General features: G+C 48.8%; 53 protein-coding genes, 2 tRNA genes and 2 pseudogenes (1 of these 57 running past the window's edge). 18 read left to right on the forward strand and 39 right to left on the reverse strand.

Features of this window, described 5'->3' with window-relative positions; genetic code table 11:
* Positions 1–463: 463 nt before the first annotated feature.
* The 3 genes from ACJHWK_RS20305 to shiA form a co-directional block, all read right to left on the reverse strand.
* Entirely contained in the window at positions 464–1,180 is a 717-nt protein-coding gene (locus ACJHWK_RS20305) for a YebC/PmpR family DNA-binding transcriptional regulator (RefSeq protein WP_000532923.1), read from the reverse strand.
* A 342-nt stretch (positions 1,181–1,522) separates the two neighbouring features.
* Positions 1,523–2,977, reverse strand: a complete 1,455-nt coding sequence (amn, locus tag ACJHWK_RS20310; RefSeq protein ID WP_001060231.1) for an AMP nucleosidase — start codon at positions 2,975–2,977, stop codon at positions 1,523–1,525.
* A 101-nt stretch (positions 2,978–3,078) separates the two neighbouring features.
* Positions 3,079–4,395: a shikimate transporter gene (gene shiA / locus ACJHWK_RS20315; protein ID WP_000378560.1), complete on the reverse strand. Its 1,317-nt coding sequence runs from the start codon at positions 4,393–4,395 to the stop codon at positions 3,079–3,081.
* Positions 4,396–4,709: 314 nt separating this feature from the next.
* Here shiA and ACJHWK_RS20320 point away from each other — a divergent pair, with 314 nt between their 5' ends.
* Positions 4,710–5,762: a glycosyltransferase family 9 protein gene (locus ACJHWK_RS20320; protein ID WP_410234914.1), complete on the forward strand. Its 1,053-nt coding sequence runs from the start codon at positions 4,710–4,712 to the stop codon at positions 5,760–5,762.
* A gap of 261 nt (positions 5,763–6,023) precedes the next feature.
* Here ACJHWK_RS20320 and ACJHWK_RS20325 read toward each other — a convergent pair whose 3' ends face one another.
* From ACJHWK_RS20325 to mtfA, 3 genes are all read right to left on the reverse strand, one after another.
* A complete protein-coding gene (locus ACJHWK_RS20325; protein WP_170886276.1) occupies positions 6,024–14,033 on the reverse strand; it encodes an Ig-like domain-containing protein in 8,010 nt (2,669 codons plus the stop codon).
* Between the two features lie 312 nt (positions 14,034–14,345).
* Positions 14,346–14,421 (reverse strand) — tRNA-Asn (locus ACJHWK_RS20330).
* Positions 14,422–14,521: 100 nt separating this feature from the next.
* Entirely contained in the window at positions 14,522–15,319 is a 798-nt protein-coding gene (mtfA, locus tag ACJHWK_RS20335) for a DgsA anti-repressor MtfA (protein WP_001362605.1), read from the reverse strand.
* Between the two features lie 93 nt (positions 15,320–15,412).
* Between mtfA and ACJHWK_RS20340 the strand changes: the two genes are divergently transcribed.
* Positions 15,413–15,502 (forward strand) — tRNA-Ser (locus tag ACJHWK_RS20340).
* A 667-nt stretch (positions 15,503–16,169) separates the two neighbouring features.
* Here ACJHWK_RS20340 and zinT read toward each other — a convergent pair.
* From zinT to hiuH, 4 genes are all read right to left on the reverse strand, one after another.
* Entirely contained in the window at positions 16,170–16,820 is a 651-nt protein-coding gene (gene zinT, locus ACJHWK_RS20345) for a metal-binding protein ZinT (RefSeq protein WP_001007767.1), read from the reverse strand.
* Between the two features lie 256 nt (positions 16,821–17,076).
* A complete protein-coding gene (gene msrQ, locus ACJHWK_RS20350) occupies positions 17,077–17,712 on the reverse strand; it encodes a protein-methionine-sulfoxide reductase heme-binding subunit MsrQ (RefSeq protein WP_001241115.1) in 636 nt (211 codons plus the stop codon).
* Positions 17,713–18,717: a protein-methionine-sulfoxide reductase catalytic subunit MsrP gene (msrP, locus tag ACJHWK_RS20355; RefSeq protein ID WP_170886277.1), complete on the reverse strand. Its 1,005-nt coding sequence runs from the start codon at positions 18,715–18,717 to the stop codon at positions 17,713–17,715.
* A 108-nt stretch (positions 18,718–18,825) separates the two neighbouring features.
* Entirely contained in the window at positions 18,826–19,239 is a 414-nt protein-coding gene (gene hiuH, locus ACJHWK_RS20360; RefSeq protein WP_000920132.1) for a hydroxyisourate hydrolase, read from the reverse strand.
* Between the two features lie 132 nt (positions 19,240–19,371).
* On the opposite strand from hiuH, the gene hprR reads away from it, so the two are divergent.
* Entirely contained in the window at positions 19,372–20,043 is a 672-nt protein-coding gene (gene hprR / locus ACJHWK_RS20365; RefSeq protein WP_001339045.1) for a response regulator transcription factor HprR, read from the forward strand.
* Positions 20,043–21,401, forward strand: coding sequence for a two-component system sensor histidine kinase HprS (gene hprS, locus ACJHWK_RS20370; RefSeq protein WP_170886278.1), 1,359 nt, complete (start codon positions 20,043–20,045; stop codon positions 21,399–21,401). Before hprR ends, hprS begins: the two co-directional genes overlap by 1 nt.
* Before the next feature lie 106 nt (positions 21,402–21,507).
* Here hprS and hchA read toward each other — a convergent pair whose 3' ends face one another.
* From hchA to ompC, 3 genes are all read right to left on the reverse strand, one after another.
* Positions 21,508–22,359: a glyoxalase III HchA gene (hchA, locus tag ACJHWK_RS20375; RefSeq protein WP_001544645.1), complete on the reverse strand. Its 852-nt coding sequence runs from the start codon at positions 22,357–22,359 to the stop codon at positions 21,508–21,510.
* A gap of 160 nt (positions 22,360–22,519) precedes the next feature.
* Positions 22,520–22,870, reverse strand: a complete 351-nt coding sequence (locus tag ACJHWK_RS20380) for a hypothetical protein (protein ID WP_072264948.1) — start codon at positions 22,868–22,870, stop codon at positions 22,520–22,522.
* A gap of 80 nt (positions 22,871–22,950) precedes the next feature.
* Complete coding sequence (gene ompC / locus ACJHWK_RS20385) at positions 22,951–24,144, reverse strand: porin OmpC (protein WP_000824405.1); 1,194 nt, start codon at positions 24,142–24,144, stop codon at positions 22,951–22,953.
* Between the two features lie 649 nt (positions 24,145–24,793).
* Between ompC and drpB the strand changes: the two genes are divergently transcribed.
* From drpB to vsr, 4 genes are all read left to right on the forward strand, one after another.
* Positions 24,794–25,075, forward strand: coding sequence for a cell division protein DrpB (gene drpB, locus ACJHWK_RS20390; protein WP_001297704.1), 282 nt, complete (start codon positions 24,794–24,796; stop codon positions 25,073–25,075).
* A 39-nt stretch (positions 25,076–25,114) separates the two neighbouring features.
* Positions 25,115–25,810: a phosphohydrolase gene (locus ACJHWK_RS20395; protein WP_024229419.1), complete on the forward strand. Its 696-nt coding sequence runs from the start codon at positions 25,115–25,117 to the stop codon at positions 25,808–25,810.
* Between the two features lie 66 nt (positions 25,811–25,876).
* Entirely contained in the window at positions 25,877–27,295 is a 1,419-nt protein-coding gene (gene dcm, locus ACJHWK_RS20400; protein WP_072648524.1) for a DNA-cytosine methyltransferase, read from the forward strand.
* Positions 27,276–27,746, forward strand: coding sequence for a VSPR family DNA mismatch endonuclease (gene vsr, locus ACJHWK_RS20405; protein ID WP_062876173.1), 471 nt, complete (start codon positions 27,276–27,278; stop codon positions 27,744–27,746). The genes dcm and vsr overlap by 20 nt, the downstream gene beginning before the upstream one ends.
* Here vsr and yedA read toward each other — a convergent pair.
* The gene (gene yedA, locus ACJHWK_RS20410) at positions 27,735–28,655 is read right to left on the reverse strand and encodes a drug/metabolite exporter YedA (RefSeq protein WP_001212226.1); all 921 of its coding nucleotides are present in this window, start codon (positions 28,653–28,655) and stop codon (positions 27,735–27,737) included. The two genes, vsr and yedA, sit on opposite strands and share 12 nt — an antisense overlap.
* Before the next feature lie 172 nt (positions 28,656–28,827).
* Between yedA and ACJHWK_RS20415 the strand changes: the two genes are divergently transcribed.
* From ACJHWK_RS20415 to dgcQ, 3 genes are all read left to right on the forward strand, one after another.
* The gene (locus tag ACJHWK_RS20415; protein WP_047662885.1) at positions 28,828–29,745 is read left to right on the forward strand and encodes a DUF808 domain-containing protein; all 918 of its coding nucleotides are present in this window, start codon (positions 28,828–28,830) and stop codon (positions 29,743–29,745) included.
* Positions 29,746–29,823: 78 nt separating this feature from the next.
* A complete protein-coding gene (locus ACJHWK_RS20420; protein ID WP_000009307.1) occupies positions 29,824–30,006 on the forward strand; it encodes a YodC family protein in 183 nt (60 codons plus the stop codon).
* 170 nt (positions 30,007–30,176) lie between these two features.
* Positions 30,177–31,871, forward strand: coding sequence for a cellulose biosynthesis regulator diguanylate cyclase DgcQ (gene dgcQ / locus ACJHWK_RS20425; protein WP_001389748.1), 1,695 nt, complete (start codon positions 30,177–30,179; stop codon positions 31,869–31,871).
* On the opposite strand, the gene ACJHWK_RS20430 is transcribed toward dgcQ, so the two are convergent.
* Positions 31,868–32,683 (reverse strand): mannosyl-3-phosphoglycerate phosphatase-related protein, encoded by an 816-nt coding sequence (locus ACJHWK_RS20430; protein WP_135424308.1) that lies wholly within the window; start codon positions 32,681–32,683, stop codon positions 31,868–31,870. The two genes, dgcQ and ACJHWK_RS20430, sit on opposite strands and share 4 nt — an antisense overlap.
* A gap of 297 nt (positions 32,684–32,980) precedes the next feature.
* The gene (gene yodD, locus ACJHWK_RS20435; protein WP_000844800.1) at positions 32,981–33,208 is read right to left on the reverse strand and encodes a peroxide/acid resistance protein YodD; all 228 of its coding nucleotides are present in this window, start codon (positions 33,206–33,208) and stop codon (positions 32,981–32,983) included.
* Positions 33,209–33,370: 162 nt separating this feature from the next.
* Here yodD and dsrB point away from each other — a divergent pair, with 162 nt between their 5' ends.
* Positions 33,371–33,559, forward strand: coding sequence for a protein DsrB (dsrB, locus tag ACJHWK_RS20440; protein WP_000867217.1), 189 nt, complete (start codon positions 33,371–33,373; stop codon positions 33,557–33,559).
* A gap of 43 nt (positions 33,560–33,602) precedes the next feature.
* Here dsrB and rcsA read toward each other — a convergent pair whose 3' ends face one another.
* From rcsA to fliF, 14 genes are all read right to left on the reverse strand, one after another.
* Entirely contained in the window at positions 33,603–34,226 is a 624-nt protein-coding gene (rcsA, locus tag ACJHWK_RS20445) for a transcriptional regulator RcsA (protein ID WP_000103994.1), read from the reverse strand.
* Between the two features lie 289 nt (positions 34,227–34,515).
* Positions 34,516–35,301 carry a flagellar biosynthetic protein FliR gene (gene fliR, locus ACJHWK_RS20450; RefSeq protein WP_000983977.1) on the reverse strand — a complete coding sequence of 262 codons (786 nt, stop codon included), beginning with the start codon at positions 35,299–35,301 and terminating at the stop codon, positions 34,516–34,518.
* Between the two features lie 8 nt (positions 35,302–35,309).
* Positions 35,310–35,579, reverse strand: a complete 270-nt coding sequence (gene fliQ, locus ACJHWK_RS20455; RefSeq protein ID WP_000187358.1) for a flagellar biosynthesis protein FliQ — start codon at positions 35,577–35,579, stop codon at positions 35,310–35,312.
* A gap of 9 nt (positions 35,580–35,588) precedes the next feature.
* A complete protein-coding gene (fliP, locus tag ACJHWK_RS20460; protein WP_170886279.1) occupies positions 35,589–36,326 on the reverse strand; it encodes a flagellar type III secretion system pore protein FliP in 738 nt (245 codons plus the stop codon).
* Positions 36,326–36,691 (reverse strand): flagellar biosynthetic protein FliO, encoded by a 366-nt coding sequence (gene fliO / locus ACJHWK_RS20465; protein ID WP_063086300.1) that lies wholly within the window; start codon positions 36,689–36,691, stop codon positions 36,326–36,328. The genes fliP and fliO overlap by 1 nt, the downstream gene beginning before the upstream one ends.
* 2 nt (positions 36,692–36,693) lie before the next feature.
* Positions 36,694–37,107: a flagellar motor switch protein FliN gene (fliN, locus tag ACJHWK_RS20470; RefSeq protein ID WP_001282098.1), complete on the reverse strand. Its 414-nt coding sequence runs from the start codon at positions 37,105–37,107 to the stop codon at positions 36,694–36,696.
* The gene (gene fliM / locus ACJHWK_RS20475; protein WP_001295641.1) at positions 37,104–38,108 is read right to left on the reverse strand and encodes a flagellar motor switch protein FliM; all 1,005 of its coding nucleotides are present in this window, start codon (positions 38,106–38,108) and stop codon (positions 37,104–37,106) included. The genes fliN and fliM overlap by 4 nt, the downstream gene beginning before the upstream one ends.
* Before the next feature lie 4 nt (positions 38,109–38,112).
* Entirely contained in the window at positions 38,113–38,577 is a 465-nt protein-coding gene (gene fliL, locus ACJHWK_RS20480; protein WP_000133102.1) for a flagellar basal body-associated protein FliL, read from the reverse strand.
* A gap of 104 nt (positions 38,578–38,681) precedes the next feature.
* The gene (locus tag ACJHWK_RS20485) at positions 38,682–39,809 is read right to left on the reverse strand and encodes a flagellar hook-length control protein FliK (RefSeq protein WP_059340896.1); all 1,128 of its coding nucleotides are present in this window, start codon (positions 39,807–39,809) and stop codon (positions 38,682–38,684) included.
* On the reverse strand, positions 39,806–40,249 hold the full coding sequence (gene fliJ, locus ACJHWK_RS20490) for a flagellar export protein FliJ (RefSeq protein WP_000807584.1): 444 nt from the start codon (positions 40,247–40,249) through the stop codon (positions 39,806–39,808). The genes ACJHWK_RS20485 and fliJ overlap by 4 nt, the downstream gene beginning before the upstream one ends.
* Before the next feature lie 18 nt (positions 40,250–40,267).
* Complete coding sequence (fliI, locus tag ACJHWK_RS20495) at positions 40,268–41,641, reverse strand: flagellar protein export ATPase FliI (protein WP_000213294.1); 1,374 nt, start codon at positions 41,639–41,641, stop codon at positions 40,268–40,270.
* Positions 41,641–42,327: a flagellar assembly protein FliH gene (fliH, locus tag ACJHWK_RS20500; protein WP_001544636.1), complete on the reverse strand. Its 687-nt coding sequence runs from the start codon at positions 42,325–42,327 to the stop codon at positions 41,641–41,643. Before fliH ends, fliI begins: the two co-directional genes overlap by 1 nt.
* Positions 42,320–43,315, reverse strand: coding sequence for a flagellar motor switch protein FliG (fliG, locus tag ACJHWK_RS20505; protein ID WP_000067950.1), 996 nt, complete (start codon positions 43,313–43,315; stop codon positions 42,320–42,322). Before fliG ends, fliH begins: the two co-directional genes overlap by 8 nt.
* The gene (gene fliF, locus ACJHWK_RS20510) at positions 43,308–44,966 is read right to left on the reverse strand and encodes a flagellar basal-body MS-ring/collar protein FliF (RefSeq protein ID WP_000994427.1); all 1,659 of its coding nucleotides are present in this window, start codon (positions 44,964–44,966) and stop codon (positions 43,308–43,310) included. Before fliF ends, fliG begins: the two co-directional genes overlap by 8 nt.
* A gap of 214 nt (positions 44,967–45,180) precedes the next feature.
* Between fliF and fliE the strand changes: the two genes are divergently transcribed.
* Positions 45,181–45,495 (forward strand): flagellar hook-basal body complex protein FliE, encoded by a 315-nt coding sequence (fliE, locus tag ACJHWK_RS20515; protein ID WP_001301376.1) that lies wholly within the window; start codon positions 45,181–45,183, stop codon positions 45,493–45,495.
* A 17-nt stretch (positions 45,496–45,512) separates the two neighbouring features.
* Here fliE and ACJHWK_RS20520 read toward each other — a convergent pair.
* Positions 45,513–45,671: pseudogene (locus ACJHWK_RS20520) on the reverse strand (integrase); the annotation flags it as partial.
* A gap of 183 nt (positions 45,672–45,854) precedes the next feature.
* Here ACJHWK_RS20520 and ACJHWK_RS20525 point away from each other — a divergent pair.
* A pseudogene (locus tag ACJHWK_RS20525) lies at positions 45,855–46,969 on the forward strand (DUF5503 domain-containing protein).
* Positions 46,970–47,106: 137 nt separating this feature from the next.
* Here ACJHWK_RS20525 and ACJHWK_RS20530 read toward each other — a convergent pair.
* The 4 genes from ACJHWK_RS20530 to yedE form a co-directional block, all read right to left on the reverse strand.
* The gene (locus ACJHWK_RS20530) at positions 47,107–47,586 is read right to left on the reverse strand and encodes a GNAT family N-acetyltransferase (protein WP_000494161.1); all 480 of its coding nucleotides are present in this window, start codon (positions 47,584–47,586) and stop codon (positions 47,107–47,109) included.
* A 110-nt stretch (positions 47,587–47,696) separates the two neighbouring features.
* Positions 47,697–48,365: an SOS response-associated peptidase gene (locus ACJHWK_RS20535; RefSeq protein WP_000334626.1), complete on the reverse strand. Its 669-nt coding sequence runs from the start codon at positions 48,363–48,365 to the stop codon at positions 47,697–47,699.
* 106 nt (positions 48,366–48,471) lie between these two features.
* Positions 48,472–48,705: a sulfurtransferase-like selenium metabolism protein YedF gene (gene yedF / locus ACJHWK_RS20540; RefSeq protein WP_000790504.1), complete on the reverse strand. Its 234-nt coding sequence runs from the start codon at positions 48,703–48,705 to the stop codon at positions 48,472–48,474.
* On the reverse strand, positions 48,702–49,907 hold the full coding sequence (gene yedE / locus ACJHWK_RS20545) for a selenium metabolism membrane protein YedE/FdhT (protein ID WP_096132781.1): 1,206 nt from the start codon (positions 49,905–49,907) through the stop codon (positions 48,702–48,704). The genes yedF and yedE overlap by 4 nt, the downstream gene beginning before the upstream one ends.
* A gap of 186 nt (positions 49,908–50,093) precedes the next feature.
* Between yedE and yedD the strand changes: the two genes are divergently transcribed.
* Positions 50,094–50,507 (forward strand): lipoprotein YedD, encoded by a 414-nt coding sequence (gene yedD / locus ACJHWK_RS20550; RefSeq protein ID WP_001295642.1) that lies wholly within the window; start codon positions 50,094–50,096, stop codon positions 50,505–50,507.
* A gap of 33 nt (positions 50,508–50,540) precedes the next feature.
* Here the strand turns inward: yedD and amyA are convergent, their stop codons facing one another.
* From amyA to fliD, 4 genes are all read right to left on the reverse strand, one after another.
* Positions 50,541–52,028 (reverse strand): alpha-amylase, encoded by a 1,488-nt coding sequence (gene amyA / locus ACJHWK_RS20555; RefSeq protein ID WP_001245699.1) that lies wholly within the window; start codon positions 52,026–52,028, stop codon positions 50,541–50,543.
* Positions 52,029–52,105: 77 nt separating this feature from the next.
* Entirely contained in the window at positions 52,106–52,471 is a 366-nt protein-coding gene (gene fliT / locus ACJHWK_RS20560; protein WP_001057840.1) for a flagella biosynthesis regulatory protein FliT, read from the reverse strand.
* The gene (gene fliS / locus ACJHWK_RS20565) at positions 52,471–52,881 is read right to left on the reverse strand and encodes a flagellar export chaperone FliS (protein ID WP_000270663.1); all 411 of its coding nucleotides are present in this window, start codon (positions 52,879–52,881) and stop codon (positions 52,471–52,473) included. Before fliS ends, fliT begins: the two co-directional genes overlap by 1 nt.
* Positions 52,882–52,905: 24 nt before the next feature.
* Positions 52,906–54,312: a flagellar filament capping protein FliD gene (fliD, locus tag ACJHWK_RS20570; protein WP_020232902.1), complete on the reverse strand. Its 1,407-nt coding sequence runs from the start codon at positions 54,310–54,312 to the stop codon at positions 52,906–52,908.
* A 265-nt stretch (positions 54,313–54,577) separates the two neighbouring features.
* Here fliD and ACJHWK_RS20575 point away from each other — a divergent pair, with 265 nt between their 5' ends.
* The 3 genes from ACJHWK_RS20575 to fliZ form a co-directional block, all read left to right on the forward strand.
* The gene (locus tag ACJHWK_RS20575; RefSeq protein ID WP_021523129.1) at positions 54,578–56,230 is read left to right on the forward strand and encodes a FliC/FljB family flagellin; all 1,653 of its coding nucleotides are present in this window, start codon (positions 54,578–54,580) and stop codon (positions 56,228–56,230) included.
* A gap of 163 nt (positions 56,231–56,393) precedes the next feature.
* Entirely contained in the window at positions 56,394–57,113 is a 720-nt protein-coding gene (fliA, locus tag ACJHWK_RS20580; protein WP_020232904.1) for an RNA polymerase sigma factor FliA, read from the forward strand.
* A gap of 45 nt (positions 57,114–57,158) precedes the next feature.
* Positions 57,159–57,671: the 5' portion of a flagella biosynthesis regulatory protein FliZ gene (fliZ, locus tag ACJHWK_RS20585; protein ID WP_170886280.1), read on the forward strand. Its footprint extends 39 nt past the window's final position; only the first 513 of its 552 coding nucleotides appear in the window; its start codon is at positions 57,159–57,161; the stop codon falls past the right edge of the window.

Genomic DNA, 57,671 nt, shown 5'->3' on the forward strand with positions numbered 1-57,671 from the left:
AACGAAGTTGGATGCAAATGTCAGATCGTGTGCGCCTGTTAGGGCGCGGCTGGTAAGAGAGCCTTATAGGCGCATTTGAAAAACCTCCGGCTATGCCGGAGGATATTTATTGATTTCTGTGTTTCGTGCGCTTAATCGAGTCTCACGCTTCTGTGAGCAAATTGCCCCCCAACAGACATCACGATTCGCAAGGTCAAAAAATTCGTTCCGTGAAGTACCATACAAAGGTATAGAGAAAAATGCCTTATGCGGGATGTTGCTGTCGCGTTTTTATCAGGAAACTAAACGTAATTGCCACTTTGTCTTCTGTAATCAGAAAAAGAAAACCTGGAATTTTAATAAATATTATTTCTCTGGGGTCGGTATTTTTATAATCAATATGACGAGTTGAATATTATATTTTTTATAAGAATATATGAGATTAAAGAAATCTGCCATAAAGACAGATTCCTTTAAAATATAATTAGAGATTTGCGACGTTATGATAAACTTTTTGAACATCGTCGTCATCTTCAAGGGCATCAACAAGCCCTTCAAAGATTTCTAAATCTTCTGGGGAAAGCTCAACTTCAGATTGAGCAATCATTTCTAATTCTGTTGTTGAGAACTCAGTGATTCCAGCTGCTTTTAGAGCCGCGATTCCTTTATGAAGGTCAGTAGGTTCAGTATAAATAACAATATTACCTTCTTCTTCAGTTACATCACGAACATCAACTTCAGCTTCAAGTAAAATTTCAAAAATATGGTCAGGGTCTGTTCCTTTAAATACAATCACACCCGTATTGTCAAACATATAGCTGACAGAACCTGCCGCTCCGATATTGCCGCCTTTTTTATTGAAAATTGTGCGAACGTTAGCAATCGTACGGTTAACATTGGAAGTCAAGGTCTCAGCGATAATCATTGAGCCATTAGGACCAAAGCCTTCATAACGGCCCTGCACGAACGTTTCATCTCCGCCGCCTTTGGCTTTATCAATTGCTTTATCAATAACATGCTTTGGAACTTGTGCCTGCTTTGCTCGTTCAATAACGAATTTTAAAGATGTGTTTAATTCTGGATCGGGTTCACCTTGTTTGGCAGCGGCATAGATTTCTACACCGAATTTTGCATAAATTTTAGACGTCGCACCGTCTTTAGCCGTTTTTTTAGCAACAATATTGGCCCATTTACGTCCCACTGGAATGATCTCCTCGAAAATTTATTTACATTACTGGTAAATCGTTAACATGTGTTAATTCGGCATATTATATCATAACAGGAAAAATCTCGTCTATTAGAAATAAAAATATTCTAAAGTCATAATCTTATATTTAATTTCATAAAAAATTATATTGTTGGCGGGATTTTTTATAATTGTGTTTTGAAAGCATACTTGCTTTTAATATGTGGGAATTATTAAGACGATAATAAAACTCGCATCTGTCCAAGAAAGCAAACAGCCCGCGTTTATTGCAGGCTATTTGCCAGATGTCTTACTTACTCCTTCACATCTATTTCTGATAAGAAGGTTCAGAACTTATTATCGGAACGGCGGCTCATTAAAGGTTCGTAATTTACGTGAATGCAGTCGGTCGCCTTCTGCGCGCAGCAAATCGATCGCCCGAATGCCAATTTGCAGGTGTTCGGAAATAGCGCCTTCATAAAAACGGTTAGCCTGACCGGGAAGTTTAATCTCACCATGTAATGGTTTATCTGAAACACACAGTAGTGTCCCGTATGGCACGCGGAAACGATATCCTTGCGCGGCAATGGTTGCACTTTCCATATCAATTGCTACGGCCCGGCTTAAGTTAAAACGAAGTGCAGAAGCTGAGTAACGTAATTCCCAGTTCCTGTCATCTGTGGTTACCACAGTACCAGTACGTAGCCGCTGTTTGACTTCCTCACCGGGCCTGCCGCTGACTAACTTGGTGGCGTCATAAAGCGCACGTTGCACTTCAGCAATACTCGGAATAGGAATATCGGGCGGCAGTACCGCATCAAGAACGTGGTCATCGCGTAAATAAGCGTGTGCAAGTACATAATCTCCAATGGCCTGGCTTTCACGTAAGCCACCACAGTGACCAATCATCAACCAGACATCCGGGCGCAGCACCGCCAGATGATCGCAGATGGTTTTAGCATTTGACGGTCCCACGCCAATATTCACCAGAGTAATACCCTGACCATCGGCGGTAATTAAATGCCATGCGGGCATCTGGTGTTTTTTCCATGCAAGGTCGGAAATGGCTTCTTCTGGCGCTTCGGTTTCGGCGGTGATCCAGTTCCCGCCAGCACAAGAAAGGGCAATGTAGGGACTATCAGGATCGAGGATCTGGCTGCATCCCCAACGAACGAATTCATCCACATAACGTGTGTAGTTGGTAAACAAGACGAACGGCTGAAAATGTTCAACTGGCGTACCGGTATAATGGCGCAACCGCGCAAGGGAAAAATCGACGCGGCGCGCATCAAAATGCGATAGCGGGGAGAATTCCGTTGGATGATAAATGCCGTCTGCAGTTTCATCGCCAATTTGCGCCAGTTCTGTTGTCGGGAAATAGCGAGTTAACCCAGCGCTCATTGAGCGATCAAGTGTCAATTCAGAGCCATCGATGACATAAGGATAAGGGATTTCATGCTGCGAGGGTTGCACCGAGATATGCGCACCATAATCCTGATACAGCAACGTAAGTTGTTCATTGAGATACGAACGAAAGAGAGTAGGGCGAGTAATCGTGGTGGTGTAGCTGCCTGCGTGGGTAAAACGACCAAATGCGCGCGTTTTGGGGGGATTGGTTGTGCTACCGTCCCAGGTTACGGTCAGTGATGGATAGACAAAAAGACCTTGTTTGCGGGCGTTTTCATCAGGTAATTCGCCACTTGTAATATATTTGCCAATGGCGTTGCGTAAAGCGACTACAGATTGCTCATACAGCGCGTCGAGTTTATCCAGTGCCTGAGCTGGGGTCAGACCGGAGCCCTTATTATTCATGTGTGTCTCCTGTTCCATACAATTACCGCACATCCGATAGTATGTCACAGGAATGTGAAACAAAAGTGTAAGGCGAAGATCGGATGATCTTCGCCAGGCTATTAAGCGCGTTGATTGTCTTTCATCAACAAAGCGGTCATTGCGGAAATCAGGCATCCAGCCAGCAAATAAATAGCGACGCTATGCCAGTTCCCGGCAAAGTAAGTGATGAGTGCAGCGGCAATAAAAGGTGTAAATCCACCGCCAACCACACTGGCAACCTGATAACCGACTCCAGCGCCACTATAGCGATAACTGGCACCAAACATTTCGGTAAACATCGGTTGTTGTACACACACCACCATATCATGCGCAATGTTTGCCAGCATGATGGAGAAGAAAACTATCCAGAAAATAGATTGTGCTTCAAGCGCCATAAAGAAAGGAAATGCGCTCAACGTTCCGAATAACGCACCTGTGATATAAACCCTGCGGCGACCAAAACGATCGGCAAGCCAGGCAAAACAGGGAATTGTCAGGCAGCTTAATCCACCGACCAGCAAACCAATATTAAGGAAAAGTTCGCGCGGTAACCCCATATTCTGGGTTGAATAATTAAGTGCAAAGGCAGTAACAATGTACATCGTCAGCAACTCGCACAGTCGTAGTGCAATAATCTTCAGGAAAGCACCGGGATGTCGTAACAGAGCTTCGATAACCGGGATGCGTTTTTTCGCGGCCGCTTGATTATGTTGCTGTTGTTCAAATTCCGCGGACTCCTCCATGCCATTGCGCACCCACAATGCTCCCAGTACCAGTACGATGCTAAACAGGAAAGGAATGCGCCAGCCCCAGCTTAAAAACTGTTCGTCAGTCGTCATCATACTGATCAATGAAACCAGTCCGGTTGAAAGCAGTAAACCTACTCCGTAGCCAACTTGTACACCGCTACTGTAAAAGGCTTTTTTATTTTTCGGCGCACTTTCAACGGAAAGCAACGCTGCGCCTCCCCATTCGCCGCCGACGGCAAATCCCTGAATGGCACGCAGTGTCACCAGCAAAATAGGTGCCCACCACCCAATGGTCGAGAATGAAGGAAGAATACCAATCAAGGCTGTCGCGATGCCCATCATCCAGACGGTCAGCATTAACATGCGCTTACGTCCCAGTCGGTCGCCAAAGTGACCGAAAATGACACCGCCTAGCGGTCGGAAAAGGAAGCCGACACCAAAGGTGGCAAATGCGGCGAGCGTTCCCATCGCCGGGCTTACTTGCGGGAAAAACTCGCGATTAAACACCAGTGCGGCGGTAATGCCATAGAGTAAAAAATCATACCAGTCGACGACGGCACCAGCGAAACTGCCTAACGCAGCTCGTCGGGCGCGACTTAACGAAAGCGTCCCTTCATCGGGACGAGTGGAGATGAGCGTGGAGTCCATAATGATCCTGTTTGTACTGTCTTTTTATAATTAGTATGGAAAAGGTAACTCACATTGCCGTCGATCTATAAACGAACCTTATGAGACTACCTCGACAGAGCGCATCTGCAAATGATTTTATGGCTGATTAGCGGCAACATGAAAAATTCGATGGAAGATGAAAGCACGGGCGTTGCTGGTGTTGTTTAAGGATTAAGCAGAGCACCCACAGGTTCGAGATATGAAACATAAAAGTCCGCATATGTACAAAATAGCACCCTGATGAGTCTGATAGACTGCATTGCATTATAACCAGTAGGGAGGCGAGGTTAGGTATGTTTTTAGCATCATTGTTGAGACGTATTGCATTTAGTTACTACGCTTATAAAGCTAATAATTTCAATATTGGAAAAACAGACTTTGTTGTCATCCATATTCCCGATCAAATTGGCGATGCTATGGCCATCTTTCCAGTTATTCGGGCGATTGAAATGCATAAAATAAAGCATCTTTTAATTGTTACTTCGACTATTAATTTAGAAGTCTTTAATGCGCTCAAACTTGTACAGACTAAATTAACATTAGTTACAATGACTATGCAGGATCACGCAACATTAAAAGAAATAAAAAATTTAGCGAAGAACATAACACTGCAATACGGTACGCCGGATCTTTGTATAGAGGCGATGCGTAAAAAGAACCTGAAAACGATGATATTTATCAGTCAGTTGAAAGCAAAAACGAATTTTCAGGTTGTTGGTTTAACCATGAAGTGCTATTCCCCTTTGTGTAAGGACGCGTCCCGGATGGATCAGAGTCTCCGGGCTCCCGTACCCATGACATGGGCATTTATGATGCGTGAGGCGGGTTTTCCAGCAGTCAGGCCAATATATGAATTGCCACTAAGTGAGGATGTACTCGATGAGGTGCGCGAGGAAATGCGATCGTTAGGAGCTTACATTGCGCTCAATTTAGAAGGTAGTGCACAGGAACGTACATTTTCATTATCGATAGCAGAAAATCTAATAGCAAAAATTCAAAGTGAAACAGATATGCCAATAGTGATCGTTCATGGACCAAAAGGGGAAGATAAAGCCAGGGTATTAGTGGATTGTTATAATAATGTCTTCCGTTTATCCTTATCACCCTCGATTAAACGTTCGGCAGCAATCATAAAAGATGCTTATATCGCAATAACTCCTGACACCTCAATATTACATATGGCAAGTGCCTATAATACCCCCGTTGTTGCAATTTATGCTGATTACAAAACGCGATGGCCCGCAATGGCCGATGTTTCGGAGTCAGTCGTCGTTGGGCAAAAAATTGACAATATAAGTCTGGATGAATTCGCAAAGGCATTAAAAAGTGTTTTGGCGAGAATATGAGGCAGTATTTATGCATATTAATGCCGATCTGTTATGAACGGTGGTGTCATCAATACTCTGTGGCTGGTCAATCATTACAGAAAGCCAGTCTTTGGAGCAAAGCTGTACTCACCGGATACAACCATAGTCACACCGAACGCGAATCTGGCGGTATCGCATTTTTATTTATTCATTTTCTGTGAGAGAAGGGCAAGTTCTGTAGAGGGAATGTAAAAAAGAGTGCCCCGAATGGAGCACTCTTTAAGAAATTATAACGAAAAATTAAATCTGTTTATAACACGCCCCATAAAAAAATTCATACGTTTGATAAGTGTTTTGCGTCCCTGTTTCCAGGGATACAATGTATTGTTGGCCTGCGCCTGCGGAATTAGAAGACCAATATACCATTGAATAAAAATCAGCTTCCTTCATGTAATTTCCCATATCTCCCCACTCACCATACAGTGACCCTATTTCGCGCCGCATGTGCCCATTGCTTAAAAGGTCCGCGCGGGGAAGGGTGTAGCCATTACCGACCTGGTTGCTGCAGTAGTTTTCAGCCTGGCTTAATTGCATGAGGTTATTACCGTGATTCACCCACCAGCCTTTCACCCGTACTTGCGTTTGGTAAATAGCGCCACCGGATCTTGGGGTCGCTGTGATTATTACAGTATTGCTATCACCGTCATTTTTGAATGTCACTTTACCAGTAGCATCAACGCCTACCCAGGAGGCAGAGCTTGAAAACGCATAATCAGCCGCCGTTTTTCCTGGTGCAAAGTTGTCATTATTCAACTGATAATACGCCCCGGTAAATCCCTGCGAAGGGAATGAAGCTGCAGGTAGGTTTGCACCATTCACTGATACTGTACCGGTCATTGGTCTGGTTCCCGCGCTAATGAATTCTATCGTGGTACTCAGACCCGCCTGGTGAACACCATTCAACACGGGGATCAGCGTTGCGATACCCTCTCCGCCGCCTGTAACAGTGGCTTTATACTCACCGTATAAATTTTGAGTGTAATCAATTGTGCTGATTTGCACATAGGGCACGTTGGTACCTGATTGCACAAATTCCAGCCCTTCAGAAACATTGATCGGATGACCTGATAGATCGTGTAAAACAAGATATAGTTCAGCACTTTCGGTAAAGTCCCCTTTCAGTGATGACCGGTTGTTTTTAAGGACGGACTGCGAGGCGTCTGCCGGGCCTGCCACCAGCGTTATATCTACTGTTTGCGCCCCACCATAGCTCGTTTCTGCGCTTACCGTGACGCTCCCCGTTATCGCTCCTCTTACGCTCGTTGTCGCGACTCCGTTTTGATCGGTCACCGCTGTTAATGACGTTAATGTGGCAAAGGCAAAGCCTCTTTTTAATGCGAAGTTCACATTGACACCTTCGACCAGGTTCCCACTGCTATCTTCAACAGTAGCCTTTAACGTGCTGATATCACTGTTGTTGGCCGTGAGAGTCGACGGATCAGCGATAAAACTAGCAACATGTGCGGTGCTTGGGTTGCCAGTGACCTTCACGGTTGTCTGAGTCTGAATAATTACGCCGCTTTGGATCGATGCTGTCACCACATATGTACCGACTTTATTGCTGGTCAGAACGACTTGTGCCTCACCTGAAGTGTTGGTTGTCGCTGTTTGGCTACTTAACGTTGCACCTTCGGGCGTTACGCTAAAGGTAACGAGTTCATGGCTCAATGGAGCCCCGTTTGCATGAGTTAACCTTACAGTCAGAGTTGCTCCCGATGGGTCATTGACGCCGATAAGCGGACTTGATGCCGTGAGTGTTAGTCTTAGATCGATTACCACCAGGTCCTTCTCATAAGAGGAGCCATTCGTCAGGGACGCTTTCACAGTATACGAACCGTATCTTCCGGGCGTCATGGTGACCTCAGCTATACCCTGGCTATTTGTAGAAACCGTATCCTGACTAATGACCATGTTAAAACTTGACGGCTCTGCACTGAATGTCACAAGTTGGTCAGCAACTGGATTGCCAAACTGGTCGTCGACGTGTGCTTTAACCGCTATGGGTTCTCTGACTATTACCTGACCTTCAGGTATTTCCAGACTGGTGATCGCCGCAGAATCAACATCTGCTTTGACAGTCAGCGTTCGTATGGCGGCTTCGGTAGGTGCATTTGCCAGATTAGCTGTAACTACTTTCGTTCCTGCAATGGTGCTTGTCACAAGAATTTCTGCTTTACCCTGAGCATCCGTTTCGACGCTGGTGTTACTCAGCGTAGTGGCGGGGCCGCGGAAATTGACCTTGATGCCTTCTAGCGGGTTGCCGTAAGCGTCAGTGACGCTTGCCGTCAGGGTCGCGCCCTCGGTTGTGCTCGCGGTGAATGAGCTTGATGATGCGGTAAAACCAGCCATTTGAGCTGTACCAGCATCGGCAATCAAAGTCACCTGTTTCGTATCACTGACACCATAATTGTTCACACTAACTGTCACGGGGTAGGTGCCGGATTTTGTACCGCTCAGTGTAACTTCAGCCTTGCCGTTGATGTCTGTAATGGCGGAACCGCCTTGTCCGAGAGTGAAGCTTGCGCTCACATCTGCCGGTAGCGTGAATGTCACCGCCTCATTGGCTAACGGGTTGCCGTTTCCATCAGTCACTGTTGCCTGAAGTGTGGTCATCCCAACGTTATTGGCGATAAAGTTGTCCTCGGTAACGTTAAGATTAACCTGCGCAGTGAGCGTATCCGCAGTAAAGTTCACCACCAGTTGTCCGCTCTTACTGCCAGCCATCGATGCTGTAACAGTATGAGCGCCTGCTTTTGTACCTTTCAGCGTGACTTTCGCTTTGCCTTCAGTATCAGTAATCGCTTTACCGCCATCGCTCAGTGTGAAGTTCGCCCTCACATCTTCCGGCAGAGTAAATGTTACCTCAGTGTTGGCTATCGCATTGCCTTCTGTATCAGCGACTGTTGCTGTTAGTGTCGTGAGATCGTTATTGTCGGCAATCACCGGATCCTTCGAGGCTGCCAGCGAGATTTCAGCATTCGCGACGTTCGGCACATAGGTCACTGTGTGTTGCATCGAATCGCCATTGTCGAGGGTTGCCGTCACTTGATAAACCCCGGCTTTTGTAGCGGTAAAGCTTGCGTAAAAATTGCCGTAGTAGTTGGTAGTATATATACCGTTATTACTGGGGGTCACGCCTTCACTTGGTGAAACGCTGAGGGTCACCTGATGCTGGGGGACACCGTTGCCGTAATTATCCTTCACCTCAATATACAGACTGGTTGTCTCGCCTGCGGAGACTGTATCAAAAAGTGCATGTAGCAAAGTGAGATGTGCCGTAGACGCATCAGCATTGACATTAATTGATGTGCTAAGCGTGGAGCTACCATTTTCCAGACTGGCCTCAACGGTATCTGGTCTCGCTCCTGATTCTATCGAGGAGCGGGTATTGGTATAAGTGACGGTAGCCTTACCCTGTTCGTTCGTTACGGCTTGGCCGCCATTCGTCATTTCGGCAGAGTTTGTTCTGCTGGTGAAGTTCACAGTCACACCTTTCACCGGAAAGCCATTATTATCAACGACTGTGGCGGTAATGACGCTGCCGGTGCTGTTCTGCGGGGTACCGGCGAATATGCTGTCTGGGACAGGCGTCAACTCGATAATTTTTGCCGCCGCTGTGTCGCCAATAAAATGCACAGTTTTGTTGTCGCTGGCACCAGTATTAGCCAGTGATGCAGTAACAGTCTGCTCACCAAAGGCAACGCCTGCGAGAGTGGCCTGCGCGATGCCAGACTCATTGGTATTACTTTCCCCTGGGGTCAGGGTGAGGCCTGAAGAAGCTGTGCTGAATGTTACCGGAAGATTGTTCACCTCATTGTCGAACTGATCTTTGACCGTTGCAGTTAGCGTTGCGCTATCGACGCCATTACCTGTTATCTCATTTTTTGATATCTGCAGGACAACCTGAGCCGAGGTTTTGTCCGCCACAAACGTTACCGGCTGCGAATCACTGGTATTGTTATTACTCAGCGTTACGGTAACCGTATGCGTGCCCGCTTTTTTGCCTTTGAGGGTGACATGCGCTTCGCCATTGGCCTGAGTGATGACAATACCGTTATTTTCGAGGGTAAAGTTTGCCGCAACGTCCTGTGGCATGGTGAAGGTTACCGTTATTCCCGCCACCGGATGATTCGACGGATCTTTCACCGTTGCCGTCAGCTGCACGCTGTCGCTGTTATTCGTCACCACCTGTTGAGCAGGGATATTCAGCGTGACCTGCGCGTTGCTGGCATCGGGCGCAATATTGACTGTCTTCGTATCGTTGTTGCCGTTAGGCAGTGTGGCTTCGGCTGTATGAACACCCAAAACCGTGCCCTTAAGGGTAACTTCAGCAACACCACTGTCGTTTGTATTGCTCGTGCTCTGACTAAGTTGTGTATCAGCCGGGTTAGTACTAAAGGTGACCGGTAGATCTATTACTACGTTATCAAAAGGATCTTTCACTGTTGCTGTCAGCGTTGTCTCATCCACGCCATTCCCAATGATTTCCGCTTTCGAGGTTTGCAGAACGACAACTGCGCTGTCCTTATCCGCCACGAATGTGACTGGCTGCGCATCGCTGGCATTATTGTTACCCAGCGTTGCGGTAACCGTATGCGTGCCCGCTTTTTTACCTTTGAGCGTGACATGCGCTTCCCCATTGGCCTGAGTGATGGCAATACCGTTATTTTCGAGGGTAAAGTTTGCCGCAACGTCCTGTGGCATGGTGAAGTTCACCGTTATTCCCGCTACCGGATGATTTGACGGATCTTTCACCGTCGCCGTCAGCTGCACGCTGTCACTGTTATTCGTCACCACCTGTTGAGCAGGGATATTCAGCGTGACTAGCGCGTTGCTGGCATCGGGCGCAATATTGACTGTCTTCGTATCTCTGTTGCCGTTAAGCAGTATGGCTTCGGCTGTATGAACACCCAAAACCGTGCCCTTAAGGGTAACTTCAGCAATACCGTTCTCATTAGTATTACGCGCGTTCAGACTCAGTTGCGTGTCTGCGGGAGAGGTGCGGAAGACTACTGACAGATTTTTAACCACGTTATCAAAAGGATCTTTCACTGTTGCTGTCAGAGTCGTCTCATCCACGCCATTCCCAATGATTTCCGCTTTCGATGTTTGTAGAACGACAACCGCTCTGTCTTTATCCGCCACAAACGTCATTGGCTGTGCATCGCTGACATTGCTGTTAGCCAGACGAGCCGTGATCATATGCGTGCCCGCTAACGTGCCGGTCAGGGAGGCGATTGCAACCCCGTTACTATCCGTCATGCCTTTTCCGCCGTTGCTAATCGAGAGCCGACTTGCGACGTCGTTTGGCACAGAGAAGGTGATTTCTTTATCTTTTAGTGGGTTGCCATTTTTATCCTGCAAGGTTGCAGTCATATGTAGCGGAGCTGTGTTGGTGACGGTGATATCACCTGAAGGCACACTGAGGGTCAGGGCAGCAGTACTTTGATCACCGATAAAATTCACCTGTTGATTAGCCTGGGAACCAGAGCTCACAGAGGCCGTAACCGTATAATCACCATTTTTCAAACTGGTCAGCGTAGCTGTGGCGATCCCGTCGTGGCTATTCACTTCGGTTTGGCTCAGTTTCGCTGCTGCTGAATTAACATTGAAGGTGACCTTGACGTCATTGAGCAGGTTGCCTTTTGCATCCCGGACTGTCGCGGTCATTGTGGCGCTGTCATTGCCGTCAGCGACCACTTCATTTTTCGACTTCTGCAGATCAACCTGTGCGGTACTTGAGTCACCGACAAAACTGACGATTAACGTTTGTTTCACGCCATTTTCAAGGGTGACTTCAACCGTGTTGTCTTCCTGCTTACTACTTTTCAGATCAAAAGTCGCCAGACCATTAACATCCGTTTTTGCGGTGTTTTGATTGTTAAAGGAAGTTGCCGATCCGCTTAATACCGCAAACGTGACGGTATGATCATTGATTGGGTTGCTTCCCTCATCAGCGACATTGACCGAGACGGTGTTTGCTGCATTCTCATTGGCGAGCACACCATTATTGCTGGCAGATAATGTCGCAATTTTCGCTGACTGCGGGTTGGCGTCGATGATAAATCCAGCGGTATGCAAATCTTCATTCCAGTTTTGCATTAACAGCTTCGCAGTAAGCCCACTGCCTTTGGTATAGGCGGTATAGGTTGCTTTATAGACGCCATCTGCGGTTTCTTTCCAGTCTGTAGTGACACCAGGTTTCACGTTGTCGATGCTGACTGCGGTATTCAGTTGCTGTTTTTGTTCCTTAACAGGTTTGTCATTTTCATCTCTCAGTTCTACCGTCACCTCGATAGGATTGCCGGAGAGATAACGGTCCTTATCAATTTTAATTGACGAGTGAGTTCGGGATGACGAAACAGAAATGATATTCACCACGGCGGGGGCTTTAGCCGCATCCACACCGTTCAGCTGTGGCATAAGCGTCAGCGTGCCAGACATCGCTCCTGTGGTCAGGACTTGGGTATAGCTTCCGTCACCATTATCTTTCCAGTCAGAAAGGGTGATGTCCTGAACACCTTCGTGACGCGTCGAGAGCACCAGCCCGATAACAGGATTACCTGCTGCATCATGAGCAATAAAAGTCAGTGTGGCGGTTGAATGGGAATCCGCGCTCAACGTCTGGGTACTTAACGATACCGAGGAATCTTTCTGGCTTAGCGTAGGTGCCTGAACGACTACCATGCTCTGTTCACGATTCGAATAATTGCCTTTGACATCTTCAGCGGTGACTTCAATCGGCCAGGTGTTATCGGTTTCTGGCGTACTGGTGAACCGGTACGGCGGCAGGGTAACCAGAATATCTTTACCCGTTGTGACCACTTTACCACCGGCAGCTTCCAGAGCGGTGGCTTCGACGTTATAGCCTTTCAGGGCATATTTGGTTTGTAGCGACGAAACCAATGATTTCACTTCTCCTGACTTCCCTGTCACGGGGTCTGTCAGGGTCAGGCGAACCAGTTCTTTTTTGCGATATTCCAGAACGATGTTGTTGTTGCGATCCACCAGATCATAACGGCTGCCTGCAAGGCTACGCCGTGCAGCGACTTCATTCGGGTCAAGCTGTTTCTGCATTGCGCTGCCAGGTTGCCAGGTAAAATCGACGGCAAAACGGGTGTCATTTTCACCCTGTTTACCCTGGCGTTGCTCCGCGCTGAAGGTCATCAGCGGGAAGGGGGTATAGTTAAGTCCAGCGGTTATGGCATGAGGATTACTTTGCCGATCATCTTTATCGAACAGGGCCACTTCATCGCCATAATACTGTTCATAGACCAGTTTACCGCCAAGGTGCGGCCAGGCGGGTAACCAGCCTTCTGCGCGTACATCCCAGCCATTGGCCGGGCGTGCTTCATAATCGTTGTCCAGTTCAGGTGCGCTGCGCCAGTTGGTCAGTCGCAAATAGCCGTTACTGCTTAATTTAAGATAGTCGCGCCAGTACTCCGCGCCAATGCCGGCGCGGGAGTGGTAACGGCTAAGATCGTGGTCGAAAAAGAAGTTGATGCCCGACATCCATGTGGGAGTGAAATGACGCCAACCCAAGCCGTTGTTAATCTGCGTACGTTCGTCAGTACGGTGGAGGGTATGCTGGCTGAAAAAGAGATTATCAGGCGTTTCATACCACGGATGGAGAAAATCGAACTGGGAATTCTTCAGGCTAAAATCTTCATCCACGCCCAGCGTGATTCTTGCGGTACCGAAGCGGCTTAACCAGTCTGTCATTACCCCTGAAGCCTGAGAAGAGGCCCATCCACGCGCCATGTTTGCCGCTTGCTCGCTGTTCATATCTTCGGCGAGCAAAGACCCGATTTGCTGTGAAGTACTGGCTATCTGTTGCTCGAGGTTGTCACTGCTATTACCCGGCGGCGGGGTTGAATTTTTTTCACTAACTTGTGCCGGGACATCCAGTTCATCCCCCTGGCGGACATTATCAAAACCTCGAGCAAACGTACGAAACTGGTTGAGTTTGCGTAACTCAGCCAACGAAATACCGAAACGTTCGGCAACGCTTTGGGCCGATTCCAGCGCTCCAAGGGTGTAGGGCACCGTATTGGCATTTGCAATGGCGATTTGTGCAGGAACTGGTTGTTGGGTTGCGGCGTTTACCACACCTTGTGCTGCCACAGTCATAGGGAACACAAGTTGAGTTACCAGGCAGATACCCGCAGTTAAGCGGCGTAGTTTAATACCCATCCCGCATAAGATTTGTCGGTCATTTATTTCTTCTCCACTTCTCTTCTTCGTAGCCATGCTTACCTTCCCTGAACGAGCTAACATAAATGCGCCCTTTCTAGCACAGCGAAAAAAAGTAAATCCTGATAGCAATATGATTGAAAATTAATAACTTTTCGTTAAGCAGTTTTGGGTGTGAGTTGCAAGAGGGGAGACTACTGAATTACTCAAGTTTTATAATCGAGGGGAAAATGGTGATGGCGTCCATAGCAAAACGCCCTCAACCATAAAGGTCGAGGGCGCTTAAGATGTCAAAAACCCGCTATCCGTTAAAAAGCAATGCTCAACTAAGGTCAGTGACATTGCGCTAAAAAGCGAATTTTTAGAATTTGGCTCCTCTGACTGGACTCGAACCAGTGACATACGGATTAACAGTCCGCCGTTCTACCGACTGAACTACAGAGGAATCGTGTGAACGGGGCGCATATTACTTAGCGGTACCTTGTCTGTCAACACTAAATTTCATAAGTCATTTCAATTGGTTAATTAATCTGCAAAGTTGTTAATTAATGAACATTCGTCGTCGAAAACGAGTCTGTATCATTAGCGTGATGCAGTCTCTGCAAAGGATCTTGTTGATAAAATTGGCAGAAACGTTGCCACAATGAAGGGAAACGAGGAGCAAAAAGTTCTGGGGCGCTAAAGAAATATTCAGAAAGTACGGCAAAACATTCAGCAGGATCACTGGCAGCATAAGCATCAATGCTCGCCGCATTCTCGCCAACTAATTCGATTTCTTCCTGAATGTTGTTCATTGCAGCATGAAGATCGTGTTCCCAGCCAGCAACCTCACGCAACGGAATAAAGGGAACTCCGCTGGCGCGATCGCCGTTACGGGTGTCCAGCTTATGAGCGACTTCATGAATAATCAGGTTAAAACCAGAAGCATCAAAAGAATCTTGTATATCCAACCAGTTCAAAACGATAGGCCCTTGCTGCCAGCTCTGACCTGACTGAACAATACGTTGGTTATGCACCAGACCGATATCGTCTTCCCATTCATCATCGACCACAAATGGCGCAGGATAAATTAAGACTTCATGAAAACCATCCAGCCATTCCAGTCCTAACTCCAGAACGGGAAGGCAAAATAGAAGTGCTATCCGGCAGCTTCTTAATGAATCCAGTTCAAAGCCCTGTAAAGGAACAAGCCGCTTTTGCTGTAAAAAACGTTCGGCAAGAGTGACTAATTTGCTTTGTTCCTGTTCCGTCAGACACGTTAAAAGGGGGATCGATAGTGCTTCCTGCCAGGGAAGGGCAGTTTGATGTGCTGATTCTTGTACTTTCCAGGGCCACTTAATCATCGTTTTGCTCGCAAACTCGTCACTTGAACAAAATTGCACGGACAGGGACTGTTAAAATGCCAAATTTCCTGGCATCATGGCAACCATCTGAACGGAGAGATGCCGGAGCGGCTGAACGGACCGGTCTCGAAAACCGGAGTAGGGGCAACTCTACCGGGGGTTCAAATCCCCCTCTCTCCGCCACTTTATCAATGACTTATCTCCCGACTTCCCGCCTTGCTTTTCCTAAACAGAACAATCGTAGAATATTCTTGAAGGGTTAGATCGTCACTGTTTTCTGTTCGATACTGTGACATTCAGCACTTGATTCGCTATGGATCTGACAGGAAGGTTTCGAGCGAAAATCTGCAATTATTCAGTCGTTTTCTTATCGGTCACCATTATTCTTTTAGACATTGATCCTACAAAGCTGCCGCAAAGTTGGTGGTGGGAACTGAAGTTGCGTAGAGAAGTGGTCAATAATTGAGCAAAAAAAGGAACGCGGCCGTCAGATTAAAGCCGCGGGACAAAGTCCATAATTTCCAAGAGTTGTTGAATTTCCCAGCTTTTTTGAAAGCCTTTGTATCATACTAACAAGTAAAAAAGGTTTAAATACCAAAATTAACCTATATTTCTGGTTAGCTTTACCATGACAGATGACTTGCTCCTGGAGACATTGGCGCAGCCAGTCTGTATTGGTGAGTTGTGTATTTATTGTTCGCCGTTTTCTCAGTTTTTTCTACAGACATAATAAAAAAGACACGTCTCAAGCATGAGCGTGTCTGAGTTTGTCTTATTTATTTGTCTTGGTAAATTATTGTCGTTACTACCAGGCACTGTTCTGTTAAATAATTGAATCAGCGAAAAAAAATCAATGAGACATCATTTCCTCGACCACTTCTTCGCTACTCAACTGATAGGGATAATACGTTGGCCAGTTTTCCATTTCATTTAATAAAGATTGCTGTGAATCATTACCCATAAAAATGTGAAAATGAGATGATTTTCGTGGTGCAATTATATGATCGCTAAATTGAATATATTTAGGGGCTTTGCTTTCAGGATCTTTACATTCGAATAAATAACGAACGCCTTTCTTACCTGATTTATAGGTGAGTATTTTGTATCCATCGTAATCATATTTACAGGATGTTGTTTCATTATTTCTATGGAATTCAACAATGCCGTCCTCAATGCCAATCATCTCGATATCTGTCACATAACCTTTGCGATAATAATCTTTAATTTCAGCAAATGTTTTGGTTTTATCTGCATCCGCTTTCTTCTGAAAGACGGGGTCAAGTTTGCCACTTTGCAGTAAAGGATAAACGGATTGCCAGACTCCATCCCAGTCACTTAGCGTTCGGTTTTGTACATTGGCATCATCAAAAACACCATTAGCAGCTTTTTGTTCGACCTCTGTTAAGGGTTTGCCGTGTGAGTGATGACCATGCGAAAAGGCAGGAGCGCTAACAATAAAGACACCTAAAGCAACAGCCAGTTTATGAAGACGAATCGCCAAAACAGTTTCCTCCAGAGTTAATGTATATAATGTGTAATGTTATATTGTAACATATAACAAAATGCAACAACTCTTAGGAAACGAGTGCAAAGTTACCTCAGGTATATTTTCCTATCTTATTGAAATGACATAAATTATGTCGATGATTTGAGGTTGATGACAAACGAAACATAACCTGATGTGATCTGCGTAGGCCGGATAGGGCGCTCGCGCCGCATCCGGCAGGGATAACGCGTACTTTGTCGGTAATATGAAGTTATAGAGATAATTTGTTGTGAACCTGCTTGCGTAACCGGTTGAAAAGGGAAAGCAACTTCTTATACCGTAAGGCTAAAAGCAGTACCGCCAGCCCAGCGTAGATGAGTGGCTGCGGTGAAATAATCTTCACTGACCACAGATAATGTATTGGGGCCAGGATCGCGACAAGATAGACGAAATTATGCAACTGTTGCCAGTGCTTGCCGAGTTTTCGCTGCATCGCCTGGGTTGAAGTAAACGCTAAAGCAAGCAAAATAACCCAGCTGATAATTCCTAACGTTAAATAAGGCCGGGTAATTAACTCCTTACCTAATAACGCCAGATTATTCACGCCCAGCTCCAGTAATGCGTAACTGGTTAAATGCAGTGTCGCCCAGGCAAAGCACCATAAGCCTAACAGGCGGCGAGTGCGTATCAATAACGGCTGTTTTGCGTAGCGTGCCAGAGGTGTGATTAACAAGGTCGCCAGCAAAAATTTCAGTGCAGTGCGACCAGTAAAATGCTGAATATCTTTCACTGGATCGGCACCCAGTCCACCGTGATTGATCGCCCAGACCAGCCAGAGAAACGGCAACAATCCGGCAAGATGCAGGCAAACTTTCATCCATGTCACCTGTTTTGCTGTCAGACGCATTTAGAAATTCTCCCGCAAATCCAGGCCACGATACAGCGATGCCACCTGCTCGGCGTAACCATTAAACAGTAGCGTTGGCTGGCGCTGTACATCGAGGATGCCGCCTGAACCAATAAATCGTTCGGTAGCCTGTGACCAGCGCGGGTGATCAACATGCGGATTAACGTTGGCGTAAAAACCGTATTCGTCAGGCGCTGCCAGATTCCAGGTGGTTGGCGGACGCTCGCGGGTCAGCTTAATACTGACTATCGATTTAATCCCTTTAAAGCCATATTTCCACGGCACAATCAGTCGCACCGGCGCGCCATTTTGTGGCGGTAACGCCTTGCCATAAACACCCACGGTCATCAGTGTGAGCGGATGCATTGCTTCGTCGAGACGCAATCCTTCGACATAAGGATATTTCAGCCCGCCGCCGATAAAGCGGTCCTGCTGGCCTGGCATCTGTTCCGGTGCATAAATTGTTTCGAAAGCGACATACTTCGCATTGCTGGTGGGTTCGGCAAGCGCCAGTAATTTGTGCAGCGGAAAACCAATCCACGGCACCACCATCGACCATGCTTCCACGCAGCGCATACGATAAATACGCTCTTCCAGCGGGAAGCGACGGGTTAAATCATCGTGATCGAGGGTCAATGGTTTTGCCACTTCGCCGCTGATTTTCAATGTCCATGGATCGGTTTTCAGGCTACCAGCATTAGCGGCGGGATCGGCTTTATCCAGCCCGAATTCATAGAAGTTGTTATAGCCGGAAACTTTATCTGCTGGCGTCAGTGGCAGGTCATTTTGCCAGGCGGCAGGCTTGCTGAACTCCAACGGTTTTCCGGCGGGGGCAGGTGGGCGATCGTTCCCTTTAAACCAGCTAAGCAGATCGGCATGCGCAGCGTGAGGCAAAGAAAGTGCAGCCGCGCTGATGCCCAGTGCTTTTAACACCTGCCGACGCTTCATAAAGAATACTGACTCGGCCGTAACATCTGATTGTTTTAAAAATTGATTCTTTTTCATAAGCCATCACACTTTTTTGTCGTTAGCCAGCAAGAGCCGTTTACTGTTAATCTGTCAGGGAGTGTCCTCCCTAACAGTAGCAGAGATCTGCTTTTACATATTTATGCATTAACTGCCACGATAGGTTGAATACCCATATTGGCTAAGTAATAAAGGCACATGATAATGCTCGTTCACTTTATTAATATGAAATTCAACGGGGATCTCAGGGAAGAAACTTTCAAGATTTTGTTTCTTGAAATAGTCCCCGGTTTTAAATACGACACGGTAATCGCCCGTAGTTGCAGTTTGCTCGGGCCACAGTGCCTTAATTCGTCCATCCTTATCTGTTTTGGCGGTATTAAGTTGTAACCAGCCGTTGTCCGCTTTCTTTTCAAGAGTGACTGTCACGTCGGCAGCGGGTTTTCCTGTTTGCTGGTTCAAAATGTGCACGCTAAGAATGTTTTGTTGTGCAGCATAGACCAAAGAAGGTAATGAAAATGCAGCCGTTACTACGGAGAGAACTAAATAACGCTTTAACATGTTTATATCCTTGTCATGTGAATGAGTTTTGAGGATAGCGAAAAAGCGTCCAGGGTAACCTTACAGCAGCATTACAATTTTGTAATGAACCAGGCTGTTTCTATAACATATGATTTATGGCATATTATTTTCATGAAGATTTTACTTATTGAAGATAATCAAAGGACCCAGGAGTGGGTAACGCAGGGGCTTTCCGAAGCGGGTTATGTCATTGATGCCGTTTCTGATGGCAGAGATGGGCTTTATCTTGCGCTGAAGGATGATTATGCATTGATCATTCTGGATATTATGCTTCCGGGTATGGATGGCTGGCAGATCTTACAAACGTTAAGAACAGCAAAGCAAACCCCTGTTATTTGCCTTACTGCAAGGGATTCTGTCGATGACAGAGTCAGAGGGCTGGACAGTGGAGCAAATGATTATCTGGTAAAACCTTTTTCATTTTCTGAGTTGCTGGCAAGGGTTCGGGCACAATTAAGGCAACATCATGCTTTGAATTCAACATTAGAAATCAGTGGCTTAAGAATGGACTCTGTTAGTCAAAGTGTGAGCAGGGACAATATCAGTATTACACTGACGCGCAAGGAGTTTCAGTTACTTTGGCTACTGGCCTCCAGAGCTGGCGAAATTATACCCAGAACGGTTATTGCGAGTGAAATTTGGGGAATCAACTTTGATAGTGATACCAATACGGTGGACGTCGCCATTCGCAGGCTCCGCGCAAAAGTTGATGATCCTTTTCCTGAAAAGCTAATCGCCACAATCCGGGGGATGGGCTATTCATTCGTAGCGGTAAAAAAATAATGAAAAGATTATCTATAACCGTCCGTTTAACCTTGCTTTTTATATTGGTGCTGTCTGTTGCTGGCGCTGGAATTGTCTGGACTCTCTATAATGGCCTGGCAAGTGAGTTGAAATGGCGCGATGATACAACACTCATTAACCGGACAGCGCAGATCAAGCAGTTGTTAATTGATGGGGTAAATCCAGATACGTTACCTGTGTACTTTAACCGGATGATGGATGTTAGTCAGGATATCTTGATCATTCATGGTGATAGCATCAACAAAATTGTTAACCGGACGAATGTCAGTGATGACATGTTAAATAACATACCTGCTACTGAGACAATCAGCGCAGCTGGCATTTACAGAAGCATTATTAATGATACAGAGATAGATGCTTTACGAATTAATATTGATGAAGTTTCGCCATCATTAACGGTTACTGTGGCTAAATTGGCTTCAGCCAGACATAACATGCTTGAACAGTATAAAATTAATAGCATTATAATTTGCATTGTCGCCATTATACTTTGCTCAGTATTAAGTCCGCTGTTAATCAGAACGGGGTTACGAGAGATCAAAAAGTTGAGTGGTGTAACGGAAGCGCTGAATTATAACGATAACCGGGAGCCTGTTGAGGTTAGCGCATTACCGAGAGAACTAAAACCTCTTGGGCAGGCGTTGAATAAAATGCACCAAGCCTTAGTCAAAGATTTTGAACGCCTAAGTCAATTTGCTGACGATCTCGCTCATGAACTTAGAACGCCAATTAATGCATTACTGGGTCAGAATCAGGTTACGCTCAGTCAAAACAGAAGTATCGCTGAATATCAAAAAACAATTGCCGGAAACATTGAAGAGCTGGAAAATATTTCGCGGTTAACAGAGAACATACTGTTTCTTGCCAGGGCAGATAAAAATAATGTTTTGGTGAAACTGGACTCGCTTTCTCTCAATAAGGAAGTCGAAAATTTGTTGGACTATCTTGAATACCTTTCAGACGAGAAAGAGATTTGCTTTAAGGTCGAGTGCAATCAGCAAATCTTTGCGGATAAAATTTTACTACAACGAATGTTATCGAATCTTATTGTTAACGCTATTCGATATTCGCCAGAAAAATCGCGCATTCTTATAACCAGTTTTCTTGATACCAACGGCTCTCTTAATATTGATATCGCCAGCCCTGGTACGAAAATTAATGAGCCTGAAAAACTCTTCCGTAGATTTTGGCGCGGAGATAATTCGCGTCATTCCGTAGGTCAGGGACTTGGTCTTTCTTTAGTCAAAGCGATTGCCGAATTGCATGGGGGAAGTGCTACGTATCACTATCTCAATAAGCTTAATGTGTTCCGGATTACGTTACCGCAAAGAAATTAACATAGGGCTTCAGTACGCCATAAATTAACCGTGAAAAACGCAGCCACGTCGTGAGTATTAACGTGGCTGCGATTGATTATGCGCTTACATTACAATGTAACAGGGATTAACTCGAGTAAGCGGCCAGCATTTCCTGCGCCGCCAGTTTACCCAACGCATTCGCTGCGAAAGGACTGTCGCCGGTGAGAACTTTACGGTCCTTATGTACTCGCCCGGTGATGTCGTCATTAATAATGTTCATGCCCATTTTCTTCAGCTCTTCGCCGAAGTACCAGGTGAGATGACCCGGCATATAGCCTATCTCTGGCGTTTGTTTGTCTGCGGCGTCTGGGAATGCGCAAATGGAATAACCATTCAGTGGGTTATCGCCGTGGCGAAGTGCCAGAAAAGCCGCCGGACCGTGGCAAAGGGATATAACAAAACGGTCATTTTTGATTGCCCACTGTAAAGCGGCAGCCACGTCCTGGCTTTCTGGTAAACCAATAAGTGCGCCATGACCACCAGGAACAAAGATTGCTGCATATTCGCTGTCAGCGTTGAGGCTGGCGACAACATCCGCGAGTTTATTCGGATTGCGGAACAACGATTTATGCTGCTCAAAGAATGGCATTACTTTTTCATCTTTGTGTGGCATAGCCCAGTATTCAAACTTGGTCATCAGACCGGAAATGGTCGCCACTTCGAATTCGAAACCTGCAGCATGGAGATGATACAACGGCAGCAACGTTTCAATCGGATGGTTACCGGTCGAAAACAGTTTGCCGTTATCGGTCGGCAAATAACGTTCGTCCGCGGCGATCACCAGAATTTTATGTTTACCACGATAAGGTTTTGGGTAGTCCACGCCATCAAGATCAGAGACAGGACTAGTATATTGGCTAAGCGAATATTCTGAAGGGAAGAATGCATTATCTTCAGCAATATCGACCTGCGGATTTTTACTTGTTTGAACAGTCATAGTGTATTCCTTATTGTTGCTTAGTTAGGGTAGTCACTATATTTGCGACTGAGCTGGTCGCTATTTTTAACCAGGCTGGAAAATTGAGTCAATATATCGAAAGCGGTAGTCGGCGGGTGTAAGTATGTAATGATGATGCTGCACTGGTGTTGAATATTATTCACGCCAAATTTTCCTTATTGAGCAACGTCGTCGCAAGTGGCCTCAATGATTTTAGACCATTATCAGAGGTCCGGGGCGGCAGGGAGAGATTTAGTGCTGTGGAATATTGTGGTGCTGATGAATATTTATATCCCGGATTGGTAGAGAAAAAGCTTTTTCCATGCACTTTTTTTGCAAATATTTCTGTATGGGAGGCGGTTTTGTTGCAGATTAATTCATAAAGAAATGCATTTGGGTGTTGGCTGGAAGAGTCGCGGGTAGATGTTATTGTGCCAGCAGGGGCAGGGTAAGGTACTGTATCGATATGCTTTGGCAATTGCATGTGCCGCAGAGGGAGATGAAATGCCAATAAAAAAGCCTGAGTTCGATGAGGGACGAACTCAGGCTAGTGTTAACTTTTACAGTAACACGCCGCGGCGCGTTGGCTGATTAGAACTGGTAGACTAAGCCCACAGCAACGATATCATCGGTAGCGATGCCGTTTGCTTTGTAGAAGTCGTCGTCGTTGTCCAGCAGGTTGATTTTGTAATCAACGTAGGTGGACATGTTTTTGTTGAAGTAGTAAGTCGCACCAATATCAACGTATTTAACCAGATCTTTATTGGTGTAACGTGGGTCGCCGTTGCCGTCATGAGCCCAACCACCTAAATCCTTACCTTTAGATTGCAGGTAAGCGATGGACGGGCGTAGGCCGAAGTCGAACTGATACTGAGCAACAACTTCAAAGTTTTGGGTTTTGTTCGCAATACCACCTCTGTCAATGTCGTTATTGTCTTTTCCGCTGCCATATGCAGTCATATTACGTGTTTCTGCATACATTGCCGCTAAATAGACATTATTCGCATCATATTTAGCACCGACTGTCCATGCTTCAGCTGTTTCACCACCAGCATATTTATTCGAGCGTTGCTCACCTAAACCAGTAGCACGTTGGTTATCAGTACGGTCAGAGTTTGAATATGCAGCCCCGAGGCTTAACCCGAAGTCAAAGTCATAGGAAGTGGACATACCGAAACCGTCACCATTTTCTTTAGACAGTTTACGATTATTACCATTACCAGAACCTTCTTGATCCCAAAGCCCACCCGATCCTTCATTATTACCCTGATATTGCAGAGCAAAGTTCAGGCCATCGACCTGACCAAAGAAGCCATTGTTACGGTAGGTTGCAACACCATTAGCACGACCGTTCAGGAAGTTGTCGGCACCAGCATAGGTATCGCCACCAAATTCTGGCAGCATATCGGTCCATGCTTCGATGTCATATACGACACCGTAGTTACGACCATAGTCGAAAGTACCATTCTGACCAAAGCCTAAACCTGCAAATGCCAGACGCGTTGCGGTATTACCTTTGTCGCTTTCAGGACCGTTTGCGCCAATGTTAAATTCCCACTGACCATAACCAGTGAATTGGTCAGCGATCTGAGTTTCACCTTTGAAACCGATACGGGCATATGACATGTCGCCATCGCTGCCAGCATCATCAGAGAAGTAGTGCAGGCCCGCTACTTTTCCGTACAAATCCAGTTTATTACCATCTTTATTATAGACTTCAGCCGCATTTGCTGCGCCAGCAACTAATAACGCCGGGACCAGCATTGCCAGAACTTTTCTTTTCATTATGTATTCCCTTGTGATTATAATCTTCATGAATATATCAATAAGTGCCGTTATCCAAAAAAAAGCACATTTGGATACTATTCTATGAAGTTCATTTTATTTTAAAGATTACATGTAACAAATATATTTAAAAGATTTCAAAATGTTTCTAATCTATTTAATATAATTCAGAATTATGAATTCTAAATATAAATATTCATGAAAATTATAAATGTATATCAATATGTTATGAGTTGAGCGGAAACATAGGGGGTATCAATGATTGTTGCGCCAAACGGCTGGTGTGATCACGCGCACATTAATGAAGGCATAAAAAAAGCCGGCATCATGCCGGCCCAAAAAAAATAAACAAGACGATAAAAGGCTAATAACGGAAGCATCATGACACAGAATAATAAAAAGGTATAATTGTAATCAGTGCTAATATATTGATTGAATGAATTAATAAAGCCGATATCAAAGATAAATAAAATCGCTCAAAACGATTTTTCCTGTATTCACTGCCGTTGCGCAAAAATTATCTATTTGTTCAAAAAATGATTGAGTCTTGACTGGCTCATCCAATGTGGAAAAATGTGACTTTTATCACATAATAGTACTAAGTCTGAATTTTCCGGGTTATCTCAAAATGGAATACGGTTCGACAAAGATGGAAGAGAGACTCTCTCGCAGCCCTGGCGGCAAATTGGCTTTGTGGGCTTTCTATACATGGTGTGGCTATTTCGTCTGGGCAATGGCGCGTTACATCTGGGTGATGAGCCGGATCCCTGATGCCCCGGTGTCGGGATTTGAAAGCGATTTAGGCTCTACCGCGGGAAAGTGGTTAGGGGCACTGGTCGGATTTTTATTTATGGCTCTGGTCGGGGCATTGTTAGGCAGCATTGCCTGGTATACCCGACCTCGTCCCGCACGTAGCAGACGCTATGAATAAAAACTGCTAAGGTTGCGACTCTTTGGCAACGGAGCGCGTATGGACTTACAACACTGGCAGACACAGTTCGAAAACTGGTTGAAAAACCATCATCAGCACCAGGACGCGGCCCATGACGTATGTCATTTTCGCCGCGTCTGGGCTACGGCACAGAAGCTGGCGGCAGATGACGATGTCGATATGCTGGTGATTTTAACCGCCTGTTATTTTCACGATATTGTGAGCCTGGCGAAAAATCATCCGCAACGGCAGCGTTCTTCAATCCTGGCGGCAGAAGAGACGCGTCGCCTGCTCCGTGAAGAGTTCGTGCAATTTCCGGCGGAGAAAATCGAGGCCGTTTGTCATGCCATTGCCGCTCACAGTTTCAGCGCGCAAATCGCCCCCTTAACAACGGAAGCTAAAATCGTCCAGGATGCGGATCGGCTGGAAGCCCTGGGTGCGATTGGCCTGGCGCGCGTGTTTGCTGTTTCAGGGGCATTGGGCGTGGCGCTGTTTGATGGTGAAGATCCGTTCGCACAGCATCGCCCGCTTGATGATAAACGCTACGCGCTGGATCATTTCCAGACTAAGTTGCTGAAGCTACCGCAAACCATGCAAACCGCAAGAGGCAAGCAGCTGGCGCAGCACAACGCGCAATTTTTAGTCGAGTTTATGGCGAAGCTCAGTGCCGAACTGGCGGGGGAGAATGAAGGTGTCGATCACAAGGTGATAGATGCGTTTTCACCCGCGGGCTGAGCGCGTGGCCCTAAATGGCTGTAATTATGTTAACCTGTCGGCCATCTCAGATGGCCGGTTAAATCTATGCAGGAAAATATATCAGTAACCGATTCATACAGCACCGGGAATGCCGCACAGGCAATGCTGGAGAAACTGCTGCAAATTTATGATGTTAAAACGCTGGTGGCGCAGCTTAATGGTGTGGGTGAGAATCACTGGAGCGCGGCAATTTTAAAACGTGCGCTGGCGAATGACTCGGCATGGCACCGTTTAAGTGAGAAAGAGTTCGCCCATCTGCAAACGTTGTTACCCAAACCACCGGCACATCATCCGCATTATGCGTTTCGCTTTATCGATCTATTTGCCGGTATTGGCGGCATCCGTCGCGGTTTTGAATCGATTGGCGGACAGTGCGTGTTTACCAGCGAATGGAACAAACATGCGGTACGCACTTATAAAGCCAACCATTATTGCGACCCGGCGACGCATCATTTTAATGAAGATATTCGCGACATCACCCTCAGCCATAAAGAAGGCGTGAGTGATGAGACGGCGGCGGAACATATTCGTCAACACATTCCTGAACACGATGTATTACTGGCCGGTTTCCCATGTCAGCCATTTTCGCTGGCTGGCGTATCGAAAAAGAACTCGCTCGGGCGGGCGCACGGTTTTGCCTGCGATACCCAGGGCACGCTGTTCTTTGATGTGGTGCGCATTATCGACGCGCGTCGTCCGGCGATGTTTGTGCTCGAAAACGTCAAAAACCTGAAAAGTCACGATAAAGGAAAAACGTTCCGCATCATCATGCAGACGCTGGACGAACTGGGCTATGACGTGGCTGATGCAGACGATAACGGGCCGGACGATCCGAAAATCATCGATGGTAAACATTTCCTGCCGCAGCACCGTGAACGCATCGTGCTGGTGGGTTTTCGTCGCGATCTGAATCTGAAAGCCGATTTTACCCTGCGTGATATCAGCGAATGTTTTCCTGCGCAGCGAGTGACGCTGGCCCAGCTGCTGGACCCGATGGTCGAGGCGAAATATATCCTGACGCCGGTGCTGTGGAAGTACCTCTATCGTTATGCGAAAAAACATCAGGCACGCGGTAACGGCTTCGGTTATGGAATGGTTTATCCGAACAATCCGCAAAGCGTCACGCGTACTCTGTCTGCGCGTTATTACAAAGATGGCGCGGAAATTTTAATCGATCGCGGCTGGGATATGGCCACGGGTGAAAAAGACTTTGACGATCCGCTGAATCAGCAACATCGTCCACGTCGGTTAACGCCTCGGGAATGCGCGCGCTTAATGGGTTTTGAAGCGCCGGGAGAAGCGAAATTCCGCATTCCGGTTTCGGACACTCAGGCCTATCGCCAGTTCGGTAACTCGGTGGTCGTACCGGTCTTTGCCGCGGTGGCAAAACTGCTTGAGCCAAAAATCAAACAGGCGGTGGCGTTGCGTCAGCAAGAGGCACAACATGGCCGACGTTCACGATAAGGCCACCCGCAGCAAAAATATGCGCGCGATTGCCACGCGTGATACGGCGATTGAGAAGCGCCTCGCCAGTCTGTTAACCGGGCAGGGCATGGCATTTCGCGTTCAGGACGCCAGTCTGCCCGGACGCCCGGATTTTGTCGTTGATGAATATCGCTGCGTGATATTTACCCACGGCTGCTTCTGGCATCATCATCACTGCTATCTGTTTAAAGTGCCTGCGACTCGAACCGAGTTCTGGCTGGAGAAGATAGGTAAAAATGTTGAGCGGGATCGCTGTGATATCAGTCGCTTGCAGGAGCTTGGCTGGCGCGTACTGATTGTCTGGGAGTGTGCGTTACGTGGGCGCGAGAAGCTGACGGATGAAGCGCTTACCGAGCGTCTGGAAGAGTGGATCTGCGGCGAAGGAGCCAGCGCGCAGATCGACACGCAGGGGATTCATTTACTCGCTTGATGCGTCCTGAATAACTGGCGCAACTACGGGTTTTGCCGGGAAGAGATATTTTCCCAACGTGACCAGTACCACCGCGAAGACAATCACGCCGAGCGCCAGCCATTCAATCTTCGACAGCGTCTCTCCGCCCAGTCCCGTACCCAGCAAGACCGCGACCACAGGGTTAACGTAGGCGTAGCTGGTGGCGAGAGCCGGACTGACGTTGCGGATTAAATACATATAAGCGTTAATGGCGATAATCGAACCAAACAGCGCCAGATAGCCGACCGCAAGGAAGCCTGAAAGGGAAGGGAGCGCCGTCAGTTTTTCACCCGCAATCATCGACGCGATCATTAACACCACGCCTGCCGCCAGCATCTCAATCGCACCCGCCATCATCCCTACAGGTAAGGTAATGCGCGAGCCATAAACTGAGCCAAACGCCCAGCTAATCGAGCCGATTAAAATCAGAATCGCGCCCCACGGATTGCCGCTTAAATTTCCACCGCTATTGAGCATGATGATTCCGGCAAGCCCAATGGCGATACCCACCCATTCCAGTTTGCGCGTTTTAATGCCAAACAGGCGGCTGAAGCACAGGGTAAAGAGGGGCACGGTTGCAACCACTACGGCGGCGATGCCGGAAGGAACATTTTGATGTTCGGCAACCGTCACCATGCCATTACCGACAGCCAGCAATAACAGGCCAATCAGCGCGGCATTGAGCAGCGGACGTAGCGGGGGGAGTTTGTGTCCGCGCAGTAGCAAAAATGCCAGCAATAAAATACCGGCTGCCAGGAATCGAACGCCCGCCATCATTAACGGAGGCCAGCTTTCCACGCCAATCCGAATGACAAAATAGGTTGAGCCCCAAATGATATACAACGCAAACAACGCGCCAAAAAGCGGTAACAACTGGCGGAAACGCATAATCCCTCACGGTGGAAATAAAAAGGTGGTTCATAGTAAACGTGAAAATCATTCTGCTGGCGAGAGATATAATTGCACTTGATTGTTAAAAAAATGTTGACCTGTGAAGCAAGTATCAGAGCTGCCGTTTTTGCTTCATACTTACACCCTTCAACAATAAAAATGAGAGGGAATGCTTTTGGCCGGGAGTAGTTTACTGACGTTGCTCGATGATATCGCCACACTGCTGGACGATATTTCCGTGATGGGCAAACTGGCGGCGAAGAAAACCGCCGGTGTATTAGGGGATGACTTATCGCTCAATGCGCAACAAGTTTCAGGCGTGCGCGCCAACCGGGAACTTCCCGTGGTCTGGGGCGTGGCGAAAGGATCGCTGATCAATAAAGTGATTCTGGTGCCGCTGGCGCTGATCATCAGTGCGTTTATCCCGTGGGCGATTACGCCACTGTTGATGATTGGCGGCGCGTTTCTCTGCTTTGAAGGGGTAGAGAAAGTGCTGCATATGCTGGAGGCGCGTAAACATAAAGAAGATCCGGCGCAGAGTCAGCAGCGTCTGGAGAAGCTGGCGGCGCAGGATCCGCTGAAGTTTGAAAAAGACAAAATAAAAGGGGCGATTCGTACCGATTTTATATTGTCTGCGGAAATCGTCGCCATCACGCTGGGGATTGTGGCAGAAGCGCCGTTGCTTAATCAGGTGCTGGTGCTTTCAGGCATCGCGCTGGTAGTGACCGTGGGCGTCTACGGTCTGGTAGGGGTTATCGTTAAGATTGATGACCTGGGGTATTGGCTGGCGGAAAAATCCAGCGCGCTGATGCAGGCATTAGGTAAAGGGTTATTGATCATTGCGCCCTGGTTGATGGAGGCGTTATCGATTGTCGGCACGCTGGCGATGTTCCTCGTCGGCGGCGGGATTGTGGTACATGGTATTGCGCCGCTGCATCACGCCATTGAACATTTCGCCGGGCAGCAAAGTGCAGTGGTGGCGATGATATTACCGACTGTTTTAAATCTGATTCTTGGTTTTATCATCGGTGGCATCGTGGTGCTGGGAGTGAAAGCAGTAGCGAAAATGCGCGGTCAGGCACATTAATACTCGCACAGGCTATTATGCAAAATTCGCCATCTTAAACTAAGGTGAACAAGTTTCACTCGAAAAAAGGAGGCGAGTATGAGCTTTATGGTTAGTGAGGAAGTTACGGTTAAAGAGGGCGGCCCGCGGATGATTGTCACCGGATACTCCAGCGGTATGGTTGAGTGTCGTTGGTATGACGGTTACGGGGTCAAGCGGGAAGCTTTTCATGAAACCGAGCTTGTTCCGGGGGAGGGGAGTCGTTCTGCGGAAGAAGTTTGAAAGGGTATCATTAACACCAGGCCGGATCACATCCGGCCTGGTGTGCCAATGCCTGCAATGAATGATAGTCGCGTCTTATCATGCCACCATTATAAAATTATCGCTGTTTTGCGGTACGTTATCGCCGGGTTATGCCAGAATCATAAAAAAGCAGGTTGGGAGTCGTCAGGGTGCAGCACGAGACAAAAATGGAAAACCAGAGCTGGTTGAAAAAACTCGCACGCCGCCTGGGGCCTGGTCATGTCGTTAATCTCTGCTTTATCGTGGTATTGCTTTTTTCCACCTTGCTCACCTGGCGTGAAGTGGTGGTGCTGGAAGATGCCTATATCTCCAGCCAGCGTAATCATCTGGAAAACGTAGCCAACGCGCTCGATAAGCATTTGCAGTATAACGTCGACAAACTGATCTTTTTGCGTAATGGCATGCGCGAAGCTCTCGTAGCGCCACTGGATTTCACCTCTCTGCGTAATGCCGTAACCGAGTTCGAACAGCATCGCGACGAGCACGCCTGGCAAATCGAACTCAACCGACGACGCACCCTGCCAGTCAATGGTGTGTCGGATACATTAGTCAGCGAGGGGAATCTCCTGTCTCGCGAAAATGAAAGCCTCGACAATGAAATTACCGCTGCACTGGAAGTTGGTTACTTGCTGCGACTGGCACACAACTCCTCGTCGATGGTTGAACAGGCGATGTATGTCTCGCGTGCCGGATTTTACGTTTCGACGCAGCCGACCTTGTTTACGCGCAATGTACCAACGCGTTATTACGGCTATGTCACCCAACCCTGGTTTATCGGCCATTCGCAACGAGAAAATCGTCACCGCGCGGTACGCTGGTTCACTTCGCAACCGGAACACGCCAGCAATACTGAACCGCAGGTTACCGTCAGTGTTCCGGTAGACAGTAATAACTACTGGTATGGCGTGCTGGGGATGAGTATTCCCGTGCGTACCATGCAGCAATTTTTAAGAAACGCCATCGATAAAAACCTCGATGGTGAGTATCAGCTCTATGACAGTAAGCTGAGATTTTTGACCTCTTCCAATCCTGACCATCCAACAGGGAATATTTTTGATCCTCGTGAACTGGCCTTGCTGGCGCAGGCAATGGAACATGACACGCGGGGCGGCATTCGTATGAACAGTCGATATGTTAGCTGGGAACGTCTGGACCATTTCGACGGTGTGCTGGTGCGCGTCCATACGCTAAGCGAAGGCGTGCGCGGCGATTTCGGCAGTATCAGCATTGCATTAACCCTGCTGTGGGCGCTCTTTACCACCATGTTACTCATCTCCTGGTATGTGATTCGCCGGATGGTCAGCAACATGTATGTTTTGCAAAGCTCGTTGCAGTGGCAGGCGTGGCACGACACCTTAACGCGTTTATATAACCGTGGCGCACTGTTCGAAAAAGCCCGTCCGCTCGCTAAATTGTGTCAGACGCACCAACATCCTTTTTCTGTCATTCAGGTCGACCTTGACCATTTTAAAGCGATTAATGACCGCTTTGGTCATCAGGCGGGCGACCGTGTTCTTTCTCATGCTGCCGGATTAATTAGCAGTTCCTTGCGTGCGCAGGACGTTGCCGGGCGGGTCGGTGGTGAGGAGTTTTGTGTGATTTTGCCCGGCGCGAGCCTGACGCAGGCTGCGGAGGTTGCAGAACGTATTCGCCTGAAGCTAAATGAAAAAGAGATGTTGATCGCCAAGAGTACGACGATACGCATCAGTGCCTCGCTGGGGGTAAGCAGCAGCGAGGAAACCGGTGATTATGATTTTGAACAACTCCAGTCACTGGCCGACCGTCGACTTTATCTCGCTAAACAGGCCGGGCGCAATCGGGTATTCGCGAGCGATAACGCTTAACGGGCGGAGAAAAAATGGTCCAGCCCTTCACGCCAGCCTTCCGGTCCTTCACGCTGCGTTCGCCAGACGCGGGCCGGATCCTCATCATGCAGATGCACCCCTTCACGGTTTAACCCTTTCACGATCACCGCGTAATCCATTACCTCCAGTAAGGGCGCATCGTTTGGCCCATCGCCCAGGCCAAGTGTGGTTGGGCGTTTGCCTGATAATTGTTGATAGGTCGCGATAATCCAGTTGGCAGCCTGATCTTTTCCGGCAGAGGCATCCAGGACGTGCCAGAAGCGCGCACCCTGCATAAACTGCAAGCCCAGCTCGTGCAGACGAGTGGTAAATTGTGCCATACGCTCGTCACTGTCGCGCCAGATTAGCGTTACCGACGCCTCATGCAACTGCGTCAGCGCCGCCTGGCTACGGCTTAATCCTGTCCATTCGGCGATGGTTGCATCGTCGACATCATCAAAAGTTGTGAATTTAAAATGTTCTTTCTCGCGTAGCGTATTTAAAACCTGGCTGATTTCGCCATGGCTAATACCTGAGATGATGCGTGGAAAACCGTCTATATCCTGCCATTGCTCAGCAAGCTGGATCACTGCGCCATTTTCGGCAATCAGCGGTAAACCTTGTAGCTCCAACGTTTTTTGCAAGTACAGCATTTCCGCTGATGTCTTACTGCTACAGAGAATGACGGGAACATTCGCTTCGCGTAAACGGCTGAGCCAGGGGGCAGCTGGTTGCCAGTCATAACTATGACTGTCCAGCAGGGTGCCATCAAGATCGCTAAAAACCAGTAGTGGTTGTTGAATTGAAAGCATGGTTGCGCAGTACTCCCCTTACCAGGATGATTCTTAAAACAGCACAAATTATCAAAGATGATCTTTTCGGGAGCGATCCCGTTGACGCCAGAGCCACCAAGGGGTGACGCGCGTCACATTTCTATTCATAAGTAGCGTTAATCATTCATATCACGAATATTTTCTTGTCAGCGAAAAAAATTGCGGATAAGGTGATGAACACATCAGATTTCCTGGTGTAACGAATTTTTTAAGTGCTTCTTGCTTAAGCAAGTTTCATCCCGACCCCCTCAGGGTCGGGATTTTTTTATTGTGCATTCAACGATTCACTTCAGAGACGCTGAAGTCATGAATATCCAGTTCGAAGGCATCCGCCAATTCACGCCATGTATGATATTCACGTCCATCGACGCTAACGTGTTCAGAATCGTTCTGGCTGCGATGAACTTCGCTTTCGCTAATTTCATTGATCGCCGCCAGCAGGGCATCGACATCGACGCTGACCTCACGTTTTGCGGTATCGCTGTACTCTTTTGCGGTTTTCATCATCTTTCCTCGCAACCGTTACTCTGTTGTTGCCGCCAGTCGTTAAGTCCGCCTGGCATCTCTTAAGTATAGACAGTCGAGAAAATCAGCACTCGCGCGCGCCTGGCGCTGCCAGAAAAACGAAATTGTTCTACACTGGCACAAAGCCACAGGAGGAAAACGATGAAGGTGAATGATCGGGTAACAGTCAAAACGGATGGCGGTCCGCGTCGTCCTGGCGTGGTACTGGCAGTTGAGGAGTTTAGTGAAGGCACAATGTACCTGGTTTCGCTGGAAGACTACCCGCTCGGCATCTGGTTCTTTAATGAAGCAGGGCATCAGGACGGTATCTTTGTGGAGAAAGCAGAGTAATCTAATTCAGCCTGACTGGTGGGAAACCACCAGTCAGAATGTGTTAGCGCATGTTGACAAAAATACCATTAGTCACATTATCCGTCAGTCGGACGACATGGTAGATAACCTGTTTATTATGCGTTTTGATCTTACGTTTAATATTACCTTTATGCGATGAAACGGTCTTGGCTTTGATATTCATTTGGTCGGAGATTTGAATGGTTCCCTGACCTGCCATCCACATTCGCAACATACTCGATTCGGTTCGGCTCAATGATAACGTCGGCATATTTAAAAACGAGGTTATCGTTGTCTCTTTTTTCAGAATATCGCCAAGGATATCGTCGAGAGATTCCGGTTTAATCGATTTAGAACTGATCAATAAATTTTTTCTGACCAATAGATATTCATCAAAATGAACATTGGCAATTGCCATAAAAACGATAAATAACGTATTGGGATGTTGATTAATGATGTGCTTGATGCGCTGACTGTTAGAAGCATCGTGGATGAAACAGTCCTCATTAATAAACACCACTGAAGGGCGCTGTGAATCACAAGCTATGGCAAGGTCATCAACGGTTTCAATGTCGTTGATTTCTCTTTTTTTAACCCCTCTACTCAACAGATACCCGGTTAAACCTAGTCGGGTGTAACTACATAAATCCATAATAATCGTTGACATGGCATACCCTCACTCAATGCGTAACGATAATTCCCCTTACCTGAATATTTCATCATGACTAAACGGAACAACATGGGTCACCTAATGCGCCACTCTCGCGATTTTTCAGGCGGACTTACTATCCCGTAAAGTGTTGTATAATTTGCCTGGAATTGTCTTAAAGTAAAGTAAATGTTGCGATATGTGAGTGAGCTTAAAACAAATATTTCGCCGCAGGAGTATCCTGGAAGATGTTCGTAGGTATTATTTTTCGGATAATCCTTAGGATAACATGATAAACGTTACGGAATTATATTAATGGCAATTCACTAATAATATCAGCCAGCAAATTAAACATCTCACTGAATAAATGTTCGCAAAAAGGCGCAATTAACGGCATTAATGCCGCCATTAAAGAGATACCGACAGTCAGAGTTAATGGAAATCCAATAACAAAAATGGATAATTGCGGGGCCATACGATTCAGTAAACCTAATGCCAGATTCAGGGTCAGCAGCAGAGTAATGAGCGGTAACGCCAGCATCAGTCCGTTAAGGAAAATCAAACTCCCTGCTTTGGTGAGTGCCAGAAACGCATTGCTGTTCAACGGTTCGCCACCAATTGGCAGGGTGTGAAAGGTATCGACCAGCAGTGAAATCAACCATAAATGACCGTTAAATGTCAGGAACAGCAGTAACGCCAGCATATCCATGATACGCGCTAAAACGGGCATATTGAGATGGCTGGCCGGATCGACAAACGTCGCAAATGACAGCCCCATTTGCAGACCGATAATTTCACCAGCGGTTCGCACAGCGGCAAAGGCAAATTGCATGGTAAAACCAAGCGCAATGCCGATCAGGATCTGCTGCACGGCCAGCCACAGAGCAAAGAACGAAAAAACAGGAACATCGTTGGCAGGTAATGATGGGGCAATAGCGAACGTGATCATCATTGCCAGACCCAGTTTTACCCGTTTCGGCACGCTGCGTTCGCTCAGAATTGGTGCGGTAGAAATGAGCGCCAGCACGCGCAGTAACGGCCAGAAGTACAGGCTTAACCAGGAAAGCCATTGATCGCTTGTCACCTGCATCATTGTACGACCTACCCGATGATATACGGCAGGTTAGTGAACAAGGTGCGGACGTAATCCAGCAACAGATTGAGCATCCACGGTCCGGCAATAATAATGGCGATAAATACGGCGATGATTTTCGGAATAAACGACAGCGTCATTTCGTTAATCTGGGTGGCGGCCTGCAAAATACTGATGATAAGACCCGTGACCAGCGCCACCAGCAACAGCGGGGCAGCCAGTGCCAGCGCGACTTTCATCGCTTCAGTCCCCATCATCATGACCGATTCAGGTGTCATTTTGCCTCTCTAGCTGTAAAAGCTCTGCGCCAGCGAACCGACCAGCAATTGCCAGCCATCCACCAGTACAAACAGCATCAGTTTAAAGGGCAGAGCAATGGTGGCTGGGGGAACCATCATCATCCCCAATGCCATCAACACGCTGGCAATCACCAGGTCGATAATCAAAAAAGGAATGAAAATCGTGAAGCCTATCTGAAATGCGGTTTTCAACTCGCTGGTCACGTAAGCCGGGAGCAAAATGCGCATCGGCACGGCTTCAGGTCCCTGCAACGGGCCGGTATTCGCTAGTCTGGCAAACAACCCTAAATCCGCCTCACGGGTCTGACGCAGCATAAACTCACGTAGCGGCTGCGCCCCTTTTTCCAGCGCCTCCTGCATTGATATTTTCTCTTCGCTAAATGGCTGGTACGCATCGACATAAATTTTGTCGATCACCGGCGACATAATAAAAAAGGTCAAAAACAGTGCCAGCCCCAGCAATACCTGGTTAGGTGGCGCGGAGGGTGTTCCCAGTGCGTTACGCAATAAACCAAAAACAATGATGATGCGGGTGAAACTGGTCATCATCAGTAAAATTGCCGGAATAAACGTCAACGAGGTAATGAACACCAGCGTCTGCACCGGGAGCGACCAGCTTTGTCCACCGCCAGGCAGCGGCTGGCTGGTGATACCCGGCAGTTGCGCGAAGGCGAGGGGCGTAACCAGCCAGAGAAGGACAGATGCGACAGACAACAAACGACGCATCAGGATCTCCCGCTACGCTTAAGCAAGTTTTTCATGACCGACTGAAAATCGGTCTGCGGTATCTCTTCCGTTGGTGCTGAAGGGGGAAGTTTATGCAGCAGATTGATTTGCCCAGCGGTAACGCCGAGCACCAGCCGTGCATCTTCCACATCGACCACCACGACCCGTTCACGCGCGCTCAGCGAAGCACTGGCACTAATTTTCAGACCGTTAACGCCAGTGCGTTTCGGGGCAAATCCCAGCCGTTTTACCAGCCAGGCAGCAGCGAGGATCAGGGCAATAATGGCGATGAGTGCGCCGCTCACCTGCAGCAGTGGCGCAGCAGAAACCGGCGCGGAAGATTGCACAGTAGCGTGGTTATTCATCACTAACGGCTCAGGCGGCGCATCCGCTCAGACGGAGTAATGATATCGGTGATCCGCACGCCATATTTATCAGCGACTACGACAACTTCGCCCTGAGCAATTAAATAACCGTTGATCAGAATATCCAGCGGTTCGCCCGCCAGACCGTCCAGCGCCACGACGGACCCTTGCGTCAGACGCAACAGCTCTTTGATGGTCATCCGCGTACGGCCCAGCTCGACGGTCAGCTTGACCGGAATATCCATAATCAGGTCGATATCCTGCAACGTTCCGCTGACATCACCACCGCCAAATTGCTGGAACACCGCGTCGGCAGCGCTTTTGCTGCTGGTTGATTTTTGTTCGCTCAACGCTTCAGCCCACAGATCGTCCATTGCACCGTTGTTGTCATCGGCCGGATTATTCATGTCACTCATTTGGGCTGTTCCTCGTTCAGAGAATTTAAAATCGGGTTAATCAAATGTTCTATCCGTAACGCATATTGACCGTTGAGTGTGCCGTACTGACTGGTCAGCACCGGGACGCCGTCAACATGGGCGATGATGCGGTCGGGTTTTTCTATCGGCAGGACGTCGCCGGGTTTCAGTTTTAAAATCTGCGACAGGCGTAGCGAGATATCGGCAAAGTTGGCGACCAGCTCCAGCTGTGAATGCTGCACCTGGCGCACCAGGTTATCGCGCCAGTTCTGATCTTCATTACGCGAGTTTTCCAGCGGCGGGTTAACCAACAATTCCCGTAGCGGCTCGATCATGCTGAATGGCAGGCAGATATTAAATTCGCCGGTCAGGTTGCCAATCTCCACATGGAACGGCGTGTTAACCACGATGTCGTTCGGCGAGGTGGTGATATTGGTAAATTTCACCTGCATTTCCGAACGCACGTACTCAACTTCCAGCGGATTAATCGCCTTCCAGGCGTCGCTATAGCCTTCAAGCGCCAGCTTTAACATGCGGTTGATGACGCGCTGTTCTGTATGGGTAAACTCGCGACCTTCCACTTTGGTCGGGAAGCGTCCATCGCCGCCAAACAGGTTATCCACGGCGATAAACACCAGACTCGGTGAGAACACCACCAGCCCTGTGCCGCGCAGCGGTTTCAGATGGATAAGGTTCAGGTTGGTCGGCACCGGCAGGTTGCGGGCAAATTCATGGTACGGCTGAATGCGGATGGCCCCGACGGTAATATCCGGGCTACGGCGCAGCAGGTTGAACAGCCCCATACGAAAATGGCGGGCAAAGCGCTCATTAATGATTTCCAGCGCCTGCAAACGTTCGCGCACAACCCGTCGTTGGGTATTCGGATCGTACGGACGAATGTCACTTTCGCCGCTAACACTGGCTGTCGGTTCGTCTTTGACTTCGCTGTCACCATTCAACAGCGCATCAATTTCAGCTTGAGAAAGAATACTATCGCCCATGTCGTTATCGCAGAATAAAAGCGGTATACAGCACGTCGGTGACATCCTGTTTCGGTTGCCCGGCAACAAGCGGGGTGGAAAGTGTGGTTTTAATCTCGGCAATCAGTTTTTTCTTGCCTTCTTCTGTCGCCAGTACGGCAGCATCCTGACGCGAAAACAGTAACAGCAAGCGACTACGGACTTCCGGCAAATACTCACTCAGCCGCGAGCGGGTTGCTTCATCTTTCAGTCGCAGGGTTATGCCGATATAAAGTACGCGATCCGCATCGCCCAGATTGACCGTAAAGGTATCCAGCGCATAGAAGACCGGGGAGGGCACGACGCGTTGCTGCGCTTTGTCGTCAGCGGCAACCTGATGCGAATGCCAGTAGCTGTAACCTGCGCTGGCACAGGCCGCGAGGGTAATGAATACCAGAATCGGGATCCAAAGCGATCGCTTGCTTTTCTTGCTTATCGCGTAATCAGTCATGTGTTGCGGTCTTCCTGTGTCGCTACTGCTTATCGGCTAATTATCCTGCGTCTTGAGCGCAACAAAGCGGGGAAAAGACGCGGATTACGGTGCTACCTCTGACGTTAGGCGAAAATATCAACGCCGCTGTTGCCTGTTACACGCCCTTGTAAAGAGACGGGAACCGGAAGCGTATCGTCGTCTTCCCCCGCCAGAGGTTCATGGTTTGCTGTGCGTTGGCTTTGCTGTTGCTGGGAAGCGGCCTGCTGCTGACCACTAAAGCTTTCGCCACTGATGTTGCTTTGCCCTAACTGAATGCCACTTTCGGCCAGCTGCGTACGCAGTACCGGCAGCGCTGCTTCCAGGGCGGCGCGCACGTGCTGATGCGGTGAAACCATCTGGATTTGTGCCTGGTTATCATCCACTTTGAGGGAGATTTGCACTTCACCTAAATCCTGCGGGTGCAGACGCAACTCTGCACTTTGTTGCCCCTGGCGGGTGAACAGCGAAATATGCTGGCTTAATGATTGTTGCCATTCGTGAGAACCCAGCGGTGCACTCAAAACAGGCGCGGCGACGGTGGGCAGTGGCTGTGTCTGGTGTGGAGTGATTAGCGGGCTGGCGGCAGCGGTCACCGACGAAGGCGTGCTGATGACTTCCGCTTTACTCTGGGCTTCTGCTACCAGCGGTGTTAATGGCTGAGCTGGTGTGCCGGGGGCGTCATCAGGCTGTGCTGTTGTGAGTTGCGCAGAAGTCAGTTTTGTGAAAAGCGTTGGTTTCTCTGCCGGTAACACGGTTGACGGCGCATCAGTCACTTTGGGCGTATTGCCAAAACCCGGCAACATCGCAAAAAGGGCACTCAGGCTTGCGGTGACGTCTTCATTCAGATCATCCGCTTTTTCGTCTTTTGTCGTATTGTTGCCAGCCACCGCAGCCAACGTCATCGTCTGAGCGGTGGTTAACGGTGTTGATGTGGATTGTTCGTCGTTGATGACAGGCAGTGTTTCATCCACGGGGATCAGTAAATCCGCTTGGTGCGCGTCGGAAACAATATCGCTGACCAGCGGCTCGCCTTTTGTCGTGGGCTTATCTGTTGCCACCAGCAACTGGGGAGTCGCTTTGTCGGTTGTTGCCTCGCCTGTTAATGCTTCGCTCAACAACGCGAGAAAATCTTGTGCAGCATCGCTGGCTTTGCCGCCAGGCAATGTGGCGTTATCAACGTCAGCGGTAATCAAGGGCGCTATGCGAATCATTCAGGTTTCCTCATGGCGGCGCGCTGGGCGAACTCATCCATCTTTTTCTGATCGAGGCGGTTTTCTGCAAGCAGTGCCGCCGTGGATTGCCGTTCCTGCAGTGTCTGCCAGGCCTGCAAACGTTGTTTCTTTTCTCGCCAGCTGTTCAGGGCAATGTCAACTTTCTGCGTCCACTGATTAAGTTGCTGGCGATGCTGAGTAATGGCTTTTTCCAGCGTCTGGATAAACTGCTGATAGTTGATCCAGCGGTTGCTGGTCATCCCGGCACTCATATCGCTATTGAGGTTATTGCGATATTCATTCTGATAATCGATCAGCATTTTGAGCTGTTCTTCCGCCTGCTGACATCCGCGACGCATTTCACCCAGCAGGCGCGCGGCATCCTCTACCTCTTTTTCTGCCAGATCTTTCAGGGTCGCCAGCGCACCATGTTCTGCCATCTGCCGTTATCTCCTGGGTTATGACACTGTCGGGAAAATACGCTCCAGCCCCTGGAGAGATGCTTCCCAGTCCGCGCGTTCAAAAATGCCTTGTTGTAAATAGCCCTCCAGCTGCGGCCACAGGGCGATGGCTTTATCGAGCATCGGATCGCTGCCTTTGGCATACGCACCGACGCTAACCAGATCGCGGTTACGCTGAAAACTCGACAACAGCTGTTTGAAGGTGCGCACTCGCGCATAATGTTGCTCGCTGATCAACGCCGTCATTGCGCGGCTGATCGACGCTTCAATATCGATAGCCGGATAGTGCCCGGCTTCCGCCAGTCGGCGAGACAGCACAATGTGACCGTCGAGGATGGCCCGCGCGGAGTCAGCAATGGGGTCCTGCTGGTCATCGCCTTCGGTGAGCACGGTATAAAACGCGGTAATCGAGCCGCCGCCGCTAATACCATTTCCGGCACGCTCGACCAGTGCCGGTAATTTGGCAAACACCGACGGTGGATAACCTTTAGTGGCAGGTGGTTCGCCAATCGCCAGCGCAATCTCACGCTGGGCCATCGCGTAGCGGGTGAGGGAGTCCATAATCAGCAAAACATGCTGACCACGATCGCGAAAATCTTCGGCAATGCGCGTGGCATAGGCGGCACCCTGCATTCGCAGGAGCGGAGAAACATCCGCCGGAGCGGCAATCACCACGGAGCGTGCACGCCCTTCGGCACCGAGGATATTCTCAATAAAATCTTTTACTTCGCGCCCTCGTTCACCAATCAAACCCACGACAATGACATCAGCGCGGGTGTAACGGGCCATCATCCCCAGCAGCACACTTTTACCAACGCCGGACCCGGCAAACAGCCCCATACGCTGCCCGCGCCCGACGGTAAGCAGGGCATTGATTGGGCGCACGCCGGTGTCCAGCACATGTTCAATCGGTGTACGTTGCAATGGGTTAAATGGCGGGGTAATCAGCGCACCGGTTTCCGTCGTATCGGGGGAGGGGAGGCCATCGAGCGGTTTACCGCTGCCGTCCAGAACGCGACCTAATAACGCCGGACCGAGCGGCAACTGCTTGCCGCTTTGCAGCCCTTCAGCCGAAATGTTTTTGGCATAAACACGCGCGCCGGGCAGGACACCTTCCACTTCCTCCAGCGGCATTAAAAACAGCCGTTGACCGTTAAAGCCAACGACTTCGCTTTCTACTTCGTGCGTTTCGCTGCCGTTCTGGCGTTCAATGACACAGGTTGCGCCGAGCGGCAATTGTAATCCGGTGGCTTCCAGCACCAGCCCGGTAGCGCGGGTTAATCGCCCATAGCGACGTACCGCAGGCAACTGCGCCATTTTGGCTTCAAAGTTATCCAGCGTGGTTAGCCAGCGAGTCAGGCGCGTGGTCATTACACCACTCCTGGTGCTGCCAGACGGCAGAGTTCTTGCCAGCGGGTGGCGACACTGGCGTCGAGATCGCCTTCATCGGCGGAGACTTTACAGCCGCCAGGATGGAGGGTGGGATCGCCCCGCAAGCGCCAGCCATGCAAACTTAAGGTTGCGCCGAGCATATCATCCACACGTTGCAGATCATCCGGGTGCACGAGCAGCTGTGGTTTACCGCTGAATAACGGTTCTTGCTGCAACAACTGTTGGATCTGTTTGATCAGTGCCGAGTTATCCACTGTTGGCGTCTGACCGATCACCTGACGTGCCGCCTCCAGCGCCATCTGCATTAGGCGCGACGCTATCACACTATCAAGTGCATCAAGGGTAGTTTGAAATTCGCAGACCAGTTGCTGCATCCGGGCATGAATTGGCGCTTGTTGAGACTTCGCCTCTGCCAGACCTTGTTCCAGCCCCTGGGCCAGTCCTTCCTGATAGCCCTGCTCATGACCTTGCTGGCGACCTTCGGCAATCCCCGCCTGATAACCTTGCTCGTGGGCCTGCATTTGCAGTTGCGCCAGTTGCTGCTCAAGGCTGGGTTCGGCCTCTTCAATGATGGTTTCTTCCGGCTCGACCATTGGCACAAACTCCGCCTGTGGTGGCGCGAGATCGTCCGGTGTCCAGGTTTTCCACGGCAGATTATCAGACATAGGTATCCTCGCCGCTGCCAATTACCATCTCGCCAGTTTCGGCAAGGCGGCGCACAATCAGCAGAATCGCTTTCTGTTCGTTTTCCACCTGCGACAGACGCACCGGACCACGGTTGGCGAGATCGTCGCGCAGAATATCGGCGGCACGTTGCGACATATTGCGCAGGAATTTCTCGCGCAGTGGCTGCTCGGCCCCTTTCAGCGCGATCAACAGCGATTCGGAATCCACTTCCTGCAACAGACGCTGAATGCTGCGATCGTCGACATCCACCAGATTCTCGAACAGGAACATCTCGTCGATGATTTTCTGCGCCAGCTCGCCGTCGAATTCACGCACGGCGGTAATAACGGCTTCTTCCTGCTGAGTTTTCATCAGGTTGATAATTTCGGCTGCCGTTCTCACGCCGCCCATTTTGCTGCGCTTGAGATTCTGACCGTCGAGTAAGCCATTCAGTACTTCGGTCAGCTCCGCCAGCGCGGCAGGCTGCACGCCGCCAAAAGTGGCGATACGCAACATCACGTCGTGGCGCAGACGTTCATCGAACAACGCCAGAATATCGGCGGCCTGCGCACGCTTCAGATGCACCAGAATGGTGGCGATAATTTGTGGATGCTCATCGCGAATCAGATCGGCGGCGCTCTGCGGCTCCATAAAGTTGAGCGTTTCAATACCGCTGGCGGTATCGCGGGTTTCGAGAATATCTTCCAGCAGGCTGGCGGCACGTTCTTCACCCAGAGCTTTGACCAATACTGAACGCAGATAATCGTTGGCGTTGATATTCAGTGCGGCAAACTGTTCAGCTTCTTGCTCAAACTCCGCCAGCACATCGGTTAGCTGCTTGTTGGAGATCTGCGTGACGTTCGCCATTGCAGCGCTCAGAGTTTGCACTTCGCGCTGGGAAAGGTGTTTGAACACCTCTGCCGCCCGGTCTTCGCCAATGGTCATCAGCAGGATGACGCTTTTATCGGTGCCTGTCAGGTTACTCATGATCGTTATTTATCCACTGGCGAATGACCAGCGCCACCACGCGCGGATCGTTATCAGACATTTCACGGATACGCTGGCTCATGACTTCTGCCCCCAGACGTTGGTTAGCGCGCCGTTGTTGGAGTTGTTCGTCTTTGCTCAGGCGGACTTCCACCGCATCTTCCACTTCCTCGCGGGCCTGCGCCTGTTGCTGCACAGCTTTCATCGCCTCAGCGCGACGTGTTAGCTGCGGGCGTACCGCTTTACGCCACAGCAGCCACGCCACCAGCAGTACCAGCAACCAGCGACCGGCAGCAAGTAACTGATCGATAAACGCTTGCTGTTGCCAGAACGGCAGTTCTCCGCCGCTTTCGTCACTGCTATTGAACGGCGAGTTAACAACATTGAGCGAATCACCGCGTTTTTCAGAAAAGCCCATCGCCTCGCGGGTCAGATCTTCAATTTGCTTCATCTGTTCGTTGCTGAGAGGCAACGGTTTGCCATCTGGCAAGGTTTTGTAATTCACCACGACCGCGACGGACAGACGTTGCACATCGCCCACGTTCATTTTGGTATGACGAATGGTGCGATCGACTTCGTAGTTACTGGTTTCATTCCGCTGTGTGCTACGCGGCCCACTATTGCTGGTGGTGCTCGCCTGCTGCTGGCGGTTATTTTGATTTGCCGGAGGCGTGCTGATTGGCGCGTTATTCGCAGGAGCCGGTTGATTCGACAACGCCCCCGGTACGCCGCCCGGATAACCGGAACCGCTTTGCTCGCTCTCATTAAGCTGGCGTGAACGAAGCGCCGCATGAGATTCATCACCGTTAGGGCGATACTGTTCTTCCGTTTGTTCTTTACTGGCGAAGTCCAGTTGCGCCGTGACCTGGGCGTGAATATTACCGTTACCAACAATAGGCGACAGGATCGCTTCAATACGCCGCTGAATACGGCCTTCGACATCGCTGGCATATTTCAACTGAGCGTCATTAAGATCGCGCCCGCTGGTATTGGACTGGGTTAACAGATGTCCGCCCTGATCCACCAGCGTGACGTTCCCCGGCGGCAGACCAGCAACCGCGCTGGAAACCAGATGTACAATGGCGCTAATTTGCCCTTCATCGAGTGCGCGGCCGGGTAACAGATTTACCGTCACCGATGCAGAAGGTGATTTTTGTTCACGGACGAATAAAGAGGGTTTCGGCATTGCCAGATGTACGCGCGCCCCTTTTACCGGGCCGATAGTTTCGATGGTACGAGAAAGCTCGCCTTCCAGCGCCCGCTGATAATTCACCTGTTCGCTGAACTGGCTGATACCAAACTTTTCCTGATCAAGCAGTTCGAAACCGACCGCGCCGCCTTTGGGCAAACCTTGTTGTGCCAGGCGCAGACGCAGTTCGTGAACTTTATCTGCCGGAACTTCAATAGCGCCGCTGGCTTCGCTGAAGCGGTAAGGAATATTCATTTGTGTCAGTTGGCTGACAATTGCGCCACCATCCTGATCGGAAAGATTGCTGAATAATGTGCGGTAGTCGGGGGCTTTCGCCCACAGGATCAGTGCGACCATGACCGCCACTGCCGCGGAACCGGCAACAATCAATGGAATTTTCGGATTCGCACGCAGGCGATTAAGCCACTCAAGAGATTTTGTCTGGGCTGCAGTCGCATTCATCGCGCACCTCGTGGCTGATTATGGACGGCGTTATTGGCAAAGTGGAACAAGACTCACTCCCGGGTCAGCAAACTCGAAAAATTGACGCTCCCATTATTTGTGCTTTCGTTTTTTTCTATCCGCCAATAAACCCGTTTTTTTGTTGCTATTTAGCGCCTTTGTCTTATTGACTTACTGGTAGGCTTTGCTACCAGAAATTATCCGGGAGATGAAAATGTCAGCGATACAGGGGATTGAAGGGGTTATCAGCCAGTTACAGACCACGGCGATGAGTGCGCGTGCGCAGGAATCACTGCCGCAACCGACCATTAGTTTTGCCGGGCAGCTGCACGCCGCGCTCGATCGCATAAGCGATACACAAACAGCCGCCCGCACGCAGGCAGAAAAATTCACTCTCGGTGAACCCGGCGTGGCGTTAAACGATGTGATGACCGATATGCAAAAAGCCTCAGTTTCAATGCAAATGGGGATTCAGGTGCGTAATAAGCTGGTGGCGGCGTATCAGGAAGTGATGAGCATGCAGGTGTAGGTTTTGTAACCTGTTGACTATGCTTGTTTAATTACATCCGATCTCACCGCGTGGGGCATGGATGGGGCAAACACACTCAATTTCTGGTTTAAAATGGAAACCTGATTCTGAACGTTTTCTGCCATCCACGATCCGTAAACGCAATAAACCCTTTGACCATCAGAGTGTCTCATTTGACACATCACCACGTCGGATGTTGTTACGACCACAGACGCAACAGTAACTTCTGGATAATTTAATCTTCGTTCTTATTTTTATTAATATACTGCGTTATAAAAATGAGCGATTTTTGATAGTGGTAATTTTATTATGTTTTAGAATGCTCCCTGGGCAATATAATTTATTAAACAGGAGTGTAAATGTTTCCATTAAATGATCTTTCGTTAAAAACTCAGCCGGTTCAATTAAATAAAGTCACATCTAATACTGAATCTACGATAAAACAACACGAGTTAGTATCTGATGATGCAATCATAAATGAATTATCAAGTGAGTTAGTCAGTTGTCTTGGAAATGGTAAGTTTACACCAATTAGTGAAGACAGCAAATTATTTAATATGCTGTCAGAATTTAAGTTATTGCACTCAGAATATTTCGAATGGGGTGATTATAGTCTCTGGTTTCAAGGTTTCTCGATTTATGATAAGACAGGTTTTATCATGATAGAAAAAAGTCAGGGAGCTGGTAATCCACCCATTCGGCATACATTAGAGTTTATATCGACTAATATTGCAGAGTTTCTAGACAAGTTAACGAAAATTACAGATGCCAGACTTTGCAAAGGTTTCAGTGACTGGGCTAATTCAGTCAAAGAAGGCGCATCGAATGACTTCAAAGAAAATGTGGATATAGCATTGGTGAGATTGTTTAAATGTGTTGAACTCCACAATAGTAAACTTGACTTAACAGATCTTCACTTGGGGTCTTTGCCACCTCTTCCAGACTGGATTGAGGTGCTTTCTCTTCGTCATAATGGCCTTGCCACAATACAAATTCCCAAATTCTGCAAAGAATTAGAACTCGATTTTAATAATTATATGGTATTTCCAAAAGTATCCGATGGAATTACCCAGGTCTCCGTAGATAATAATCTGATATCGCGTGTTGACTCATCTCCGTCAAAGGCTATGAAAATTTTTATTTATCGCAATAAAATATGGTAAATACCAGCAATGCCTGAGACTACTAATCTGTTTAATTGTGGTGATAATAAGATAAAAAAATTCAATACTTCCCAAATCATCTGGAGACAGCACGTATGGAGTATAATATTGAGGTTGTCCCTGCGATACATAGCAATTTAAAATTACTTTTTATAGAATGTTATCCTATTAAAGAGGAGTTTTTAATGCCGTGGACTTTGACAGACATTACCTATGAAATATCGCAGCGAAAATATATTGTTACGAATTCCGCTGATTATGATAAATATTCTGACATAGTCAAAAGGGGCGTAATAGATGGTAAGAATTAAATAGTTAGGCGCAATTGTGTCACTGGAATAGAGGTTTCTTGTGGCGCATGTGGAAGGAGCGTCTAAGGACAAGACATATGCGGCTGGTGATGAATAAAGGCGCAGCACGTCGAATGCAAGAATGTGCTGCGTCTGGCTCATGGCAATTCATTATTTTCGCATAGCGTCAATGACAAAAATCGACTGTGTGGATCAAGTTGATAATCAGCAAACGGTTCGCAATCAACGAAACCATGATTCAAATAAAGTTGATGGCAGGCCGTAAATCCAGCCTGTGTACCCGTTTCTAAGCTCAGGCGATGAAGGCATCTGTCATGGGCGACCTGCAAAATGTGGCGTAAAATCAGACTGGCGACACCTCGACGTAAATAATTTGGCGCGGTACGCATTGATTTCAGTTCGCCATGTTTATCATCCAGCAACTTCAGCGCACCAATTCCTGCGAGTTGTTCGCCTTCCCATACTGACCAGAATGTCACTTTCGGGTTACGTAATTTTTGCACATCTAAAGCATGACTGCTTTCGGGGGGAGACTGCTGCAGCATGCCGGAAATATGGTAAGCCACTAATGCTTGCACTGCTGGATGGGTGAGATCATCTGTTTTAATCGTGAACATGACGATTCCGTATTGGTGTTATTTTTGCAATATGCCAACAGGTACTGAAATCTTTGTCTAATAGAGATTTCTTATGACGCAGTATTGTTGATCAATAATCTCCAGGCTTATCAGATAGGTTGAATTAACTCCGCGCCCTGGTTTTTAACATTACCCACCGCGCGCGATACCGGGTGCCAGGTGAACTGGTTTGCTGGCACACAGCCACTGGTAGCGATTTCTGAGGCTTCTTTACCGCCAATATCTTGCCGCATCCATTCCCGCGCAGCTTCTGGCGACAGTACCAGTGGGCGGCGGTCATGAATATCTACCAGACCCTGGTCTGCTGCTGCAGTGACAATCAAAAATCCTTCGGCTTCGTCACCGCGCTCGAACGGTGTGCTACCTATCGCGGCCATAAAAACAGGTTGTCCATCAGCACGATAGATAAAATAAGGCTGCTTTTTGTCGCCTTCTTTTTTCCACTCAAACCAGCCATCGGCAAAACAGATTGCCCGACCATGTTGCCAGAGCGGTTTAAACATGCGACTGGTTGCGGCAGTTTCTACACGGGCGTTAATGAGCGGCGGTTTATCCCACCATCCGGGAGCATATCCCCAGAAAACCGGATCCAAATGAAGGTGTTCATCACGTTCACTGAGCAGAAGGACTTTGGTTCCCGGCGCGACGTTGTATCTGCCAATGGGTTCTGTATCGTAGGGAATATCGCGTTCAATATCTTCCGCGAGAAGCGCAAGGTAATCTTCACGCGTTTGGGATTGGGCAAAGCGCCCACACATAGCAACCTCCTGAGATCATACTGAAAAGAATAGGAGAGGGGGCGGGTAAAATCTATGTGTCAGAGGCAACGATGTTCCCGCTGTGGGCCACAGCGGGAATGAGGGATTATTTCTGAATTAAATAACGAATGGTCGGCCCGTCTTGCTGAATATCCAGCACCGTATAGCCGTGATTACGCGCATCTAGTGGAATATTATTGATCGACTGCGGACAGTCGCTCACCACTTCCAGGATCTCACCTTTTTTTAATTGCGGCATCGCCTCAAGGGTTGCGACTGCCGGATAAGGGCAGGGTTCACCCACCATATCAAGGCGGTAATCAGGAACGATATTTTTCATGCGATCTCCTTAGCAGTCTGCGGTGCCGCACGGCGGAAGAAGCGTTTTTCCCAGCCGATAATCAACATCAGCGCAGCAAACAGCAGCAAATATGTCACCAGCAGGCCACCCATCGGACCAAAGGTTTTCAGCAGGTTGATTTTGTCCCAGTCGGTGGCCAGCGCCGGAGCGAAATCATCCCAGTAATACGCCAGAATCGTTGAGCCGATCACATTGCCCAGACCAACCCACCAGTAGTGCACCTGGCCTTCTACCGCGCGGTACATCCAGCCGGTTTCGCAGCCGCCTGCCAGCACGATGCCAAAACCAAACAGTAAACCACCAATTACCGCGTTTGGTCCCGCCCACATGATTTTAGGTTCAACACCTAACTGTACGTAACTGAAGATCCCGATGGCACTCACCGCCATACCGATAATGATTGCTTTCGCCATATGGGTACGTCCGGTGATCCACATATCGCGGAACGCCGAAGTAAAGCAGATTTGCGCACGTTCAATCAGTAAACCAAAGCCGACGCCAAACAGCATTGCCAGCCCCAGTTTTGGTTGGTTCATCGCCGTGAGCAGCGCCCAGCCCAGCATGCCGAAAAAGACCAGCATCCCGAGACGAAAACGACGCCGCGCCTGATCCGGTTTTTGCGTCAGCGGTGAGGCGGCAGAAACTTTCTGCATTTTCACGGGAATACGGAAGATGGGCAGCAGGGTAAAGCGCGCGCCAAACCATGAGCCAATGGCAGTGGCGATGGCAAAGAACCAGGCATGTAGCGAGAACTGAGGAATACCGGTAAAGAACGCCGCCAGGTTACAGCCCATTGCCAGACGCGCGCCAAAACCGGCGATAATGCCGCCAATGATGGCCTGCATAATGCGGATACGGCTACGTGGCATGCGTAGTTTGACATTGTTGGCCCACAGCGCTGCGGCAAAGCAGCCGCCAAACATACCGAGGATCATCATCCCGTCGATGCGGGTTAATGGCGATCCTTCCAGATGGATAATTTTAAAATAACCCCACTCTTCAGCATGGACGCCGAACAGCTGCAGGAGCTGGCCGCCCCAACGGGTAAATTCACCCGTGACAGCCCAAAAGGTGCCAGTGATGCCAAAATAGTAAGTGGAGAGAATACCCGCCGCGATGACCGCAGGGATGGGTGCCCAGAATTTAATCAACCAGGCCTGTTTGAATTGCTGCCATGACATGAATGTAGCCTCTGAACTCAGAAGGTTTGAAACAAGAGTCGCGAATCATACACCATGCAAATTTATTTTCGGGGTAATAATTCACAAAAATAATAGTTAGATCAAATTTCTCTCTGAACCTGGAAAGGCTGGCGACATCAGGGCTTTAATGCCACAATCCTCTTTTCTTCTCATGCAGGACGAATGATGAAAAAACTCGCAATTGCAGGCGCGCTCATGTTGCTGGCGGGCTGTGCCGAAGTCGAAAACTATAACAATGTCGTGAAAACCCCCGCGCCGGACTGGCTGGCGGGCTACTGGCAGACCAAAGGGCCGCAACGTGCGCTGGTCAGTCCGGAAGCGATAGGCAGCCTGATTGTCACTAAAGAGGGCGATACTCTGGATTGCCGTCAGTGGCAGCGGGTGATTGCCGTGCCGGGTAAGTTGACATTGATGTCTGATGATCTCACTAACGTTACCGTGAAACGTGAGCTGTACGAGGTTGAGCGTGACGGTAACACCATTGAGTACGATGGTATGACGATGGAGCGTGTGGATCGCCCGACGGCAGAGTGTGCCGCCGCGCTGGATAAAGCGCCGTTACCGACGCCACTGCCGTAATGAAATCTCCCCGGCTTGCCGCCGGGGATGAATTTAAATCACCTCTTCGATAACCCACACGCTGACGCTGCCGCCGTTGCAAAAGAAGGTCGCTTCGCCGTTTTCGTCGGTCACTACGCTCTCTTGCCGATTCCCCAGAAAATCACGCCAGGTTTTATTGCCGTAATTCTCTCCCAGATGAATGGTTTTTTCGCCATCATCCCCGTTCGACATGACCACCACGCAGCCGGGATATTCGTCGGTGCCACTGCGGCTAAAGGCAATGCAGTTCGGATGGTCGAAAAATAACGTCTGTACACCGTGGGCGAAACGCTGACGGGCGAGAATTAACTCATCAAGCTGTTCGATTATTGGCATATCTATCGGATAGGTTTGCCCGTCACCGCCAACATCTTCGTAATGCGCGCCATAGAGGTCAGGATAGAACACCGAAGGAACGCCATTTTCCCGCAACAAAATTAGGGCATACGCCAGCGGTTTAAACCACGGTTCGACCGGCGCTTCGAGAGCTTGCAACGGTTGGGTATCGTGATTGGCGACGAGGGTCACGGCGTGGAAAGGATCGGCTTCCACTAATGTACCCGTGAAAATCTGCGTCATGTCGTAGTCGCGCCCCATGCGCGATGCTTCATGGAATTTCATCTGCAGCGGTGCATCGAACAGCATGGTTTTGCCTTCCACCTGATCAATATACGTTTGCAGTTTATCGACTTCATGCGACCAGTATTCAGCCACAATAAATAGCGGCTTTGGTGCAACTTCTTGTACGTGTTCGATCCACTCTTTATAAAACCACGCCGGAATATGTTTGACCGCATCAAGACGAAAACCGTCGCATTGTGTTTGTTCCATTACCCAGCGCGCCCAGTATTTAATCTCTTCCGTCACGGCATGATTGCGAAAATCGATATTCTCGCCCATCAGGTAATCGAAATTACCGAGTTCATCATCAACCTGATCGTTCCAGCCTTCGCCGGTGTAGTCGTTAACAATTTTAAAAATGCCATCTTCATCAGGGTTTTCGATATGGTCGATACCGCTAAAACATTTGAAATCCCAGATAAACTGCGAGTATTGCCCGGCACGTGCGGGGAAGGTGTAACGCGTCCAGCCTTCGCACTCAATGATTTCTTCGTCAATTTGCGTACGGTCATCAGCATTTACACGTTGCACGCGAATAGCTTCTTTTTCATCCGCGCCCATTTTGTGGTTGACTACCACGTCCAGCAGCACCGCAATGTCATTGCGTTTCAGGGCGTCAATGGCGGCCAGCAGTTGTGCTTTATCGCCATATTTAGTAGGGATGCTGCCTTTCTGATCAAACTCGCCTAAATCAAATAAATCATAGGAGTCGTAGCCGACCGAGTACCCGCCCGATGCGCCTTTATAGGCGGGCGGCAACCAGACCATATTGATACCAATATCATTAAAACCGTCGGCGCGCTCGGCCAGTTCAGGCCAGAGCTTACCGCCTTCCGGGTAATACCAGTGAAAACATTGTAACAGCGTGGGATTACGCATTCTTCGACTCCATTCAAGGGGAACATTAGAAGCGTAGCCGTAATCGGATTATTCGCGAGCCATCGGCTCGTTAAGATTCAAAAGAGGTTATCTTGCGGAGCCAGCACAAAGCCGCCCTGATCGCCATAGGCACTTAACACTGATTTTTGCACCGATGACTGACCGACCAGTTTCGCCAGTTCATCCATCCGAATCTGTAATAACTGCTTTACCTTGCTTTCGTTGTCGAGAATCAGGCGCAGCATCGGGCGGAGCTGCTCCTGCATCGTGGTGGACGGGGCAACCTCTTCAGTCAGATGTGCAATCTCCTGCACCGCATTCACATACGCCATTTCGCTGGCGATGAGTTCGTCCCATTGTTCTTCCGTTGCCAGGCGTAACATGAGCTGGCTTTTTTCGACGAGTTGTTGCCAGGCGAAATACAAATGCGGTGCATTGTTCATCAGACTGGGTCCTGAATCAAAGAAGGGGAGAGTAAAGACTCTTTCCAGGCATCGGCAATATTGCGCATTAATGCTTCCACTTCTTCGACTGCGGAGACATCGTTGCGTAAATTGGCTTGCAGCAAACGCCTGACCATATAGCTATAAAGAGCAATCAAGTTTTGGGTTAGTTCGTCTTTGCTCTCTTCATCAAGACTCACCCGCAGCCCGTTCTCAATGATGTTGATCGCTTTTGACAAAGAGACGCCTTTGCCTTGCTGATTGTTGTCCTGCATAAACAGGCGCGCTCTAACCAGTGCGCTTAGCACTCCATCAAATAGCATGGTGACCAGCTGCTGCTGGCTGGCGCTCATTACGGCGCTTTCGACGCCAATTTGTGCATAGGCCTGGGTGCCTTTTGCCGCGTACATGACCTGTCTCCCGATGAATATTGATTACTTGGAATTACTGTTGTTTTCGAACTGCTGCGTTAAGTAGCTGCTGGTGCTATTTAACGAGGTCATTAAAACGTCCAGTTGGGTAAATTGTTCTTTATAGCGCGCGACCTGCGCATCAATGCGATCGCTGGCGGCGTTGTAGTCTTTAGTTAACTTATTCAGGGTCTTACTAACGCCATCGGTAGCGGCTTTAATAATGCCTGTTGTCGAAAGCCAACTGGTCAGGTTGCTGCCGATGGTGGTCGTGATGCCGGTTTTTTTACCATCGCCAACAATCAATGCACCTACGCCGCTGGCATCTTTTTTTAGTGCAGCGGTGAGTTTGTCGGCATCCAGTTCCAGTTTGCCATCGCTGGGATCGGTCGTGATACCAATCTGCGCCAGCGTTTTATAGTTGGAAGAACTGACGGTATTACTCAGCATCGATTTCAACTGCGTCTGAATCGTCCGCAGCGTGGAGTCGCCGAGCAGTGCGCCATTGCTAGAACTCTGGCTATCAGCTCCCGCATCTACGGCGGTGTATTTGGTCAGGCTGCTGAAGGTATCTATTAGCGAGTTATAGGCATTCACCCAGTCTTTAATCGCCGTTTGCGCTTTGGAGGTGTCCTGAGTGATGGTTAGCGTCTGGTTGCCCGTGGTGACATCGTTCAGGTTCAGGGTGATGTTTTCCAGCGCGTCGCTGATGGTGTTGCTGCTGTTCTCAATGGCGACGTTGTTGACCGTCAGCTGCGCATTCTGGGCGGCGACCGAGACCTCCATGCCGTTGTTGCTGGCACTGGCGTCATAGCCCATAAAACTTTGTAGCGCATCATCACCGCTGACCGAGAGTGTCATCGCATTATCAAGGCCGGTGTCATTTGATGTGACTGACAGACGATATTCACCGTTACCCACGTTAATGATGCTCGCACTTACGCCCGCTTTTGCGTTGTTGATGGCATCACGGATCCCGCTTAACGACGAGTTAGCCGCGCTGATATCAATGGTAATCGGATCTTTGTCGCCGCCTTGTTGAATGGTGAGTTTGCTGTCGCTGGTGGCGATCGCCGTTTTCGTATCGTCTCTGGTGGTGCGCGTGGTCAGGGTTTGCGCCTGCGCCAGATGGGTGACGCTGATGGTGTATTTCCCGGCGATGGCGTTACCCGCGGTGGTGGCACTGAACGCGGTGGTGCTGCTGGTAGTGCTGGTGGCGGAAAAAAGATCGGCTTTAGACAATGCAGTATTGGCGGTCTGGAAAGTCGTCAGCGCGCTTTTCAGCGTACCGTAGGCGCTAAGTTTAGCGGTAAACGACGATTGCTGATTTGAAATAGGGGTTAGCGTCGCTTTTTGCGCGGCGGTGAGGCTATCAAGGATTGAACTTAAATCCAGGCCTGACCCGACTCCCAGCGATGAAATACTTGCCATGCGATTTCCTTTTATCTTTCGACACGTAAAACGAATACCGGGGTTATCGGCCTGAATTGCGCAAAGTTTACGTTTAATTGTTTTTTTTAATAGCGGGAATAAGGGGCAGAGAAAAGAGTATTTCGGCGACTAACAAAAAATGGCTGTTTGTGAAAAAAATTCTAAAGGTTGTTTTACGACAGACGATAACAGGGTTGACGGCGATTGAGCCGACGGGTGGAAACCCAATACGTAATCAACGACTTGCAATATAGGATAACGAATCATGGCACAAGTCATTAATACCAACAGCCTCTCGCTGATCACTCAAAATAATATCAACAAGAACCAGTCTGCGCTGTCGAGTTCTATCGAGCGTCTGTCTTCTGGCTTGCGTATTAACAGCGCGAAGGATGACGCCGCAGGTCAGGCGATTGCTAACCGTTTTACTTCTAATATTAAAGGCCTGACTCAGGCTGCACGTAACGCCAACGACGGTATTTCTGTTGCACAGACCACCGAAGGCGCGCTGTCCGAAATCAACAACAACTTACAGCGTATTCGTGAACTGACGGTTCAGGCGACGACCGGAACTAACTCCACCTCTGACCTGGACTCCATTCAGGACGAAATCAAATCCCGTCTTGATGAAATTGACCGCGTATCCGGCCAGACCCAGTTCAACGGCGTGAACGTACTGTCAAAAGATGGCTCGATGAAAATTCAGGTCGGCGCGAACGATGGCGAAACGATTACTATTGATCTGAAGAAAATTGACTCTGATACGCTGGGGCTGAATGGGTTTAATGTGAACGGCAAGGGGGAAACGGCTAATACGGCAGCAACCCTGAAAGATATGTCTGGATTCACAGCTGCGGCGGCACCAGGGGGAACTGTTGGTGTAACTCAATATACTGACAAATCGGCTGTAGCAAGTAGCGTAGATATTCTAAATGCTGTTGCTGGCACAGATGGAAATAAAGTTACAACTAGCGCCGATGTTGGTTTTGGTACACCAGCCGCTGCTGTAACCTATACCTACAATAAAGACACTAATTCATATTCCGCCGCTTCTGATGATATTTCCAGCGCTAATCTGGCTGCTTTCCTCAATCCTCAGGCCGGAGATACGACTAAAGCTACAGTTACAATTGGTGGCAAAGATCAAGATGTAAACATCGATAAATCCGGTAATTTAACTGCTGCTGATGATGGCGCAGTACTTTATATGGATGCTACCGGTAACTTAACTAAAAATAATGCTGGTGGTGATACACAAGCTACTTTGGCTAAACTTGCTACTGCTACTGCTACTGGTGCTAAAGCCGCGACCATCCAAACTGATAAAGGAACATTCACCAGTGACGGTACAACGTTTGATGGTGCATCAATGTCCATTGATGCCAATACATTTGCAAATGCAGTAAAAAATGACACTTATACTGCCACTGTAGGTGCTAAGACTTATAGCGTAACAACAGGTTCTGCTGCTGCAGACACCGCTTATATGAGCAATGGGGTTCTCAGTGATACTCCGCCAACTTACTATGCACAAGCTGATGGAAGTATCACAACTACTGAGGATGCGGCTGCCGGTAAACTGGTCTACAAAGGTTCCGATGGTAAGTTAACAACGGATACGACTAGCAAAGCAGAATCAACATCAGATCCGCTGGCAGCTCTTGACGACGCTATCAGCCAGATCGACAAATTCCGCTCCTCCCTCGGTGCCGTTCAAAACCGTCTGGATTCCGCAGTCACCAACCTGAACAACACCACTACCAACCTGTCCGAAGCGCAGTCCCGTATTCAGGACGCCGACTATGCGACCGAAGTGTCCAATATGTCGAAAGCGCAGATCATCCAGCAGGCAGGCAACTCCGTGCTGGCAAAAGCCAACCAGGTACCGCAGCAGGTTCTGTCTCTGCTGCAGGGTTAATCGCCTGAATGCCTCTCAAACCCCGCTCCGGCGGGGTTTTTTACAATTGGCTTTTTGCGTAACCCCCAAATAACCCCTCATTTCACCCACTAATCGTCCGATTAAAAACCCTGCAGAAACGGATAATCATGCCGATAACTCATATAACGCAGGGCTGTTTATCGTGAATTCACTCTATACCGCTGAAGGTGTAATGGATAAACACTCGCTGTGGCAGCGTTATGTCCCGCTGGTGCGTCACGAAGCATTGCGCCTGCAGGTTCGACTGCCCGCGAGCGTGGAACTTGACGATCTGCTACAGGCGGGCGGCATTGGGTTACTCAATGCCGTCGAACGCTATGACGCCCTACAAGGAACGGCATTTACAACTTACGCAGTGCAGCGTATCCGTGGCGCTATGCTGGATGAACTTCGCAGCCGTGACTGGGTGCCGCGCAGCGTGCGACGCAACGCGCGTGAAGTGGCACAGGCAATAGGGCAACTGGAGCAGGAACTTGGCCGCAACGCCACGGAACCTGAGGTAGCGGAACGTTTAGGGATCGATATTGCCGACTATCGCCAAATGTTGCTCGACACCAATAACAGCCAGCTCTTCTCCTACGATGAGTGGCGCGAAGAGCACGGCGATAGCATCGAACTGGTTACTGATGATCATCAGCGAGAAAACCCGCTACAACAACTGCTGGACAGTAATCTGCGCCAGCGGGTGATGGAAGCTATCGAAACGTTGCCGGAGCGCGAAAAACTGGTATTAACCCTCTATTACCAGGAAGAGCTGAATCTCAAAGAGATTGGCGCGGTGCTGGAGGTCGGGGAATCGCGGGTCAGTCAGTTACACAGCCAGGCCATTAAACGGTTACGCACTAAACTGGGTAAGTTATAACGTCAGTAAATGCCGCACTTTAATTTTGACTACCAGGAGTTCTTAATGATGGTGCAGCACCTGAAAAGACGGCCATTAAGCCGCTATCTTAAAGACTTTAAACACAGCCAGACCCATTGCGCGCATTGCCGTAAATTACTCGACCGCATTACCCTCGTTCGCGACGGCAAAATAGTGAATAAAATCGAGATTTCCCGCCTGGACATGCTTCTTGATGAAAATGGCTGGCAAACGGAACAAAAATCATGGGCGGCATTGTGCCGATTTTGCGGTGATTTACATTGCAAAACGCAGAGTGATTTTTTCGATATTATCGGTTTTAAGCAATTTCTTTTTGAGCAAACTGAAATGAGCCCAGGTACGGTGCGTGAATATGTCGTTCGTCTGCGCCGTTTGGGTAATCATCTACACGAGCAAAATATTTCCCTCGATCAGCTGCAGGACGGTTTCCTTGATGAAATCCTCGCCCCGTGGCTGTCCACCACCAGCACCAACAATTACCGCATTGCGTTACGGAAGTATCAACACTATCAGCGTCAAACGTGTACCGGACTTGTG

The sequence above is a fragment of the Escherichia sp. WS547 genome (assembly GCF_046486065.1).
GTDB lineage: Bacteria > Pseudomonadota > Gammaproteobacteria > Enterobacterales > Enterobacteriaceae > Escherichia > Escherichia coli.

What these genes read in the sequence shown, in the direction of transcription:
- yodD (WP_000844800.1), bottom strand. Translation starts at nt 33,208, where the DNA reads ATGAAAACCGCAAAAGAGTACAGCGATACCGCAAAACGTGAGGTCAGC.
- dcm (WP_072648524.1), top strand. Translation starts at nt 25,877, where the DNA reads ATGCAGGAAAATATATCAGTAACCGATTCATACAGCACCGGGAATGCC.
- fliF (WP_000994427.1), bottom strand. Translation starts at nt 44,966, where the DNA reads ATGAATGCGACTGCAGCCCAGACAAAATCTCTTGAGTGGCTTAATCGC.
- vsr (WP_062876173.1), top strand. Translation starts at nt 27,276, where the DNA reads ATGGCCGACGTTCACGATAAGGCCACCCGCAGCAAAAATATGCGCGCG.
- yedF (WP_000790504.1), bottom strand. Translation starts at nt 48,705, where the DNA reads ATGAAAAATATCGTTCCTGATTACCGCCTTGATATGGTGGGTGAACCC.
- msrP (WP_170886277.1), bottom strand. Translation starts at nt 18,717, where the DNA reads ATGAAAAAGAATCAATTTTTAAAACAATCAGATGTTACGGCCGAGTCA.
- ACJHWK_RS20485 (WP_059340896.1), bottom strand. Translation starts at nt 39,809, where the DNA reads ATGATTCGCATAGCGCCCTTGATTACCGCTGACGTTGATAACGCCACA.
- fliJ (WP_000807584.1), bottom strand. Translation starts at nt 40,249, where the DNA reads ATGGCAGAACATGGTGCGCTGGCGACCCTGAAAGATCTGGCAGAAAAA.
- hprR (WP_001339045.1), top strand. Translation starts at nt 19,372, where the DNA reads ATGAAGATTTTACTTATTGAAGATAATCAAAGGACCCAGGAGTGGGTA.
- ACJHWK_RS20325 (WP_170886276.1), bottom strand. Translation starts at nt 14,033, where the DNA reads ATGGCTACGAAGAAGAGAAGTGGAGAAGAAATAAATGACCGACAAATC.
- fliP (WP_170886279.1), bottom strand. Translation starts at nt 36,326, where the DNA reads ATGCGTCGTTTGTTGTCTGTCGCATCTGTCCTTCTCTGGCTGGTTACG.
- ACJHWK_RS20575 (WP_021523129.1), top strand. Translation starts at nt 54,578, where the DNA reads ATGGCACAAGTCATTAATACCAACAGCCTCTCGCTGATCACTCAAAAT.
- fliN (WP_001282098.1), bottom strand. Translation starts at nt 37,107, where the DNA reads ATGAGTGACATGAATAATCCGGCCGATGACAACAACGGTGCAATGGAC.
- fliE (WP_001301376.1), top strand. Translation starts at nt 45,181, where the DNA reads ATGTCAGCGATACAGGGGATTGAAGGGGTTATCAGCCAGTTACAGACC.
- hprS (WP_170886278.1), top strand. Translation starts at nt 20,043, where the DNA reads ATGAAAAGATTATCTATAACCGTCCGTTTAACCTTGCTTTTTATATTG.
- amn (WP_001060231.1), bottom strand. Translation starts at nt 2,977, where the DNA reads ATGAATAATAAGGGCTCCGGTCTGACCCCAGCTCAGGCACTGGATAAA.
- ACJHWK_RS20320 (WP_410234914.1), top strand. Translation starts at nt 4,710, where the DNA reads ATGTTTTTAGCATCATTGTTGAGACGTATTGCATTTAGTTACTACGCT.
- fliG (WP_000067950.1), bottom strand. Translation starts at nt 43,315, where the DNA reads ATGAGTAACCTGACAGGCACCGATAAAAGCGTCATCCTGCTGATGACC.
- ACJHWK_RS20530 (WP_000494161.1), bottom strand. Translation starts at nt 47,586, where the DNA reads ATGTTCACGATTAAAACAGATGATCTCACCCATCCAGCAGTGCAAGCA.
- msrQ (WP_001241115.1), bottom strand. Translation starts at nt 17,712, where the DNA reads ATGCGTCTGACAGCAAAACAGGTGACATGGATGAAAGTTTGCCTGCAT.
- drpB (WP_001297704.1), top strand. Translation starts at nt 24,794, where the DNA reads ATGGAAGAGAGACTCTCTCGCAGCCCTGGCGGCAAATTGGCTTTGTGG.
- fliI (WP_000213294.1), bottom strand. Translation starts at nt 41,641, where the DNA reads ATGACCACGCGCCTGACTCGCTGGCTAACCACGCTGGATAACTTTGAA.
- yedE (WP_096132781.1), bottom strand. Translation starts at nt 49,907, where the DNA reads ATGTCATGGCAGCAATTCAAACAGGCCTGGTTGATTAAATTCTGGGCA.
- fliT (WP_001057840.1), bottom strand. Translation starts at nt 52,471, where the DNA reads ATGAACAATGCACCGCATTTGTATTTCGCCTGGCAACAACTCGTCGAA.
- hchA (WP_001544645.1), bottom strand. Translation starts at nt 22,359, where the DNA reads ATGACTGTTCAAACAAGTAAAAATCCGCAGGTCGATATTGCTGAAGAT.
- ACJHWK_RS20395 (WP_024229419.1), top strand. Translation starts at nt 25,115, where the DNA reads ATGGACTTACAACACTGGCAGACACAGTTCGAAAACTGGTTGAAAAAC.
- mtfA (WP_001362605.1), bottom strand. Translation starts at nt 15,319, where the DNA reads ATGATTAAGTGGCCCTGGAAAGTACAAGAATCAGCACATCAAACTGCC.
- fliD (WP_020232902.1), bottom strand. Translation starts at nt 54,312, where the DNA reads ATGGCAAGTATTTCATCGCTGGGAGTCGGGTCAGGCCTGGATTTAAGT.
- ACJHWK_RS20430 (WP_135424308.1), bottom strand. Translation starts at nt 32,683, where the DNA reads ATGCTTTCAATTCAACAACCACTACTGGTTTTTAGCGATCTTGATGGC.
- yedA (WP_001212226.1), bottom strand. Translation starts at nt 28,655, where the DNA reads ATGCGTTTCCGCCAGTTGTTACCGCTTTTTGGCGCGTTGTTTGCGTTG.
- ACJHWK_RS20535 (WP_000334626.1), bottom strand. Translation starts at nt 48,365, where the DNA reads ATGTGTGGGCGCTTTGCCCAATCCCAAACGCGTGAAGATTACCTTGCG.
- amyA (WP_001245699.1), bottom strand. Translation starts at nt 52,028, where the DNA reads ATGCGTAATCCCACGCTGTTACAATGTTTTCACTGGTATTACCCGGAA.
- fliH (WP_001544636.1), bottom strand. Translation starts at nt 42,327, where the DNA reads ATGTCTGATAATCTGCCGTGGAAAACCTGGACACCGGACGATCTCGCG.
- fliO (WP_063086300.1), bottom strand. Translation starts at nt 36,691, where the DNA reads ATGAATAACCACGCTACTGTGCAATCTTCCGCGCCGGTTTCTGCTGCG.
- fliL (WP_000133102.1), bottom strand. Translation starts at nt 38,577, where the DNA reads ATGACTGATTACGCGATAAGCAAGAAAAGCAAGCGATCGCTTTGGATC.
- fliQ (WP_000187358.1), bottom strand. Translation starts at nt 35,579, where the DNA reads ATGACACCTGAATCGGTCATGATGATGGGGACTGAAGCGATGAAAGTC.
- dsrB (WP_000867217.1), top strand. Translation starts at nt 33,371, where the DNA reads ATGAAGGTGAATGATCGGGTAACAGTCAAAACGGATGGCGGTCCGCGT.
- fliM (WP_001295641.1), bottom strand. Translation starts at nt 38,108, where the DNA reads ATGGGCGATAGTATTCTTTCTCAAGCTGAAATTGATGCGCTGTTGAAT.
- hiuH (WP_000920132.1), bottom strand. Translation starts at nt 19,239, where the DNA reads ATGTTAAAGCGTTATTTAGTTCTCTCCGTAGTAACGGCTGCATTTTCA.
- shiA (WP_000378560.1), bottom strand. Translation starts at nt 4,395, where the DNA reads ATGGACTCCACGCTCATCTCCACTCGTCCCGATGAAGGGACGCTTTCG.
- ompC (WP_000824405.1), bottom strand. Translation starts at nt 24,144, where the DNA reads ATGAAAAGAAAAGTTCTGGCAATGCTGGTCCCGGCGTTATTAGTTGCT.
- fliS (WP_000270663.1), bottom strand. Translation starts at nt 52,881, where the DNA reads ATGTACGCGGCAAAAGGCACCCAGGCCTATGCACAAATTGGCGTCGAA.
- fliR (WP_000983977.1), bottom strand. Translation starts at nt 35,301, where the DNA reads ATGATGCAGGTGACAAGCGATCAATGGCTTTCCTGGTTAAGCCTGTAC.
- ACJHWK_RS20415 (WP_047662885.1), top strand. Translation starts at nt 28,828, where the DNA reads ATGCTTTTGGCCGGGAGTAGTTTACTGACGTTGCTCGATGATATCGCC.
- ACJHWK_RS20420 (WP_000009307.1), top strand. Translation starts at nt 29,824, where the DNA reads ATGAGCTTTATGGTTAGTGAGGAAGTTACGGTTAAAGAGGGCGGCCCG.
- yedD (WP_001295642.1), top strand. Translation starts at nt 50,094, where the DNA reads ATGAAAAAACTCGCAATTGCAGGCGCGCTCATGTTGCTGGCGGGCTGT.
- rcsA (WP_000103994.1), bottom strand. Translation starts at nt 34,226, where the DNA reads ATGTCAACGATTATTATGGATTTATGTAGTTACACCCGACTAGGTTTA.